Consider the following 46764-nt stretch of genomic DNA (forward strand, 5'->3'; position numbering starts at 1 on the left):
GCCGGCGCCGTCTGCGGCAGCGAGGAGTTCATCAACGAGAAACTGCTGCCGTTCCAGCGCAACACCGGGCCGAACCTGTCTCCTTTCAATGCCTGGGTCGTGCTCAAAGGGCTGGAGACGCTGGACCTGCGCGCCCGGCGGCAGAGCGAGAACGCGCTCAAGCTGGGCCAGTTCGTGGAAGGGCGCGTGCCGAAGATCCTGCACCCCTGGCTCGACAGCCACCCGCAGCAGGCGCTCGCGCAGAAGCAGATGGACGCCTGCGGCCCCATCTTCAGCTTTGTGCTGGACGGCGGACGCGAGCAGGCGCACGCCGTGCTCGATGCTCTCCAGCTTATTGATATCTCCAACAACATCGGAGACTCGCGGTCGCTGATGTGTCATCCTGCTTCGACAACACACCACAACATGGGGCCGGAGGGGCGTGAGCTGATGGGAATTTCCGAAGGCATGCTGCGTATCAACGTCGGCCTGGAAGATGCGGACGACCTGATCGAGGATATGGATCAGGCGCTGACGAAGGCCGGCCTCTGAACACCGTCGATCTTGCAGCCAACCCGGGGGCTCTGCTGGCGGCAATCGTCGAATCGACGGATGACGCCATCGTCGGAAAGACACTCGATGGCCGTATCCTGACGTGGAACGCCGGCGCGGAACGTGTGTTCGGCTGGACGGCGGAAGAGATGGTCGGCCAGAACATCCGGGCGCTGATCCCCGATGACAGGCAGGGAGAGGAAGACGCGATCATCGCCAGCATCAGCTGCGGCGAGCGCGTGCCGACCTTCGAAACCATCCGCAAGCGCAAGGGGGGCGGCACGGTAGCCGTCGCCGTGACGGTCTCCCCCATTCTCGATCCTGATGGCCGCGTCATCGCTGCCAGCAAGATTGCCCGCGACATTTCGGACAGCGTCAATATTCGCAAGCAACTCGCCCTCAGCGAGCAGCGCTTCCGTCTTCTGGCCGACAACATGAGCCAGCTTGCCTGGATCGCGGACAGCGACGGATGGATATTCTGGTATAACAAGCGCTGGTTCGTTTACACCGGCACGACCCTCGACGACATGAAGGGATGGGGCTGGAAGGCCGTCCATCATCCCGATCACGTGGATGCTGTCGTCGAGAAAATCAGTGCATGCTTCGCTTCGGGCGCGGACTGGGAGGACACTTTCCCGCTGCGCAGCGCCGAAGGGGAATGGCGCTGGTTCCTCTCTCGCGCGAAGCCGATCCGCGATGAAGATGGCGCGATCATGTACTGGTTCGGCACCAATACCGATGTCACCGAAATGCGCGAGGCCGAGCAGCGCATCGAGCTGCTGCTTGAGGAAGTGAACCACCGCAGCAAGAACATGCTTGCCGTGGTGCAGTCGCTGGCGCGCCGCACCGATGTTGACCGGCCCGACTTTGTCGAACGTCTCGAACAGCGCATTCGCGGGCTGGCAGCCAATCAGGATGTGCTGGTGCGCCGGGCATGGTCGCGCATTCCGGTTTCGGAGATGATCGAGGCGCAGTTGCGCTCGCTGGGCGACTCGCGCGCGCAGATCACCTGCGAAGGGCCGCAGGTTCTGCTGTCACCCGGCGCTGCGGAGGCTCTGGCCATGGCCTTTCACGAGATGGGCACGAATGCCATCAAGTATGGCGCCTTGTCGGTCGCGGAGGGGCAGGTTCATGTTCGCTGGGCGATCGAGGGTGAGGAGCCGTCCGCGCAGTTCAGCATCGAGTGGGTGGAAACTCTCGGCCCGCCGGCCTGCGAGCCCACAAGGCAGGGTTTCGGCACCCGCATCATCGTCGATGTTCCGCGCGTGAAACTCGATGCGCAGATCACCACGGAGTACCGCATGGAAGGATTCCGCTGGTCTTTGACTTGCGCTGCATCCTCTATCGGCTGAGGTGCCGAAGCGGCGCTTCCTTTATGTTTCGGCCGGCTATCCGCAAAGCGGTTGTGGCCTCGCGGATTCGTCGTTAGGCTGGCTCCTGACATGAAAGAACTGTTTCAACATACTGCCTATACTGACGGTCTGACCGTGCGTGTCGCCGCCAATTTTCTGCCCGAGCAATCGCGTATCGAGGCGGGCAAGTGGTTTTGGGTCTACCATGTCCGTATCGAGAACGAGACGCCGCATACCCTGCAGTTGATGACGCGCCACTGGCGCATCACCGATGGCAATGGCGAAGTGAGCGTGGTCGAAGGAGAGGGCGTTGTCGGCGAACAGCCGGTGCTCGCGCCGGGCGCCAGCCACGACTATGTTTCCGGTTGTCCGCTCTCGACGCCGCAAGGCAGCATGGAAGGGCACTATACCTTCCGCCGCAGCAACGGGACGGAGTTCAAGGCCCTGATTCCGTTCTTCCCGCTGGCTGCACCTGCCACCGCAGGTTGACCGACGCCTTGCACGCCGATCCTTTCGGATTCGATTTACGGGCTGCAACAGGAACTTCATTGCCCCCGGTCGCGGCCGGGCATAGGGAAGCGCCATGAAGCGCACGCACTTGCCCCTCAACGCCTTGCGCGTCTTCGATGCCGCCGCACGCCACCTCTCGTTCACGCGGGCTGCGGATGAGTTGGCGGTTACACCGGCTGCGGTCGGGCAGCAGATCCGCGCGCTGGAGGATCTCCTCGGCGTCGTCCTGTTCCGCCGGACCAGCAAGGGCCTGGAACTGACCGAAGAGGCCAGCACGGGCCTGGGAGCGCTGCGCACGGGCTTTCTGCATTTCGAGGATGCCGTGCAGGCCATGCAGGCGGGGCAGTCCAGCCACGTCTATACGATTGCTGCCCCGCGCGAATTCTTTGCCGCCTGGTTGGCCCCGCGGCTTGCCGCTTTCCGGGCAGAAAATCCGCAAGTGCGCTTCGTGTTGGTGGATGGTGAGGAAACCGACTTCACCGAGGCCAATCTCGATCTTGCAGTGCGCTGGACCGATGGCCCCGGCAATCTTGAAGGCGTTCCGCTGGGCGGCCCGGAATGGGTTCTGGTAGGAGACGGTGACTGGATCGGCTGGCCGGGAGATCCGAAGCCCGGTTCGGATGAGCAGGATGCGGGCGAAGACAGCGAAGAAGGCAAGCCGCCGATATTCGTGACCGACGCTGGACAGGCGATCGCGGCTGCCATGGCCGGGATGGGGCGCGCCCGTGTGCCCGCGCTGCTTACGGCGGGCTTGCAGCAGCAGGACAGGGCCTTAGTAGCCACGCCTGCGCCGTGCCGCCGGGGATACTGGCTCGTCGCTCCGCTGCCGCAGTGGCGGCAGAAAAAGGTGAAGGCGTTGGTCGCGACCCTTACCGCCGAGGCGTAGCGCTTCCGGATTGACCATGTCCATGCATCGGCTCACCCTTCCCGCATAAGAACGGGAGAGGAGAGAGAACATGGCCAGTCGTCGTATCGGGGCACTGGGTGCCGCCATCACAGGACTTGCTGTTGCTGCGCTGGCGACGCTGCCCATGGCGGCGCGCGCGCAGGAGGCTGCGCCGGAAGGCGGTGAAGCTGCCCCGGTTGTCGGATGGGACGAGTTCGTCGACAGCCTGCGCGGATTGCCGGCAAGGATGCTGGCCAAGCTGCCGAAATCGATGCAGCAGGATCCGCAAATCCGCGCGGAGATCGGCCGTATCGCGCTTGAGGCGTTGGCCAGTTGCTCCATCGAAGTGCTCGGTGCCGATCCTCAGGCTCCCGTGTTTCTGCCGGCCATCGGGCAAGTGCTCAATGTCGGGCAGCCCAATGCCGATACCGTGTACAAGTCGACCTCCGTCGATCCCACGCAGGTCTATCGCATTGCCGGCAAGGCCGGCACGATACCCATAGCCGTGATCGCGCAGGTTCTGCCGGGCAGCAATTCGCGCCCGCATCTGGATCTTTCGGCGCTCCACACCGATGCCGACGGCCGATTTTCCGTCCTGGTGGGCGCTGAGCCTCCCGAGGGATACGACGGCGACTTCTGGAAGCTGGAGCCCGATACGCGCCGTCTGATGATGCGCTTCGTCAGCTCCGACTGGAGCGGCGAAGTACAGCCGGTCGTCACCATCGAGCGCGTCAGCGGCCCGATGGGACGCCCGCGGCCTTCGGCGGAAGAGCTGACCGCGCGATTGCGTTCATTGCCGCGTGCCGTCGGCTACATCGCGCCGATGTTCGTGGCCCGCGTGGAGGCGCTCGCCGAGGAAGGCTACGTGAACCGCTTCAAGGCCATGGTCCCGCCAGAAGGCGCGCTCGCCTCGCAGTTCTACTACGACGGCGTGTTCGACCTGAAGGATGACGAAGCGCTGATCATCGAAAGCGATGTGCCCGAGACCTGCGAGTACCGCTCGCTGATCCTCACCAACGGGCTCTACGAAACGATCGACTGGACCAACAATCACTCCAGCCTAAACGGCGCGCAGGCCGATCCCGATTCCGACGGGAAGCTGCGCATCGTTGTCTCGGAAGAAGACCCGGGCGTGCGCAACTGGCTCGATACGGCCGGCTATTCGCGCGGCATCATTCAGGGGCGCTGGACCGGATGCAGCAGCCAGCCGATCCCGAGCGTTACCAAGGTCAAGCTCGCTGATGTGCGCAAGCACCTGCCGGCAGATGTCGCCACGGTATCGCCCGAAGAACGCGACGCTCTGATCCGCGAGCGTAACCGGGCCTATCAGGAACGCGCGCTCTGGTAGGTGTCATTGCGGGTCGGGGGGATTGTGCTTCCTGAGGAACTTTTCGAGCTTCTCGTACCAGCGCTGTTCGTCCTTCGCTTCGGCAAAGCCGTGGCCGGCTTCCTCGAAGATCATGAGTTCCAGGGGAATGCCGGCTGCCTCGGCCGCTTCGCGCATAACCCTGAACTGGGAGAAGGGGACGTTGCTGTCTTCCTTGCCATGCGCAAGCAGGACAGGGCGGGTCAGGTGTGACACCTGTTTGGCCGGGGAGACAGAGTCGAAATCGAAATCCTTGTCCTTGTCCTCCCACCAGTCGCGGAATGCCCGCCGGTCCTTTCTGTCGAGAAATCGCCGGTCGTAGCGGAGCTGACGATCCCAGTCGGTGACACCCGCAAAGCTCGCTGCGCAGCGATAGCGTTCGGGATTGCGGATGGCTGCCCACAGCGCGGCGTATCCGCCATAGCTGGCGCCTACAACACAGACACGCGCCGGATCGGCGATGCCCTGTTTGACCAGCCAGTCCATGCCGTCGTCGAGATCGTCCTGCATGGCGCGGCCGATCTGGCCTTGTCCGAGATCTTCAAAGGCTTCGCCATAGCCGCCCGATCCACGATAGTTAGGCTGTAGGACCGCATATCCGCGGTTGGCGAGGAACTGGGTTTCATCGTTGTAACTCAGTGTATCGCGGATGCCATATGGTCCGCCGTGCGGCAGGATGATCAGCGGCAGTGCTTTCGCCGGACGATTGACCGGCAGCGTCAGATACCCGTGAATTTCAGTCCCGTCGCGCGCAGTATACGCAACAGCCTTGGTCTGTGCGAGCTTCTGCTGGACCAGTTCGGGGCGATAGTTGGCGAAGAACGCCAGCGTGCGATCTGCTTTTGTGTAAACGTACAAGGCTCCGGGATCGTCTTCGTGACCGACCCAGACGAGCATGCGCGTTTCGTTGTCCGCTCTCGAGGAAATCCATACGTCCTTGCCGGGCATGGCCTTTTCCAGCTTTTCCTGGATGGCTCTCAGTTCCGGATCGAGCCAGACGATCTGGCGCTTGTCGTCGGTATAGAAGGCAGCAATCGGCGTGCCGTCGTCGGCAATGAGCGCGCGGGTTACATCCCAGTCGGGGTTGGCATAGATGATCTCACCGGGTGTGTGCGTGGCGTAGTTGACCCGCCGAAGCACCAGATGACCGTCAACCTCGTCGAATATGAAGCCTTCGTCGGAACCGGAAACTATCTTGGCAACGTCCCAGTACTTTTCCTCTTCGTCCTCATCGGTGAGCTTGGCCACCCTGCGCAGCTTGTCATCGGGACCGCTACGGTACCAGACGAAGACGCGGTGACCGCTTCTGGGCTCCAGACCCATGCGAACAGTCCCCACGTCATCGGTAAACCAGGCCCATACGCCGGCCTTTTGTGATTGCACTTTTTCGCCCTTGTCGGGCTCCGGAGTGGCCTCGAGGCTGAAGCGCCAGACAGTCGGCCATTCATAAACCGTCTTCTGCATGGATAGCAGAACGTATTGTCCCTTCGGATCGGTATAGATGACGTTGTCCCCGTCGGGAACTTTCATGCGCCAGCCGACCTTGGTCAGCGACTTGTCCCGGATGTCGTAGGACAACAGCCGCGTGACGCGCTGTTCAACACCGAAGACATCGGCCAATTGTCCGGCCGAAAACAGGATACGGTTGCCGCCCGCCCACGAGAACCAGACCAGTTGCTGCTCCTTGCCGAGCCGGACATTGTCCACGGCTTTGAGCGTGCCGGCATCCACGATCACGATCATTGGCGCTTCATTGTGCATGGTGCGCAGAGCGATCCATTTCCCGTCGGGTGATATCGTTGCGGACTGGAACGCCGTGAGGGAGGCAAATGCCGACGCCGGGATCAATGGCGTCTTTTTCGGTGATGCGGCTGCCGCTTTGGTGCTTTCGACCGCCTGCGCCTTGGCTGGCTTTTGCGCCTGTTCTGCACTGGCAGACGTGGCGAAGAGAAACGCCGCTACGAGTAACCCCAAACGCGCAGTATTCCACATTACGAAAAAGCCCCCTTTCCTTCGCTATGCCAAGCGCTTGGCATGCAGGAAAGAGGGCTCTTACCGGTTCGCCGCAGCTACGCGGTTACAATGTTTTCATCGCTCTGTGGCGGTGACGCAGCAGAGCTAGAATTCCAGGTCTTCGATCCTGCCGTCAAAGTTGCCGCCGAGCTTGTTCGTTGCCTTGGCCAGCTTTTCGTTGGGCACGCCGGCAAGGTAGCCGTCGAGGATTCGCTGATAGTTGCTGATCAGGCCTTCGACCCGGTTTGACAGACGCATGTATTCGAAACCAGTCGCGTGCAGGCCCTTCTGCTGGATCGGAATGTTCGAGTAGTCCTGCCGAGGGATCGGCGGGAACTCCGCGCTGTCGTAAGGCAGCACGATCGGTTCCATGACCGGCTCGGGCTCCTCGCCTTCGGGGAAGAAGGTCAGCGACCAGATTTCGAAGAAGCAGCTTTCCGGACCCGTCGGACGGATGCGATAGGCCGACATCGAGCTGAAGTAGGGCAGCAGGAAGTAGTGCGGCATGAGGAATTCGACCGCATTGATCGGATCCGACTGCGCCACCGAAATCAGGTCGGGAATCGGCTCGCCCCTTTCCTTCAGCTGCGCGCTGACCTGATGCATGACCATGCCCAGCCAGGTCATAATGGCTGCGCCCTTGTCCTCGGGCAGGTTGTCCGTGGCGTGCTGCAAGGTGCGGGCGATTTCCACTTCCTTCTCGTGGATCATGCCCGACATGCCTTCGCTGAGCAGTTCCATGTTGCGGATCTGCGCGGCGATGTTCTCTTCGATGGTCTTGTCAGGATCGGCCAGCATCGGCGTACGTTCGGTATTCTCCGCTACCGCGTACATGCTGTCGTACATGGTCGGCACCGCATGCTGCAGCTGCGGGTGCGTCTGCATCACGTGGTAGCCTTCCATGAAGGCTTCCATTGCGATCTTCCAGTTGGCCGGGATCTCGGTACCATAGCACCATTCGGCGCGCAGGCCCTGGACGTTGTGGGCTTCCAGACGGTCGGCCACCGGGCCGAAGGTTTCCTTTACGGAAGCCGCATCGTCGTCATGGTTGATCCACACGCAGCCGCCCCAGACTTCGGCGCGGCAGGGTACGAGGTTGATGTCCTCGTCGTTGAGCTGCCGGTCGCTGAACAGGTGCTTGCCGTAAACCAGCGTGCTTTCGCCATCCATGTTCCAGCGCCAGCCGTGGAACGGGCAGACGAACCCGGTCTTGGCGCAGTTGCCGTGCGCCTTGGAATGCGATGCTCCCACGGTGGTGCCGCCGGCGATCGGCACGCCGCGGTGGCGGCAGGCATTATGGAAGGCCTTCACGCCGTTTGCCGTGCGCACGACGATGACCGACTTGCCGACGTTGGTATATTCGATCCAGTCGCCGACTTCGGGGATCTGTTCCTCGCGGCAGGCCATCTGCCAGACGTGGGGCCAGAAGTGCTCGACTTCGGCCTGGTAGAATTCCTCGTCGTAATAGCGCTTGGCCGGGATCCGTTCGGGATCGTCGATCGGAAATGGGACGGGCCTCAGGCCTCCGTCAGCAGATTTAAGCACTCCCGCACCTCTTTTGATTGTGAGTCTTGTGTTGACGCGCGAGTGTACCTTCCGGGCCCGGCGAGGCAATGCCGCAGCGCCGGGAGATCATCGCGGGCACGCTAAATGGCTCGTGAGATCAAGTCTCCTGCCGGAAGCGGTCTCTAGCGCAAGCGGTTGGGATCGAGAGCGGAACGCGCCCGAGGTGCCGGGGATTGTGGGGGCGGTGCTATCGAGTCTCCTTCCATCGCCATCAGCGCGGTAATGCGCTTTTCCGTGGCGGGATGGGTCGAGAACAGGTCGGATACGCTCGAAGGGACGATGTAGAGCTGCGCGGTCGCCGGGTTGCGCTCGACCGCAGGATTGCGGAGCCGTGCTGCCGGACCTGCGATCTTGCCGAGGGCGGAGGCGAGGGCGCGCGGGTTGCCGCTGATCTCGGCGCCGGCCTTGTCCGCGCCGAATTCACGGGTGCGACTGATCGCCATCTGCACGATCATGGCTGCGAATGGCGCCATGAAAACCGCAGCGATCGCCACGATCGGGTTGGGCCGGTTTTCGCCGTGCCCGCCGAAGAACAGACCGAAGTTGGCGATCATGGAAATGGCACCGGCGATTGTCGCGACCATGGTCATGATCAGCGTATCGCGGTTGCGTATATGGCCGAGTTCATGGGCCATGACGCCGGCCACTTCTTCGCGGCTGAGCATCGCGAGCAGGCCGGTGGTCGCGGCCACGGCGGCGTTCTGCGGATTGCGGCCGGTGGCGAAGGCGTTGGGAGCGTCCGTATCGATCAGGTAGACGCGCGGCATCGGCAGGCCGGCGCGCTGTGCAAGCTGGGCGATGAGGCCATAGAACTCCGGCGCGCTGCGTTCATCAACTTCACGCGCATTGTGCATCCGCAGGACGATACTGTCGGCATTCCAGTACGTGAACAGGTTCATGCCTGCCGCCACAAGAAGTGCAATGATCGCACCGCCCTTGCCGCCAAACATGAAGCCGAGTGCCATGAACAGCGCCGTCAGTGCCGCCAGCAGCATGGCCGTCTTGATACCGTCCACTTTTACGCAATCTCCTCTGCAAGACCTTGCTACAAATTTAGGGTGAGGCACCTCCGTTTCAACGGCGGGGCAGGCTCCTCGCGCGCTGCCCTTGGCAGCATCGGGCGCAGCCGATAGACGCGGATGACACATTGCAGACACGAGGGATCAGAAACTTGGCGAAGCAGGAATCGGACGCAAAGACGCCCCGCCGGCGGCGGCGTTCGTCCGAGGAAGTGGCGGACCGTATCCTTGAGGCTGCGGCCGAGGAATTCGAGCAGTCGGGCTATTCGGGCGCGACGACGGCCGCCATCGCCCGCCGCGCCGATGTGACCGAGGCGCAGATATTCCGCTTCCATGCCTCCAAGCAGGACCTGTTCCGTGCGGCGATCTTCACACCGCTCAACCGTCACTTCGCCGATTTTCAGGCGCGCAGCGTTGCCGATCTGGAATCGGGCAAGGCCGGCAAGGACTTGGCACGCGCCTATATCGGCGAACTGCAGGACTTCATGGCAAGCCATTCGCGCATGTTCATGTCGCTGATCGTCGCCAACACCTATTCGCCCGAAGCGGCGGACGCGATTACCGACCTCGACGGGCTGCAGGCCTATTTCGAGAAGGGCAAGGCGATGATGAGTGCGCGTATCGAAGGCGATGCGCCGGTGTCCTCCGAACTCATGGTTCGTGTGTCCTTTGCCGCCGTGCTGGCCAACCTGATGTTCCGCGACTGGCTGTTCCCGCCTGGTCTCGCCAGCGACAAGGATATTCGCGAGGCCATCGCGACGTTCGTGATCGAGGGTATCGAGGCGAACGGCCCTGTGGGCGAGGGGCGCGGGTAAGTGCTTTCCCACTAGACGGGCCGCTCCCGCCGGATGGCCGTTCTACTCCGCAACGACCTCAATTGCTCGGATGCCGCTGTTCCCTGTGCGTGTGTTGCGAGCAAAGACCATCAGTTCGTAGCGGCCCTCGGTCGGCAATTGGACATAACCCGAAAAGACACCGGGCGAAGTGTCGAAGGCAAGTTTGTTTCTGGCGAGCGGCGAGCCATCCATCCATGCCGAAACATTCACTTCATACTCGTCGGCAGGCCACAGTCCGTCAGGCGCGATCGGGCAGCCGCACATCGGCATCACCTTGGCCGAAATTCTCACCGAGAGGCCAGCAACGCTTGTTCTCGGATCGATGACAAGGCCGGGAAGCTCGACAGTCCAACCGTCGCCAATGGTGACACTCTCTCCGGGCATGACCCAGCGCTGCTGGCTGACGTGAACGGCGGATTCCGGATAGTCGACAGGGCCATAGGCATCGAGTTCGACAAGGGTTGGCTTGGTGATGCCCAGCGTGGCCGAAAATGCCGCCTCGGATCCATCCGCACGGAGCGGACTGCGGCCATCGGATTTCATGATCCGGTCCGTGTGGCCCGTTCCCCCCTCGGTAAGTCCCTCGGCAAGGACAGTGCCGCTTTTGGGATCGCGCAGAACAATGCGCACTCCGCCCATCGAGGAGCCGACAAATTTTGCGTCTTGTGCGATGACCCGCACAACGACGTCTGTCGGTTCAGCCAGAGCCGGTGCAGCTCCCAGAGCCAATACAGCCGCTACCATAACGCGATACATCCGAGCCTCCTTCATGGACCGCATATCGCCTTAGGTCAGGCGGAAGCCTGTCTCAAACGACTTTCAGCAATGATATGGGAGGCGTCGGCAATCGCGTCGTTTTCGACCAATGTGGAAAGGCCGGGGTTCGGGGCCTCCCGCAAGCGGACGGGGCAGAATGCAGCGTCACGGTTGCACACCTGTCCTGTCTGCGAGGGGAGGTCTTCAAACGCTACGAAATGTCGAACCCGAACACGCGCGCTGCATTCTCGCTGAGCGCCTTGCGAGTATCGGTTTCCTTCAACCCGTCGGTCATTTTCAGGGCCACGTCGCGCGAGTTCGGCCAGATCGTTGCCGAGTGCGGATAGTCGGACGAGAACATCGTCATGCTCGACATCCACGGCCACAGGCCGGTGGCGATCATCTGGTAGCCGGCATAGTCGTCGACATTGGTGGTGAAAACGTTCCTGCCGATGAACTCGGTCGGGCTGTGCTTCAGCTTTACCGGGAACCAGCTCTTCTGGATGTCCCAGTGGTGCTCCATGGTCTGCACCCAGAACGGGGCCCAGCCGCAGTCGACTTCGGCGCCGACCATCTTGAGATTGGGATACTGGTCGAAGATCCCGGCGAAGATCAGGTACGAGAAGGGCTTCAGGCACGAGAAGTAGCGGGTGACGATGCCGCCGATCGAGACCTTGTCTTCCTGCAGCCGGTCCCAGTCGGTGGCATCGGGCGGGCCGCCGTGGTTGCGGTGCATGCACAGCGTCAGGCCGAGATCGTCCGCCGTCTGCCAGATCGGGTGGTAGTGCGTGGGATGGTTATACGGGATCGTAGGATTGCCCGGTATATACATGGCCCGGCAGCCTTTTTTTGCGACGCGCTTCATCTCCGCAACGGCGTGCTCGATGCCGAGTTCCGAGGGGCAGATCGCCAGGCCGCACAGGCGGGAAGGATCGGCGGCCTGGAAGTCATCAAGGATCCAGTCGTTGTAGGCGACGAACCCGGCGGCGGCGACTTCCTTGTCCGGGTGGGTGTAGAACGAGGGCGAGAAGCCAGGGTAGGTCACCGAGGCCCAGGTGCCGTCGATGTCCATGTCCTTCAGGTGTTCTTCGCCGATGTAGTTGCCGGGGCGTAGCTGGTCGAAGCGCAGGCCGCTCATCCGGTATTCTGACTTGTCGAACCCGGCCATGGCCTCCAGCCCGTAGGTGCGCTTGGGCGGGGTGCCGTCGATCGACCAGCCTTCACCCCCGTCCTTGCCCTCGATCACACGCGGCGCCTTGTCCTTCAGGTGCTCGGGAAAGCGGTCGATAAACAGGTTGCGCGGTTCGTTGATGTGATTGTCGGCGCTGATGAGCTTGATGCCCATCTCGTCGAACCGGTCTCTCGGTGCATCGATTGCGGCAGTGGCCATGGCGATTCTCCCTTGTTTCGTTGCCGGCATGATAGCTTGCTTGAAAAATGTAGCAAGCGCTTGGTTTTTGCATTGGCGCTGCCGTGAAAGTCTATCCTTGTGGCGCCTTGGACAGGTTGAAGGCGGCGCTGCTTGTGACATAACGCTGCAAACGAGAGCGTAGCGGGGGAGACAGGTGTCCATGCTCTATGACGAGGGGCAGCATGCCATGGCGGAGGAAACCCGCCGCGTACTGGCGGCGCGGACCGACCGCACGCGCCTGCTCGAACTGCTCGATCGCACGGGCGCATGGGACGAGGCTTTCTGGGCGACGGCCGTGGAGCAAGGCTGGACGGCGCTTGCCGTGCCGGAAGAGTTCGGGGGCCTCGGACTGGGCCTGATCGAACTGGGGCTGGTCGCTCAGGAAGCGGGCCGTGTCGTATCAGGGGCGCCTTTCCTGACGTATGGCCATGGCGCCGTCTGTGCGCTGCTGGCCAGCGATGACGAAGACCTGCTGGCCACGTGGCTGCCCCGTCTGGCGAAAGGCGAGGTCAAGGCTGCTGTCGCGTTCGCCGAGGACGATGGCGCGATGCCGGCAGCCCCATCGGTCGAATACCGCGATGGCCGCCTCCATGGTACCAAGGGTGGCGTTGCTTGCGGGTTGGCAGCGGACATAGCCATCGTTTCAGCGTCCTCCCCGGACGGTATGGTGCTGGCACTTGTGGACCTCGGGCAGGCAAGCGGCGACGAACTGCAGCGCAGGGCCATCGGCAGCTTCGACAACGGCCGGCTTTTTGCTGACATGACTTTCAGCGGAGCCCCGGCAACCGTGCTGGAGGCAGGCGATGCGGCGGAGGAGGCCGCGCTCGACCTTCAGGCGCAGATGGCCGTGCTTACCGCCCATGAGCAGACCGGTGGCGCCGAGGCGATGATGCTGGCCGCGCGCGACTATGCGCTGGAGCGCAAGGCATTCGGCCAGCCGATCGGCGCGTTTCAGTCGGTGAAGCACCGGCTCGCCGAGATGTATGGCCTCGTCGAGATCGCGCGGGCCAACTGCATTCACGCGGCGGCGCGGCAGGGGGAGGGCGACTTTCTCGAGGCCGCTGCCTGCGCACGGCTGAGTGCCATAGAGGCCTATGACACCGCGACCCGCGATGCGGTGCAGATCCACGGCGGCTCGGGCGTGACATGGGATGGTGGCTTGCATCTGCACATGCGCCGGGCCCGCAGCCTCGCTATCGAGCTAGGCAACGCCCTGTTCTGGGAAGACCTGCTCGCTACCGAACTGACGGGAGAACCGGCATGACCGATCTCGATGCATGGCAGGAACGCAGTCGGGCATGGCTGGCCTCGGTCGCTCCGGAATTCGGGCGCGAAGCCCGCGCCGGTCTGTCGCAGGACGAGGATCTTGCGGTGGGTCGCCGGTACATGGCCGCCAAGTACGACGCTGGTTTCTCGGGTATCACCATCCCGGTCGAGTTCGGTGGGCAGGGGCTCTCACCACTGCACAAGGTTCTGTTCGAAACGCTGGAAGCGCAGGCGGCCATGCCGATCGGCTACTTCGGGGTTTCCACTGCGATGCCGCTGCCGATCCTCATCCGCTATTGCGACGACAAGGACTGGGTGCGCGAACGCATTGTCGCAGCGCTCAAGGGCGAGGAAATCTGGTGCCAGCTTTTTTCCGAGCCCGCAGCCGGGTCGGACCTGGCCGGCCTGCGCACCAAGGCCGAGCAAGGCGGAGAGGGCTGGACGATCAACGGCCAGAAGCTCTGGACGACTTTCGCGCAGTATTCGGACTACGGCATCCTCATTGCCCGGTCCGATCCCGCTTTGCCCAAGCACAAGGGGCTCACGTTCTTCTGGATCGACATGAAGGCACCGGGTGTCACGGTACGCCCGTTCCGGCTCGCGAACGGCGATATCCAGTGCAACGAGGTGTTCTTCGACGACGTGGCCGTGGCCGACAGCCAGCGGCTCGGGCCGGTTGGTGGCGGGTTCTCGGTGGCGATGGCGACACTGATGATTGAGCGTTATGCGGCCTCCGATGCCGATGGCTTCGGGCCGCCCATCGGCGCGTTCGTCGAGCTGCTCCGTTCGCACACGATCAACGGCAGGCCGGCCTTGCGGGACGGACGCGTGCGTTCGGTGATCGCGCGCAATCACGCCCTGCGGCAGGGCCTCGATTCCATCCGTCGCCGTGCGATGCTGATCATGGAGGCAGGGCAGGAGCCGGGGCCGGAAGGCGCGCTCAACAAGCTGTTCTCGGTGCGCAGCCGGCAGAAGCTGTCGGAGCTGGCGCTCGATCTGCAGGGAAGCGCAGGGCTGGCTTATACTGAGGGCGCCTATACCAAGGCGGACTGGGCTGCGAGCTGGATCGGCGCGCCGACCATGCGTCAGGCCGGGGGAGCGGACGAAATGCTGCTTAATACCATCGCCGAGAAGATATTGGGCCTGCCGCAGGACCATCGCCCGGACAAAGGTGTCCCATTCAATCAGATTCCGGCCTAGGGCCTCCATTACGCGAATTCAGGGGAGTACACAGGAATGGCATTCAAGACCCGCGTTACCGAGATGCTCGGCATAGAACACCCGATCGTTCAGGGTGGCATGCAGGGCGTGGGCCTTGCGGAACTGGCCAGCGCGGTTTCGAATGCGGGCGGCCTCGGCACGCTGACGGCGCTGACCCAGCCCAGCCCGGAAGCGCTGCGCGAAGAGATCGAGCGCTGCCGTTCGATGACGGACAAGCCGTTTGCCGTGAACATCACCGTGCTGCCGACGATCCTGCCGCCCGACTATGCCGGCTATGCCAAGGCCGCGATCGAGGGCGGTGTGAAGATCATCGAGACGGCCGGCACCCAGCAGGTGCGCGAGATCTGGGAGATGGCAAAGCCGCATGGCATCACAATCCTCCACAAGTGCACCGCCGTCCGCCACGCGCTCTCGGCCGAGCGCCATGGCTGCGACATGATCTCGATCGACGGCTTCGAATGCGCGGGTCACCCCGGTGAGGACGACATTCCCGGCCTGATCCTGATCCCTTCGGCCGCGGATAAGGTGAAGATCCCGATGCTCGCTTCGGGCGGGATCGGTGACGGACGCGGTCTGGTTGCGGCACTGGCGCTGGGCGCGGAAGGTATCAACATGGGCACGCGCTTCTGCGCTACCAAGGAAGCGCCGATCCACGACAATATCAAGCAGCTCTACGTCGATAACGACGAGCGCGGCACCAACCTCATTTTCCGCAAGTTCAAGAACACCGCACGCGTTGGCAAGAACTCCGTATCGGACAAGGTGGTCGAGATATCGGCCCAGCCTGACGCGACATTCGAGGATATCAAGCCCTATGTCGCCGGCGCGGTCGGTCGCGAGATGCTCAAGTCCGGCGATGTCGATCAGGGCATCTTCTGGGCCGGCATGGTCCAGGGCCTCATTCACGACATCCCGAGTTGCAAGGACCTGATCGAAAAGATCGTTGGCGATGCCGAGGAAATCGTGAAGGGCCGTTTCGGCGCGATGCTGGGCTGATAGCGTCTGCGTGACCTTTGCCGTTGCCAAGCCACGCTTCCTGCGGCGGCTCGCAACGGCGGTGAACGAAAAGGCTGCTTTGCCGAAGGGCAGTCTGAACGGAGAGAATTGAATGGCTTACGAGCATATCCTCTACAGCGTCGAGGACGGCGTCGCCCGCATTTCGCTGAACGATCCCAAGACCATGAATGGCGTTACGGAAGCCATGGGCCACGAAATGGTCGCTGCTTTCGATCGCGCGGCGAAAGAAGCGCGCGCCGTCCTGGTGACGGGTGAGGGCAAGGGGTTCTGCTCTGGCGCCAATCTCGCGGCGGCGAAGGACATGCTCGACGATCCGATGCGCGATGTCGGCGGTCAGCTCGATCGTGCGTTCAATCCGGTGATCATGGCGATCAAGCGGATGGAGCAGCCGGTCATCACCGCGATCCGCGGCCCGGCTGCGGGCTTCGGTGCCGGTCTGGCGGCAGCGGGCGATATCGTGCTCATGGCCGACGATGCCTTCTTCTTCTGTGCTTTCTGCCATGTCGGCCTCGTCCCCGATGGTGGCGCGACATATCTGCTGGCGCAGGCGGTTGGCCGCGTGCGCGCCATGCGGATGATGCTGCTGGGCGAAAAGATCGACGCCCAAACTGCGTTAGACTGGGGCCTTGCCACCAAGGTCGTGCCTGAAGCCGATCTCGATGCCGAAGCGATGAAGATCGCCAAGTCGCTGGCCTCCGGGCCGCGTTCGCTGGGCATGATCAAGCGGATGGCGTGGGATGCGCTCGATTCCAGCCTTGAAACCGCGCTTCAGGCGGAGCGTCGCGGGCAGCGCGATGCCGGCCGTACCGAGGACTTCCTCGAAGGCGTTTCCGCATTCGTCGAGAAGCGCAAGCCGGTATTCAAGGGTCGCTGATCGCGGCGCCCTGCGCTTCTTGCAGCACGTTGAAAGAAAAGAACCTCTGCTTCTACAAAAATTGCAGAATCCCGCATCTGCAGCCTTGCACGTCGCGGACTGCGTCTGCACAGTCCCTTCATTCGGCCAGAGCATGTGCGATACATCGCGCTGGCTCCTGCATGGGTTACGCACAGGGGATATCTGCGGATGAATGATCTCAACATGGCGGCGGCTGTCGCCGGCCAGATTGAAGCCGGGCCGAGTCTGATAGACCGGATTACCAACATTTCCGACTTCATCTGGGGTGGTACCTGGGATGGCGCGGAAGTGCTGCCGTTTCCTCCCATGGTGATCATTCTGCTCGGTGTCGGTCTCTACATGATGATCGGCCTGAGGTTCTATCCGCTACGCCAGCTCGGCAGCGCTTTCGCCGGCCTGTTTACGGGGCGCAAGGGTAGCGGCTCGGGTGAAATCAGCCCGTTCGCCGCCTTGTCGACGGCTCTTTCAGGGCAGGTCGGCACCGGCAACATGGCGGGTGTGGCAACGGCGCTGGCTCTGGGCGGACCGGGCGCGATCTTCTGGATGTGGGTGACGGCGCTGATCGGAATGGCGCTGGCCTTCGCGGAAGGCTCGCTGGCAATCCGCTTCCGTGAGAAGGGCCCCGAAGGCCACTGGCGCGGCGGCCCGATGACTTACATCGTCAAGGGGCTGGGGCCGAAGTGGACGTGGCTCGCGATCCTCTTCTGCATCGGCACGCTCTGTTCGACGATCATCACCGGCAACGTGATTCAGGCGAACGCCGTGGCCGATTCCATGAACGAGCTGTTCGGCATCCAGGAATGGCTGGGCGGGGTGATCGCGGCGGTCGCGGTGTTCATCGTCATCATCGGTGGCATCAAGTCCATCGGTGCCGTGGCCGAGAAGGTCGTGCCGCTCATGGCCGCCGCCTATATCGCCATGGCTTTGCTCGCGATCCTGCTCGACATTCGCGACATACCTGAGACGTTCGGCCGCATCTTTGGCGGTGCATTTTCAGCGCAGTCGGCAGCAGGCGGTTTCGTAGGCGCCGGGATCATGCTGGCGCTGCGGGCCGGTGTCGCGCGCGGCCTGTTTTCCAATGAGGCAGGGCAGGGCACGACGCCGATGGCCCACGCGGTCGCGCAGACCGACGATCCGCGTGTGCAGGGCCGAATGGCGATGCTCGGCACCTTCATCGACACGGTCGTGATCTGCACCATGACTGCGCTGGTCATCCTGACAGTCGAAGGTGATTTCGTCGGCAATGGTCAGGCCGTCAAGCACGCCTGGCAGTCCGACCTCACCGGCTTCGCGATGACCTCGGGCGCATTTGCCGCGGCATTCCCGACGCAGATCGGCGGCGTCGCCATCGGTTCGGTGGTCGCCTCGATCGCGCTGATCCTCTTCGTTTTTTCGACGCTTCTCACGTTCAGCTATTACGGCGAGCGTGCGATCACCTTCCTCTACGACCGCGTTCCCGGTGCCAATGCCCGGGGCGAGAAGATCCTGCACATGGCTTGGCGCGTGATCTGGTGTTTCGGCGTGGTCATCGGCGCGAGCCAGCCGCTGCAACTCGTCTGGCGTCTCGGCGACATCTCCAACGCCTTCATGGCGCTGCCCAACCTGCTGGCGCTGGCGCTGCTCTCTGGGGTGGTCTTCAAGATCGCCAGAGGCGAGAAGCCGGCCGCCTTGGTTTGACCGGTCACAGGAACTGAAAACCAAAACGCCGGGCGGCTACCGGCTTCTGGTCCGTAGCGCCCGGCGTTTCTGTTTGCGCTTGTCGCAGATCAGATGATCTTCATCTCTTTCAGCTCGGCAATGCGCTCGGCGCTGTAGCCGAGCTCGCCCAGCACTTCGTCGTTGTGTTCGCCCAGCATTGGCGGCGCCATGCGGATGGTTGCCGGGCTGGCGGACATCTTGGCCAGCGGGCTCTCGATAAGGTCGACATAACCCGCGGCAGCATGGGCGTGCGGGGTGCGGGCGCGCAATTCGCGGTGCTTGACCTGCACGTCCTCCCAGACGTCGGACAATTCGTTGTACTTGGCCGCTGGAATGCCGACGCCGTCGAGCATTTCCTGAACCTTTGCCGTGGTGAACTGGCCGCTCCAGGCGTTGATGATGTCCATCAGCTCGGCGCGGTTGGTCTTGCCGCGCTTGAAGTTGCTGTCGAAGCGTTCGTCGGTGAACAGCTCGGGCTGTTCCATCAGTACCGTCAGGCGGCGGTAGTGTTCGTCGGTGCCGGCGGTCAGGTAGATGATGCCGTCCGAGCAGTAGATCAGGTCGGCCGGTCCGCCGCCGTTGCCGCCGTTGCCGAGGCGCGGCGGGGCGTTTCCGCTGATCAGGTAGTCCTGCATGATGTGGCTGACCATCGCGACCGAGCTGTCGAGCAGGGCGATGTCGATGTACTGCCCTTCGCCGCTCTGGTTGCGGTACATGAGCGCGCCCATGATCGCGAGCGCGGTGTTGTGGCCGGTGACGAAGTCGACAAGGCTGGGGCCGGTCTTGAGCGGGCCGGCGCCGGGCTGGCCGTCAGGGATGCCGGTCACGGCCATCATGCCGCCGGTCGCCTGGAAGAGCCCATCGTAACCGGGCCGCGCGGCCATCGGGCCGTCCTGTCCAAAGCCGGTGACCGAGCAGTAGATGAGGCGAGGGTTGATCGCCTTCAGGCTCTCGTAGTCGAGGCCGAAGCGCTTGAGATCGCCGACCTTGTAGTTTTCGATCAGGACGTCGGCGGTTTCGACCAGTTTCCTGATCACTTCCTGCCCTTCCGGCTTTGAGTGATTGAGCGTGATCGATCGCTTGTTGCGGTTGGAAACGGTGAAGAAGCTGGAATGGCGCGTTTCGATGCCGTCCTTGCCCTCAACCCACGAGAAACCGTACCCGCGCCCGTCGTCGCCCACGCCGGGGCGCTCGATCTTGATGACGTCGGCGCCGAGGTCGCCGAGGATCTGGGCACCGACGGGCGCCGCGAAGACGCGGCTCATGTCGATGACACGGATGCCCTCAAGGGCGCTCTTCTTGGTGCTCATGGTATCCTCGCCGAATGATTGTGATCGGGGCTGTTCTCAGAATCGAATTGCCCTTGTCCCTAAACGCCCCTTCCGCCGGGGTGAAGAGGGTAGCTGCCCAACGGTGTTGTTGATTATACGCTGGAACGTCGGAATTCGCCGGGGCGGCTCGACCCATACCGGGCGGGCGGCTATCGCAACGCCGATTTGGATTTATCGAGGCGCAGGAGCAGGAAGATGAAGGTAGCGATCATTACGGGTGCAGGCAGCGGCATCGGGCTCGCCACGGCGAAGATCCTGCATGGCGAAGGTTTCGCGATCGTCGGTGTCGGCCGCAGCAAGGACAAGCTGGCGACGCTCGAGGCCGAGATCGGCAATCCCGATCACGTGCTGGCGATCAGCGCGGACCTGACCGATCCAGCCGCGCCGGCCAAGGTCGTCGCTCAGACCCTCGAGCGCTTCGGCCGCATCGACGCGCTGGTGAACAACGCGGGCGTCGGCAGCCCCAAGCCGCTCGACGAAACCGACGACGAGACGCTGGATTCGTTTCTCGACATCATGCTCGTGGCCCCATTCCGCCTCTGCCGCGATGTAATTCCGCACCTCAACGAAGGTGCGAGCGTGGTCAATGTGACCTCGACTTATGCCCATATCGGCGGTCGTCGCGGCGGGGCCTATTCGGCAGCCAAGGGCGGCCTCAAGTCGCTGACCGAGCATATGGCCTGCGAATACGGCCCGCGCGGTATCCGCTCGAACTGCGTCGCACCCGGTGTGACCATGACCGACATGGTGGCCCATCGTTTCGAGGACGAGGCCTTCAAGCGCACCAACGTGGAAACCACGCCCTACACGCGCATCTCGGAGCCGGAAGACGTTGCCAACGTCATTGCGTTCCTGTGTCTGCCGGGAAGTGAAATGATCAATGGTCAGTCGATCGTCGTCGATGGCGGTTGGACCGCGACCAAGTATCTCAGCCCACGCGTGACCCGCACCAAGTGGGTCGAACCCGACGAAGCCTGAACCAGGTCAGGCCCTCCGAAGCTCCGGAATGCTGGGGTGACGGCTGACGCACAGGGCCGGGCGACCCGCTCGCTTGGCCCTGTACAGAGCTGTATCGGCAGCTGCGAAAAGTTCGTCCGGGGCGGTTCCGGGAGGCGACAGGTTGAACGCCATCCCCGCGCTGAAGCCCAGTGGCAGGGATCGCCCAAGATGCCGGATGGGAGCGGCAAGCTTCGCAGTGTGCTTGCGCACGAGCGCTTCAGAAGCGCAAGGCGACATCGTTGCCGGTAGCACGATGGCAAATTCGTCCCCGCCTATGCGCGCCACCAGTCGTGCCTGGGGGAACGCATCGGCCAGTCGCTCGGCGAAGCGGGCAAGGCACAGGTCCCCGGTGGCATGGCCCCATCGATCGTTGACCGCCTTGAATGCGTTGAGGTCGAACAATACCAGGGCTCCAACATGCCGGAGGGCATCGTCGCCACGGGTGAGATCGAGAAATTCGGCGTGGAAACGCGCCCGGTTCGCGAGACCGGTAAGCGTGTCGTTTTCGGCGAGGCGGCGGAGCCTGTCCCATTCGGCCTTTTCGGCTGTTATGTCCTGCTTCATGCCAAAAAGGCGAACGGACCGACCATTTTCGACAGCAGTTCTGGCGGTGATCCGTATCCAGCGTAGTTCGTTATCTGGGCGCCGGATCTGTGCGTCCATCGCAAAGCCGGAGCGGGACTGGATGGCCTGCGAACGCAGTCTTTCAAGCGCTTCGCGGTGCGGCTCGCGGTAGAGTTCGATCACGGCGCGGCGATCGGGGTGTCGCTCATTGGACAGGCCAAACAGATCGAACACGGCATCGGTCCACTCCAGCCGTTCGCTTGCCAGATCGCAGGACCATGCCCCCATGCCCACGAGCGCAGCCGCATCCGCCAACAGGCTGTCGCGGCAACCTTGCCTATCTGCGCTAACCGTGCGCTCGATGTGTGCGTTCAAGACGCGCCCTTCACTCTCGAAGCGGGCCTCGACCCGGAAAGTTCAAAGCTACACGTAGCCCGGTAAACGTCCTCCTAACGATGCTGCTCGAGACGGGCTTCGTGTCATCTCCGCTGCGGTCAAGACAGCGGCGTTGCGCGGGGAGGGGGCTTCATGGATAGTCCCGGCAAAATACGCGGGAGAAACAACTGATGATCAGAGGCATCCACCACATCGGCATGAATTGTCGCGACATCGAACGGATGAAGCGCTTCTACTGCGAGGCATTCGGGTTCGAGCCGGTGGACGAGGAAGGCTTCGGCTGGGCCGATCAGGAGGTGATGGACTACATCGTCGACGTGCCCAGGTCGGTCGCGAAGGGCTACATGCTGCGCGCCGGAAGCTGCTATCTTGAGATGTTCGAATACAGCGCGCCCGAATCCGAGCTCGACCGGCCGCTTCGCCCCTACGATCGCGGCTATACGCACTTCTGCATCGATGTGACCGACATCGAGAAGGACATCGCCCACCTCAAGGCCTGCGGCATGACCTTCAACGACCGCGAGTTCGTCGATGTCGGCCACGTCAAGACGCTCTACGGCTATGATCCCGAAGGCAACGTGATCGAGGTGCAGCAGTGCGCGCCTGCCAATGGTTTCACACTCGAGGAACTGCGCGAAAAGGCGCCCGCAAGCTGATCGTTTCCCTGCCGTCAGACGATCGGCAGGGCTTTCCGGTGTCCGGGGTGAGCGCTGTTACCGCGCGGGGAATAGGCGCGGCGCCCGGTACGCGCTAGGCAGGATGCTTGGCGCGCTGGAAAAAGATGCGCCGCCGGGAGGGAGACACAAGGCTTGGTAGAAGCGAAGATGACCGCGGCGCAGGAGTTCCGCCGCCACTGGCCGATGGTCGTCGCAGCTGCGATCGGCTTTTCCTTCACATCCGTCATTACCGCAGCGACGGGGCTGTTCATCGGCCCGATCAGCAAGGAATTCGGCTGGAGCCGTGCGCTGACTTCCTCCGGGGTTTCGATCACCGCGGTTCTCGTTTTCATTTTCTCTCCGCTGTTTGGGGTCTTCATCGACAAGTGGGGCGTGCGCCGCATGGCGATTCCGGGCCTCGTGCTGATGGCCATGGTCATGGCGTCGCTGGCCCTGCTCGACGGATCGCCCTGGCAGTGGTTTGCGATCTGGACGGTCTATTCGGTAGCGGCGCTGATGACGAAGTCGACCGTCTGGACGGCTTCCGCCAACAGCACGTTTACGGCCGGGCGCGGCCTTGCACTGGGGCTGGTGCTTTCAGGCAGCGCTCTGGCGCAGGCGTTCACCCCGATCATCGCGGAATACCTGATCCGCATGGAAGGATGGCGCATGGCCTTCGTCTGGCTGGCTGTGGGCTGGGGATCTCTTGCGGTCCTCATGTGCCTGTTCTGGTTGCGCGATGGCTACGAGATCAGCCGCAAGGCCCAAAAGGCAGAGGCGGCGCAGGGAATCAGCAGCACCCTTCTCGATGTTCCGGGGCTCACCGTACCGGAGGCGCTACGCGATCCGGCGTTATGGCGTATCGCCATTTCCACTTTCGTGATCATGACTGTCACCATCGGTCTGGTCGTGCACCAGATACCCATCCTGACCGAGGCGGGATTCAGCCGCGAGACGGCCGCTTTCTATGCGCTTCCGGCGGGCCTTTCGGGCATTGCTGGCAAGCTGATCACCGGTTGGCTGCTGGACCGGTTTCCGGCCCGCTGGGTCGGCGGACTGACCATCGGGGCCACATCGATCACCTTCCTGTTGCTCCTCACGCCGGGCGCACCGGGCTGGGCGATGGTCACTGCACTGATGATCAACGGCTATGCCGGCGGCACCAAGCTGCAACTGGTCGGCTATCTCACCGCAGCCTATTCCGGCATGCGCAAGTTCGGCGCGATCTTCGGATTGATGGCCAGCCTGATCGCGGCAGGGTCGGGTCTCGGGCCGGTCGCGGGTGGACTGATCTACGATATCTGGAACAGCTACGCTCCGGGCCTGTGGGCCGGCTTCGCACTGACGCTGATCAGCGCATTGCTGCTGCTGGGGCTTGGGCCCTATCCGGACTGGGATCGCAAAGGCACGGTTCGCGTCAGCTAGCGGCCGGCGCGGTCAGCCTTCGATCGGTTCGACCGAATCGCGGATGATCAATTCGGCTTCGAAGATGGCCGGCAGCGCTGGCGCGTCGGTGTTCGCCGTGATGCGGGCGATTGCCTCGCGTGCCATCGCCTTCCATGGCACGGCCATCGAGGTGAGGGCTGGCACTGTGCGTGCCGCCAGCGGGGCATCGTCGAAGCCGATCACCGACAATCGGGAAGGCACCGGCGCGCCCACTTGCGCCGCGGCATGGAGGACGCCTGCAGCCATCTCGTCGTTGCAGGCGATAATCGCCGTAGGCCGGGGGCTTACTTCCAGCAGCAGGCGTCCGGCGGATATTCCGGACTCGAAGGTATTGTCGCCCGACACGATCAGCGAGGCTCCGCGATCGAGTTCGTGATCGGCCATGGCGTCGAGATAGCCCAGTTCCCGGTGCTGCGCATTGAGCGAGGTTTCCGGGCCGCCGACGAAACCGATGCGGCGGTGCCCGAGGCGAACGAGCCAGGTGACCAGCGTGGCCATGGCCGGGCGATCGTTGCAGGCCAGTCCCTGATCGCCGCGCACCCGCCCGAGCCGCACGCAGCGGACCTGTGCATCTGCGCAGACCGCCGCGATATCTTCGCGTTCGGACAGCGGGGGCATGAGCACGACCCCGCTGGGGCGCAGCCGGTCGAGAAAGGCGCGCAGTTTGGACACTGTATCTTCCGGTGCCAATGACTGCAGCACCAGCGCCAGATCGCTGCCTTCAAGCGCTTCGGTCATTCCGGTCTCGACCAGTTCGAGCACGCCGCGATCCGAATTGTCATGGATCAGCGCGACGAGGAAATTGCGCTGCAGGGCCAGCCCGCGCGCCTGAGCATTCGGCACGAAGCCGGTTTCGGCAATCACCGCCTCGACCTTGGCGCGGGTTTCCGCGCTCAGCAGCTCGGCGTGATTGAAATAGCGGCTGACCGTCTTCTTAGAAACGCCGGCAAGTTCGGCGATCTCGGTAATGGTCATGCGCGTGGAGGGAACCTTCATCGACAATCCTTCGCAGGTCCTCGATGGCGGGACCGCCTTGGTTAATTCGAAACGACCCTAACGAGACGGGACAGGCCAATAAGTCAAGATTTCAGGCCTCTGATGGCGCAAACCAGAGCTTGTGCCAATCACCGTTGGCAAGTCTGTGCCGGAGAAGCGGGAGACGCGGCGCAGGGGCGTCGTAACCGCGCAATTGCAGAGCGCGCGGAACGCGCCTAAGGCACCGTGTTTAACGCCAAGGCCCCTTGGGCCCATGTATCTGGAACCCGATGAAGCCTGCACCGTCGCAACGCCACTATGGTATGGACTGGCTGCGCATTGGCGCATTCGTCCTGCTGATCTTCTACCATGTGGGCTACAACTTCACGCCGTGGGGCTATCAGACGCCGACGCGTGGTCCGGTCAGCTGGGCCGAAATTCCGCTGCTGGGCCTCAGCCCCTGGCGCCTGTCGCTGCTCTTCGCGATCTCGGGATATGCCAGCTCGGCGCTGCTCGCCAAGGATCGCGGCAATACCGGCGCCTTCTTCCGCAGCCGTCTGGCGCGCCTCGGGATTCCGCTGATCTTCGGCCTGATCGTGGTCGTGCCGCCGCAGCCCTACATGGGGCTGGTCAATTCGGGCTATCAGCACGACTACATCTATTACATGCTGCACGACGCCTTCAGCTTCCAGAAGGTGCGGTATGAATATGTCCCGCGCACCATGCACTTGTGGTTCGTGGTCTACCTGCTGGCCTACACCGCGATCCTGTGCGCGGTGCGCGCCGCGCTGCCGCAGTCCTGGCGCGACGGTATCAGGAACGGTGTCGAGAAAGTCCTGGCAAGCTGGGCGCTTCTCCCGCTCGGTGTTCTCTTCGTGTTTTCGGTCCGGGAATACCTGCCGCATGGCTGGACGGACATGCACAGTTTCCTGAACGACAGGGCTGCGCACCTTCACTATGGCGCGATGTTCCTGTTTGGCTTCCTGCTGCGACAGTCCGAGCCGCTGCGGCAGGCAATCGCGCGCCAGTGGAAGGTGGCTGCGCTTCTGGCGGTTCTCGGCTTCGCCTGGACAGCCAGCGATGCCTATTTCTATCCCGGCAACATCCGCACGCCTCCGGAATGGCGTCTGGCGTTCTGCTTCTCGAAGTCGGTGCAGAGCTGGAGCACGGTGATTGCGCTGTTCGGCATCGCCGACCGGTTCTGGAACTACGATTCCAAGTGGCGCCCGACGCTCGCGGAGGCGGTCTTCCCCGTCTACATCGCGCACCAGACCATCATGGTCTTCGTGAGCTACTGGATCCGCGACAAGGGCCTGACTGCGCTGCCGGAATTTCTGATCCTGTGCGGGTCGGTCGCGGGCGGTTCCTGGCTGTTCTACCTCGTCGGGCGCGAAATCGGACCGCTGCGGCCGCTGATCGGGCTCAAGCGGGAACGGCCTGCCAAGCGCGACGTCACCGACGGGCCGACGCTCGCATCTTCTGCGACCTGAACAGCGATTCCCAAAGGTAACAGGGTCTGAGCAAGGGACCGGTCCCGCGGGAGGAGAGCCCACGGGACCGGAACTGGTGCAAAGCTCAGTCCTTGGCCAGCAGCAGCGCTGCCGCCATGGGGCCACCACCCGAGGTGGCGACGGCGACCTTCGGGTCGCCCGGGATCTGGCGTTCGCCGCCGAGCCCGCGAAGCTGGGTCACAGCCTCATGGGCAAAGCCGAAGCCGTGCAGGCGTCCTGCGCCGAGCTGGCCGCCGTTGGTGTTTAGCGGCAATTCGCCGTCGAGCGCGATGCGGGTGCCGCCTTCGATGAACTTTCCGCCTTCACCCTTTTCGCAGAAGCCGAGCCCTTCGAGCCACGTCAGCGGCAGGAAAGCGAAGCCGTCGTAGAACTGGGCGGTGTCGACGTCGTCCTTGGTGTAATCGGTGTGTTTCCACAGGTCCTCGCCGGTTTCGTAGGCGGCGAACCAGTCGACCTGATCCCACGAGTAGCGATCGACCGAACCGGCCATGGAGGCAATGCGCACCGGCTCGCACTTCACTTCGTCCAGCGCGTCGCCGGCCGAGACGATGATGACGGTCGATGCGTCGGAAAAGCGGTCGCAGTCATAGAGGCACAGCGGCGTCGAGATGAGACGCGCCGACATGTACTTCTCGAAGGTCAGCTCTTCCTTGGTGATCGCCCGGGCACGCGGGTTCTTCATGGCGTTGCGCGAACCGTTGAGCGCGATCTGCGCCAGCTGCTCGCGGGTCAGGCCATACTTGTGCATGTGGCGCGAGGCATACTGTGCCACCCAGCACGCGGCCGAGGTCGCCCAGAACGGGCTGGTCCACTGCGAGGCACCGGAAACCGTCGCCTGCTTCATGCCCGACATGTAGACTTCGGGATTAGCCATGCCGCCGGCTTCGTAGACCGTACGGAAGCAGATGACGTGGCGGCACAGGCCCTGCTTCACCGCCATGGCGGCCATGCCGATGGCGGAAAGCTGGGCGGGCTGCTCGATGGCGCCCATGTGCCACTTGGCGTCGATGCCCAGCGTATCGATCAGGTCGTCGGCACCGATCGGCGAGAACGCCAGATAGCCGGGCGACTTGCCGGGAAACGTGAAGACACCGTCGATCTGGTCCAGCGTCAGGCCGGCATCGTTAAGCGCCTCGTTCACCGCGTCCACGGTGAGCAGCATCGGGTGGCGCGGCAGGCGCACGCCAACTTCGGACTGGCCGATGCCGGTGATGTAGGCTTCCTTGCTCGCCATCTCAGTTCGCTCCCTCGGCCTGGCTCGGCACATGCTTCTCGAAGAGGGGATAGTAGATGTCGTCCTGTTGTTCGAACGTGACGCGCACCGGATCGCCAAAGTTTACCTCGTCGACCGGGCAATTGACGATGTTCGTCGTCAGGTAGACACCAGGCACACCGTCGAGTGCGACGCGGGCGATGACGAAGGGTACTTCGAGACCCTTGGCCCAGGGCTGGTGGTTGATGGTGAAGGTGTCGACGACACCGGTTCCGGCCACTGCCTCGGGGGCGATGTTCTCGGACTGGCAGTGGCGGCACAGTACTTTGGGTGGGTGCGTGTACTGGCCGCAGTCGCCGCACTTGATGATGTTGAGCTTACCTTCCGCGCCGCCGGTCCAGAAGGGGGTGTTCTCCTGGTCCAGCCGTGGCTTGGGGCGTGGTGGATTGGACATCGCATGCTCCGGGTAAATTCTTGCGCCGCGGGCGGTAAAGGATGCCCGGTAAGCCTTGGACTTATCCGTCCCTCAAGCCTGCCGCTCCTGCCCTCCCGTTGGCGGCGACAGTCCGGCCACCGGTGAAAAAGGTCAAGTGGGATCCGATGATTGATCGTGCCTGCGGTCCGGGCAATGCGGGGGCGTTGTCTAGGCTGTCTGGCTCTTGCCGACGACCTCGATCAGCATCTCGGCAACACATTGCGGCTCGGTGAGCATGAGGTCGTGACCGGTGTCGACTTCGAACACGTAGTCCGCCTCAAAACAGCGATGTTTCAGGCCGTCGGGCCGCACGGAAAGCGTCGGCGTGCAGTTGATGCTCGTGCGTGGAATGCGGCGCATCTCGTCTTCGCGTTCCAGCCGCAGCTTCTGTGTGAAGCACTTCCACGGCTGCGGGGCCAGGCGCGGTTTCGCCCAGGCGTAGTCTTCCGGATCGGGCAGGCCGAAGGCCTCGATGGCGACCGGGTCAGGCAGTTCCACCACGTCGACGCCGTTTTCGGTTCGCATGAACCCGGCGGCCATCTCTATCATGCCGGGCGCGACATCGACCAGGGACTCGCCGTTCCTGGGATGAGAGGCATCGAGGAAAACGAGGTGTCCCACGCGGTCGAGCGCCTTGTCCGCCACACCGGTGATCACCATCCCGCCATAGGAATGCCCGGCCAGATAGACGTCATGCAGGTCCTCGTGAAACAGGTAGCTGACGATGTCCGCGATATGGGTGTTGAGGTCGATGCCTTCGTGGAGCAGGTGGCGCCGCTCGCCCAGGCCGCTGAGGGTCGGGCAGTGCACTTCGTGCCCAGCCTCGCGCAGGACGGCCGCGAGGCGCGTGTAGCACCAGCCGCCATGCATTCCGCCATGAACCAGAACGAAGGTCACCATGTCGCTCTCCCGATGTGTCGTTCTGCCGGTCTATCGTATTGCCGGCATGATCTCTTCGGCCACCCATTGGGTGTAGTCGTAATAGCCCTGGATCGAATCGACCGCAGGGATCGGCACCGAACTCCACGTGACGCCCAGATCCTTGATCTCGCCGAGACGGTCGAGGATTTCCTGCTTGGACTGATCGGCACGGGCGTTGGGATCGTCGATCACCTTGTGACCCTTGCCCACGCGGCTCGTGGACATGCCGTAGTACACGTCGGCCAACTGGCCATTATAGTCGGGCTGCGACTTGATGAAGTCGATCTTGGCCGGGATATCCTCCGGCTTGGTCAGGAACGGCCACCAACCCTGCGCGTAGCGGGCGATCCGCTTGAGCACGGGCTCGGCATCGCCGCCGAACCAGACCGGCAGGTGCGGCTTCTGCACCGGCTTGGGTTCGAAGGCGACATCCTTGAAAGAGACATACTTGCCCTCGAACTCGGGCTCGTCCTTGGTCCACAGCTCGATGATGGCCTGGATGTATTCCTCCGCCATCGCGCCGCGTTCGTGGAAGGGCACGCCGAGCAGCGCGAATTCCTCTTCCAGCCAGCCGACGGCAAAGGTGATCGTCACGCGGCCGGACGAGAGCCAGTCCATCGTCGACAGCGCCTTGGCCGTGACGATGGGGTTCTGCGCTGGCAGGATCGCGATGCACGAATTGACGCGAATGCTCTCGGTCGCACCGGCCGTATAGGCCATGGCAGTGTAGGCGTTGAAATAGAACGGGCCCGACAGTTTCACGTGCTTACGGGGAATGATGTGATGCTCGGGAATGGCGATCATCTCGTAACCGAGCTTTTCCGCCCACTTGGCCAGCTTGGTCTGGTCGGCACCGGTTACCTGTGCTTCCCAGGGCTGCATCGTGGCCTTGAGCCGCAGCATGTGCGGCATCGCGAAACCGAGCTTCATCAATCTCTCCCATCGTTGTGGTCGACGGGAGCGTTCTTCCTCAGTCGATCACCTTGCGCGCAATCAGATCGTCCATTTCATCTTCCTGCAAGCCCAGAAGCTCGCGGTAGACGTAGGCGTTGTGCTCGCCGAGGAGTGGTGCGCCGCGTTCGACGACCGGGGGGTCGGGCTCCATGCGCCAAGAGGGACCGATGATCGGACGCGTGCCGGCCCGGTTGTCGCTGACCATGCGATAGGCCTCGCGGGCCCACAGGAAGCCATCGGTGCACAGGTCAATCGAACTCATCGACTTGAACGCGGGGACGCCCGCATTCCTGAGCTTTTCGGAGAGGTCTGCAGCGTCATGCGCATGGGTCAGCGCGCCGATTTCCGCATCGAGTGCATGACGGTTTACCAGCCGGTCGGAGAGCGAGACGAAGCGCCAATCGGCGGCGAGGGCAGGGGCCTCCAGCACCTTGCACAGCGCCTGCCATTCCTCCTCGTTCGCTACCGCGATACTTGTCCAGTCAGTGCCCTGGCAGGGGTATGCACCGTGCGGACACATCTCCGGATGGAAGTTGCCGTCCGACTCGGGGACGTCGCCGGTAACCGACCATGCGAAAAGGCTGTCGCCGACGAGGCTGGTCATGGTCTCGACCGCGGAGAGGTCGATGAACTGACCTTCGCCGGTGCTTTCGCGATGGTGGAGGGCGGCAATGCAGGCCAGCGCGGCGCAGGCGCCGGCGGTCGAATCGCCGTAGCGGATGTTCATGCCCTTGGGCGTCTCGTCTTCATGGCCGACGAGCGCGGTCAGGCCCGAAAGCGCGGCAAAGCAGGGGGCATAGCCGGTCTGATAGCCAAGCGGTCCGTCGGTGCCCCACATCTTGATCGAGCACTGGATCAGGTCAGGCTTGATCTTCTTTAGGTTCTCATAGTCGAGGCCCGAGCGTTCCATCGCGCCGGGGCGGATGTTGTCGATCAGGATATCGGCCTCACCGATCATACGTTTGACCAGTGCGAGTCCCTCGTCGGTCTTCATGTTGACCTGCACCGAGAGGATCTCCTGATTTATCGACAGGAAATAGGGCGCGGAATTGATGTCCACCCCGCCATAGGCGCGCATCTCGTCGAGATTGCTCATCGACTCGATCTTGATGACTTCGGCGCCGAGATGGGCCAGCATCTTGCCCGCATAGGGGCCCGCCCAGACCTTGGTCAGCTCGACGACGCGCACGCCCTTGAGCGGGCCGCCGCGATCGCGGTTCCAGTGCTCAGGAAGCGGCATTTCGGGTCTCCTCCTGATCCGCACCAAGCGCGGGGGCAGGCGTGCGGACCTGAACCGGCGTGGCGCTCATGCGATAGCAGGCGCCCGGATAGGCGACTTCGCCGAAGGCAGGGTGTTCGGCCTTCTGGAAGAATTCTCGGTGGATGAACTGCTCGTGCCTGGGCAAGTCGGCAGCGGTGTTGACCGGGACCATGGCGACGCCCGATTTCTGCGCCGCCTCGGTGATCGGCAACTTCTGCTGCAGTGCAATCCAGCCTTCGAAGTTCTTGCGGAACTGCGAGACATTGGGCGCGGTGCAGTCGAACTCCAGCCAGTCTTCGCGGAAATCCTGTGCCCATGCAGGATTGCCCATCAGTTCGCACAGCGACTTCCAATGCTGGCGTGTGGTCATGAACAGGAAAACGTGGCCGTCCGCGCAGGCGAACGAGGTCCCCGGGCCGCCCATGTCGTAGGCCGTGCGCTCATTGCTGGGATCGACATCGCCGGCGAGCATGCGGTCGAGCACGCAATCGATGCGGTTGAGCTGCACCTCGACCTCGGAAACGTCGATGAACTGGCCTTCACCGGTGCGGCGCAGGCGCAGGAGCGAGGCCATCGTGCACATCGCCGCATCGATCCCGGCTTCGTAGTCCGAGAGGAAGCGGCCAGCGCCCTTGAGTGGTGGCTTGTCCGGCGGGGTTTCACTGGGGCTGTGATAGGCCCAGCCGCCGGCGTTGATGACGTTGACCGGGCGGCTCTTCTGCCATTCGGCCGGTGCGCCCTGACCGAACGGGGTGACCACGGTGTGGACGAGGGCAGGGTGGGCTGCAGCTACCGCGTTCTGGGAGAGGGCGTGGCTTTCGCCCCACGCTTCGTCATGGTCGTCGATCAGTGCGTGCGCACGCGACAGCAGCCGGTCGAGCGTGGCGCGGTCTTCGGGCTGGTCGAGATCGAGCACGACCGACTTCTTGTTGGTGTTGAGATAGGCGAACAGCGCGCTCTCGCCGCCCTTGAAAGGCCCCATGGCGCGCGTGGGGGCACCGCCGGGCCGTTCGACCTTGATGACTTCGGCGCCAAGGTCGGCCAGCAGCTTCGCGGAATATTCGCCGCTCACGCGCTCTGCGATTTCGATGATGGTCAGGCCGGCAAGGGCACCCGGTGTCTGCGTCACAGCGATTGTCCGTCGTCGATGGTAAAGGTTGCGCCGGTCACCTGTTTGGAGGCGTCGGAAAGCAGGTAGAGCAGCATGGCGTCCAGCGAATCTTCGTCAAGCAGGCGGCGGCGATGGAGACGCTGGATGTCCTGCTGGCCGTGCTCACTGGAAAACCATTCGGCGTTGATCTCGGTGGGAATCCAGCCGGGCTGGAGCGTGTTGACGTTGATGCCCTGGCGTATCCACTCGCGCGCAAGTTGACGGCCGAGGTGGGCCAGCCCTGCCTTGGTCGCCGCGTACATCGCGTCTCCGGTGCCGTTCTGCTGCGCCGTAATCGAACCGATCAGGACGACGCGTCCGTCGCCGCGCTCGCGGCTGCCGGAGGCGATCAGGCGCTTGGCGCACTCGCGCGAGACCAGATAGCTGCCGAGCAGATTGGTATCGAGTACGCCCGACACGCCGTCGGCAGCAACATCAGTCGCGTGACCGCCCGTGCCGATACCGGCATTGGCAACGACACCGTGCACCGTTCCGAAGCGCGCCTCTGCCGCATCGAAAGCGGCGATCACCGAAACCTCGTCGGTCACGTCGAGCGATACGCCGAGGGCTTCGCTTCCTTCGCTCTCGATTTCGGACGCGAGCGCCTGCGTGCGTTCAAGCCGCCGCGCCCCGAGGACGACGCGCCCGCCGGCTTTTGCGATGGCCCGAGAAAAGCCGGCGCCGATGCCCGAAGAGGCACCGGCGACCAGCACTGTTTTACCCTTGAGCGAGAACGTCACGTGCGCTGCAGAGCTTTCATGTTCGGCCGCTTGGGTTCCATCGCCATGTACTTGTCGATGGTGTTCTCGAAGTGGCGGATACGGATTTCCTGATAGTCGGCCAGGGTCAGGCCATCCTTGGCGCTGGCTTCGAGGCCTTCCTGCTGCGCGTAGAGGTTGTCCGTGTCCTGATCGAGAATTACGCCGAAGCCCGGGTCCATGCCCTCCGCTTCTGCGAAGGACTGGTGGTCTTCCAAGATCTGCACCTCGGCCGTTTCCACGTAGCTGCCGTCCTTGGGCTTGGGCCGCATGAACATCACTTCATAGATCGTGCGGCGGTGATCCTTGGGGTCGGGGCGGAAGCGGTAGATCATCGGCAGCGAAATGCCCGGGAACAGGAACAGGTTCGGGAAGAACGTATAGCTGTAGGTGTCGAGCAGTTCGGTGTCGGATACGTGGCTGAGATCGGTGTTGGTCGCCGTCTCGAACATCTGGCGGAACATGTCGGCCATGATCTGCCGGGCGCGGTCGCCTTCCTTGAACTCCGGCTTGGTGCCGCCCAGCGAGGAGCTGTCACCCAGCGTGAAGTTCTCGATGATGTCGGCTTCGGAATACTTGTCACGCAGCTTTGGGCTGACAACGCCGAGCGTCGAGATGAAGCGGTTCACGTGGTCGCCATAGACGTCGTACTGCGAATTGACGTCGCCGTTGGCGGGCTGGACCTGCGGATGGGTGTCACCGACGTGATAGGCCTCCATGAAGGCTTCCATGGTCAGCTTCCAGTTCGCCGGATAGCTCTTCTGGACATGCAGGTAGATGTAGCGGTTTTCCAGCTTCCAGGCGTTGAAGTGGGCCATGGCTTCCGGGCCGAAGTACTCTTCCAGGCTCGGCGCTTCGGGATCCATGTTGACCCACACGAAGCCGCCCAGACGCTCCACGCGCGCTTCGGGCAGGCACATGTTGCGCTTTTCGGTATGCGAGAAGTCCCACTTTTCGGGCAGTTCCTTCATCGAACCGTCGAGGTTCCAGGTCCAGCCGTGGAAGGGGCACTTGAGGTCGTTGGCAAAACCCGCCGTGCCCGAGGGCTTGAGCTTGGTGCCGCGATGGAGGCACGCGTTGAAGTGGGCGCGGATGTCGCCGTTTTCGCAGCGCGTGACGATGAACGAGTACTGCCCGATGTCGTAGACGTAGTAGTCGCCGGCTTCGGGAATGTGGTCCTCGCGGCAGGCCATCTGCCAGGTGCGCGTCCACATCTTCTCGAACTCGCCCTTGGCGAATTCGGGATCGATGTAGCGGTCCTTCGAGATATCCTCGCTGCCGAGGTATTCGTAATGCTCGCTGGCAGCCCATTCGGGGGCCTTCACGTTGTCCTGCGCAATGATCTCCTGCGTGGACTCGGCCGGATGCCGCGCTTCGCCGGGCTTCAACATGCCGGTTTCGACATTCATCTTATGCAACTCCTGCTGGGTGCTTATTCCGCCGCTTCCAGAGCGGGGGCGTGCTGTTTGGTTGCGAGGGCGGGGATGATCTTCTGGATGGCGCCGTCCTTCATGACGAGCGCGATCTTCTCCGGCCCCGAAAGGACGGAGATGTCGCCCAGCGGATCGCCGTCGACGAGGATGAGGTCTGCAAGCTTGCCGGCTTCGAGCGTGCCGAGTTCGCCATTGTACCCCATCGCGAGGCCGCCATTGGCCGTGGCGCAGATCAGCGCGTCGGCGGGCGAATAGCCGTAGAAATCAACAAAGAACTTCAGGTCGCGGCCCTGCGTGCCCTGCGGGCTCCAGCCGAAGCCGTAGTCGCCCCCGATCAGGTGACGGATGCCGCGCTTGCGCAGTTCGATATGCGTTTTGATCGAGTTCTCGAGCAGGTCGGGGATGTTCATGTAGCCGCCGACTTCGGGCGAAAGCCCATGCCCGCTCGCTTCGCCGCCCATGATCTGCGCGAAGAGGCCGACGGTGGGTACGACGAAGATGCGGTCCTTCGCCTCTTCCATTATGTCGAGCAGTTCCTCGTCCGAATATTCGGTGTGGAACAGCCCGTCGACCCCGGCACGCACACAGTACTTGGTGCCGTCGATCGAGCGCGTGTGAGCGTTGATCTTGCGGCCATAGGCATGGGCGGTTTCGGCCGCGACGCGGATTTCATCGAAGGTCATCGGCGTCGTGTGACCGGGCGTGTTCGGATAGAACGGGTCGCCCGAGACATCGAGCTTCACGTTGTCGATCCCCTCGCGGCAATGCAGTCGCACTGCCTTGCGCATTTCCTCCACGCCATCGACGATGGTGGAGGGGCCGATGCGCGGATTGTGCGCGGTGCTCTCATCACCCATCGCGCCGGTGACGCTGATCTCGAGACCACCGGCCCGGATGCGCGGGCCGGGGAGGCGCCCGGCGTTGACTTCCTCACGCACGGCTACGGCCAGCTTGAGCTTGGCTTCCGAGGCGCCGTAGGCACTGGTGAAACCCGCCTCGATCAGCGCCTTGGCGCCGCGCGCGGCCGTGAACACCTGCGTTTCGGGGCTGGGGGTGATCAGGTCTTCGGTAGCACAGACATTTTCGAACGAAAGGTGCGTGTGCCCCTCGGTCATGCCGGGCATGCAGAACATGCCGCTGGCGTCGATCACTTCATCGGCCGTTTGGGCATTCTCGCCGGAACCGACCGATACGATGCGGTTGCCTTCGATCACGAGATCGCCCTTGAAGGGCTCTGCGCCGGTTGCCGTGAATATCGTGGCGTTCTGGATCAGCGTCCGTCCCACGTTTTCTTCTCCCATTAGCCCGGTGGACCGTGCGGGCGGTCCATTGCCGAAATTCAGCGTTGGCAACCTAGTTTGAGGGGGCGTTTCGGCAAATGACTGGCCATGCAGAACCGGTTTCCCCTGACGGCGCGTGCCCGGGCCTCCTTCATCACCAGTCAAGTGGCGGAGCGCGGGAGGTTCTTTGCAAAAGGTTGTGGCCTAAGGCATGGGAAACGGCAATTGTACGCATGTCGCGGCGCTTTTTTGCGGCCGCAGGATCGAGAGGAAATTGCAAGCGATGGGCAACCTGAAAGTCACCATGACCGACGTCAACGCTGAGACGCAGACCTTCGACGATGTCGAGGAAGGCATCAGCCTGATGGAACTCGCCAAGCAGCACGGTGTCGCCGGAATCATGGGTGATTGCGGCGGTGGCTGTGCCTGCGCGACCTGCCATGTCTATGTGAGCAAGGACTGGTTCGAGAAAGTCGGTGAGCCGGACGAAATCGAATTCGCCATGCTCGATATGGTCGCAGACGTCATGCAGGACAATTCGCGCCTCGGTTGCCAGATCAAGATGTCGCCTGAACTCGACGGGATCGATGTCACGGTCGCCCCGGCTTCCTCCTACTGAGCGGGCTCCCATTCGATCCGCTTTCTGCCGCTTGGGCCAGTGGTCGGGCGGCAGCCTTTGCAGGTGAGGGCAAGCGTGGCTTCGAAGGCGGGCATGGCGGCACGGCAGTGTCGCGTCCATATGGAGCGGCAAGACACCGGAATTCGTGCCCGCCAGAAATCGCGGCGCGATTCAAGAGCAGGATGACAGGACGGCACCATGGCTACGCAAACCACCGAGGAGCGCATTTCCGAACGGCTTGAGCTTTCGCCCGAAGAGGCCAAGCTGCTTAAGGAAGGCACGCTCGCCGACACCGAGATCCAGGCGCATCCGCGCGATTTCTACCGCGCGATGCGTCACGGCGATCCGATCCACTTCGACGAGAAGCTGGGGTCCTGGCTGGTCACGCGCCACGAGGATATCTCGGCCGTGCAGTCCGATCCGGTCACCTTCTCGGTGAAGCACGGCTATTCCGAACAGCAGGCGCGCGGCATGCGCGAGGAGTTCGAAGGCTATCTGCGCGAGCATGGCGGCGGCTATTTTCCCGACGCGATCATGTCGGACCCGCCGTACCACACGCGCATCCGCAAGCTCATGGAGAACGCCTTCACCGCACACCGCGTGAAGGAGCTTGAGCCGCGCATCACCGCCGTCGTGCACGATCTCATCGAGGAAGTCGTCGCGAAGGGTGAAGGCAAGTGCGATGCCGTCAAGGACATCGCCATTCCGCTCACGATCCGCGTCATCGTCGAGCAGCTCGGCCTCGATCAAGGTATGGAAGAAAAGATTTCGCGCTGGTCGGTCGCCGTGACGGCACAGATCGGCGCCATGCAGACCCGCGAGACGATGCTGGAGAACGCGCAGCAGATTGCCGATCTGCAAAACTACCTCATCGCCAAGATGAAGGAAAAGGAAGCTAATCCGACCGAGGACATGATTTCCGACCTCGTTCACGCCGAAGTGACGAACGAGGATGGCAGCAAGGAAAAACTGACGTTCGAGGAGGCCGTTTCGCTGGTCCGTGCGACCCTGATCGCCGGTAACGACACCACGGCAACTGCCATCGGCAACCTCTTCTACGTGCTGACAACCCGGCCGGGTATTGCCGAGCTGCTGGAAAGCGTGATCGACGATGACCGCCAGCTCAACCGCTTCATCGAAGAGCACCTCCGCAACGAGCCGCCGGTACGCGCACTTTCGCGCATGACCACGCGCGAAGTGACCGTGAATGGCACGACGATCCCGGCGCATGCGCACATGCTGCTGGTCTATGGCTCGGGCAACGATGACGAAACGGTCTTCCCGGAACCGCGCAAGTTCGACATCGAGCGCAAGAACATCGGGCGTCATGTCGCCTTCGGTGGCGGTCCGCACCGCTGCATCGGCCTCGCGCTGGCCCGCATGGAAGTGAAGGTCGCCGCGCGCGAAATCGTCAAGCAGATGAAGAACCTGAAGCTGGCGATCCCCGAAAGCGAAATCACCTATACGCCGACAGTGGCAACGCACACGATCGAATCGCTGCCGATCACGTTCGAGGCCCGCTGAGGCCAGTTATATGGGTCGGGAGAGATAAACGTGGCAAAGGAACTGGCGGGCAAGGTCGCCATCATCACCGGTGGCGCCAGCGGCATCGGCAAGGCGACGGTAGAGCTGTTCGTCGCCGAAGGCGCGAAGGTCGTCATTGCCGACGTGCAGGACGAACCGGGCGAGGCGCTGGCCGCCAAGCTGGGCGATGTGGCGGTGTTCAAGCACACCGACGTGAGCAGCGAGACGGATATGCAAGCCGTGGTCGACCTTGCTGTCGAGCGGTTCGGCGGGTTGGACGTGATGTTCAACAACGCCGGCATTTCCTGCGGCGCCTATCCCAGCTTCCTCGACGACAAGCTCGACGATTTCGACCGGGTGATGCGGGTGAACGTGCTGGGCCCCATGCTCGGTACCCGCAATGCCGCGCGCGTCATGGCGAAGAGCGGGAAGGGTGGTGTGATCCTCAATACCTCGTCCATCGCCGGCACGCTCGCCGGGATGGCGATGATGACCTACCGCGCATCCAAGGCTGCGCTCATCCAGTTCAGCAAGTCGTCCGCGATCGATCTGGCGCAGCACGGCATCCGCGTGAACTGCATCGTTCCCGGCCATGTCCGCACCGAGTTGTCCTCGTTCGGCGAGAAGGGCGCGGACAGCGATCTGGCTGCGCGGATTGAGGAGGGCGTCAATGCCGTCTACCTGTCCAACCAGCTCATCAAGCGGCGCGGCGAGCCCGAGGATGTGGCCCATGTCGCGCTGTTCATGGCCAGCGACAAGTCGCGTCACATGACGGGCGCAGTGCTGCCGGTGGAAGGCGGCGTCACGGTCGGCGATCCGGTCAACCACCTGCAGGACATCATGGACGCCCGCGCGGCCGCGATGGCTGCAAGCTGAGAATTTCCAGACTCCGGTAACGGGGCAAATTTGTGCATCAAAAAGGGGGACGCGCCGCAAGAGCGCGCCAATAGAGGAGGTGAATCCATGAGGAAGATGATCGTGGTCGCGCTTGCCGCCGGAACCTGCCTGTCGGCACCGGGTGTCGTTCATGCCCAGGACGCGGGAAGCGAAGGCGTTTCAGGGGGCGAGATTATCGTCACCGCACGACGCCGCGACGAAACGCTCTCAACCGTGCCGGCAGCGATTACCGCGCTGAGCAGCGATGATCTGGTGCAGCGCGGGGTCCGTACCGATTCCGACCTGCAGACGGTCGCGCCGGGCCTGACAATTCGCCAGACCCAGGGCAACAACTCGCTGACTTACTCGATCCGCGGGCAGACAGCCGATACTTTCTCGGGCTCGCCCTCCGCTGTGATCGCCTACCTCAACGAAGTGCCGCTGACGATCAACGGCGCGTCTTCGTTTTACGACCTCGAAAACGTGCAGGTCCTGAAGGGGCCGCAGGGTACGCTGTTCGGTCGCAACGCCACAGGCGGCGCGGTGCTCTACAACTCGGCCAAGCCGGTCAACGAGTTCAAGGCAAATTTGCGCGGTCGTATCGGTAACTACGACATGCATGAAGTCGAAGGCATGCTGAATGTACCGCTGGTCGACGATACCGTCATGCTGCGCGCGGCTTTCGATACGATCCGAAAGGACGGCTACATCCGCAATCTGCTCAACGATGAGCGCTTGGGTAACGTGAAGCGCGACAGCGGCCGTGTGACGCTGACGATCAAGCCCAGCGACGGCATTCAGAACACAACGATGGTGCAGTACACCAAGACCGGCGGCACCAATACCGGCGCATCCTATACCTACAGCGTCTATTCGTGCGGCGACACCAACAACGGTTTTGCGCTCACCTGCAGCGCAGGGCTGCTGTTCGGCCCCGGTCTCGATGCCGCCTTCGGGACGCCGGGCCTCTGGGATGCCTATCTTGCCGCTCATCCCGACGCCTATGCGCCCGGCCTGATCGACTACGTCAACGAACAGCGCCGCATCGGGCCTTACAAGACTCGCCATCCCGGCGGGGCAAGCCACCATGGCAAGGACTGGTTCGTCAGCAACACCACCGAGATCGAACTGGGCGGCGGCGCGACCCTGCGCAACATCTTCGGCTATTCGAATTCGAAGACCCGATCCGAACAGCCGCAGCTAGGTGCGCCCTTTGTGACCATCCTCACGGCCAATGCCGCTTCGGGTGAATACGGCAACCAGCTCAAGGTTCGCTCGGTGTCCGAGGAACTGCAGGTCCTGGGCGATGCCATGGACGGCAAGCTGGAATACATTTTCGGCTATTACATGCAGCGTCAGCGCAGTGATACGCTGTGGCCGCAGACCTATTTCGACGTCTCCCCGGTTTCTCCGCCGAGCTACGTCACCAACAACTTCCGCATCCGCAACAAGACCGACGCGGTCTATGGTCAGTTGTCCTATGAAGTCGTTCCCGACCTGAAGCTGACGGGCGGCTTGCGCTGGACGCGTGAGCGCGTTTCCATCGCGCAGCTTCCGGCGGCGACCTATACCTTCGGTGCCCCCGACCAGAAGAAGACGTTCTCCGATCCCTCATGGGAAGTCGGGCTGGAATACAAGGTTACACCGGAATGGTTCGCCTACCTCAAGACGCGCGGCAGCTTCCGTTCGGGCGGCTTCAACGGGGCGGCCCCGCCGGTCAATGCGACGGCCACCTTCGGCGGTAACCTGTTCGATTCCGAACACACGCAGGATATCGAAGGCGGTGTGAAGTATGCCGGGTATGTCTTTGGACGCCCTGCCAATTTCGCGAGTGCAGTGTTCGTCCAGTGGATTCAGGACGTGCAGCGCGTCGAGTTTCCCGATCCGGACGGGCCGGGCGGTCTCGCCTCGATCGCGGTGACGGCGAACGTGCCCTCCAGCCGCATCTGGGGCTTCGAGGCGCAGGGCAACGTTCGCCCGGCGCAGTGGCTCGAGATCGGCGGATCGATGGCGTACACCAATGCCAAGTTTACCGACGGCAACATCCAGCTCTTCGGCACGCCTTATGCCTATGGGCCGGTGGGCGACACGCCGAAGTTCTCGGGTACCGCCTATGCGCAGATCACCATGCCGGTGGGTGACAACATGGGTGACGTCTCGCTGCGCGGTGAAGTCTATGGGCAGTCGGCGCAGTATTTCTCGAATGCTGCAGCCTCGATTGCGCCGGGCACGCGCCTGCCGGGCTACGCGCTGGTTCATGCCCGTCTCGACTGGAACAACATCGGCGGTTCGGACTTCTCCGCGGCCCTGTTTGCCAAGAACCTGACCGACAAGGCCTACTTCGTCGGCGGTATGACGCTTGCCGCTGCGCTGGGCCACAACGCTGCCGCCGTGGGCGAGCCGCGTACTTACGGACTGGAGCTGAGCTTCAAGTACTGACGAACTGGGCGATTTCCCCGGCGATGGTGCGGGGGATCTCGAGAATGAGCATATGACCCGCATCGGCATGGTCGATGCGGGTCACATTCTGTCCGGCGCCTTCGATCAGTTCCGCGATCAGGCGGAAGTCGGCCACGTCCTGCGCGCCGCTGAGGAGCAGGGTAGGCGTAGCGAGTTCCGTCAGCCGGTCGACATCGGGCAACTCGCGCCGCTGGTCGTCCTTGATCCATTGCTGGCCGTGAAAGGCATCGATCGAGGCGCGCAGGAGAGCGGCCGCGCTGCTATTGCGGGTCGTCTCGAAAAAGGGGTGCTGCCACCACAGGTTTCGCGCGGCGTCCATGTCGCCGCTGCGGGCGAGCCGTCCGACCTGTTTCCACTTGTCGACCCAGTCTTCCGACCAGGACCATCCGACCATGCCCGGGCTCACGAGTACGAGCCGGCGCGCGCGCTCCGGATGGCTGAGAGCGAAGTTGAGAGCCATCGCACCGCCTTGCGACATGCCGCAAAGGTCGATCTGCGCGAGGCCCAGCCGGTCGATCAGCGCGAGCAGGTCCTCGGTATGTGAAAACGGCACGCCGGGCTCGCCGGTCGAATCGCCGAAGCCGCGCTGGTCGTAAGTGATCAGCGGCAAGTCGTCGGGCAGGGCGGCGATGAGCGGTTGCCAGTCATGCCGCGATCCACCGAAACCGTGGGCAAGAACAAGCGGGATGCCCGTGCCGTCGCGGCGCTCGCCGACGAGGACGGCGCTTTCGAGGTCGATACGAAAAGGGGCGGTCATGACCGCCCCTTGGTAGCGCTGCTCCTGAATGCTTCAAGGGGGCGCCTCGTCTGGTGTGCAGGGTTCAGGCGGAACCCATGTAGCGGCCGCCGTTCACGCTAATGGTCTGGCCGGTCATGTAGCCCGCTTCTTCAGAGGCGAGGAAGGCCGCGGCGGCAGCGATGTCTTCGCCGGTGCCGATGCGGCCGACCGGAAGCGCCTTGCCATAAGCTTCGATCGCGCCAGGTTTCTGCATGATTTCGGCGCTGCGCAGCATCGGGGTGTCGATCGAGCCCGGCGGGATCATGTTGGCCGTGATGCCGTGCTCGCCCAGGGCCATGGCGAGGCACTTGGTGAAGGCCAGCAGGCCGCCCTTCGAGCTCGTGTAGTGGGTCTGGAAGGCCGAGCCGGACTGGACCGACGAGGACGTGATGTTGATGATGCGGCCCCACTTGGCCTCGATCATGTCGGGCACGCATTCCTGGGTGACGAAGAACGGACCCATCAGATTGACGCGCAGGACGCGCTCCAGCAGTTCCTCGGTGATATCCAGGAACGGCGTGAACGGTGCGATGCCGGCATTGTTCACAAGAATGGCGATCTTGCCGAGTTCCGCGCGGGTCTTGTCCGCGGCGGCCTTGATCGCGGCCTTGTCGGAGCAGTCGGCTTCGATGGCGAGGGCGGTGCCGCCGGCATCGCGCACCATTTGTGCAGTTTCCTCCGCACCCGCGCCGTTGATGTCCCAGATGGCAATCTTGGCGTCGTCTTCTGCGAGACGCAGGGCCATCGATCGGCCCATGCCCGAGCCGGCGCCGGTGATCACCGCTACGCGGCCGTTAAGGGAACGTGTCATATGGAAGCTCTCTCCCGAAGTGAATGCATCAGATGTTGAACACCTGAACAGTATCGCTCGCCTTGAAGTCAAGCCGCCTAGGCGATGTTGATCGGGTGGCGCGTTACATGCGTTCGGCGAACCCGCCGTACCGGCCGAGGTGGAACAGCATGGGATCGTCCTCGCGCACGGTTTCCATGCGCAGGACCCGGCCGAGCACGAACCAGTGATCGCCCGCTTCGGTGACGGAATAGAGTTCGCATTCGATCGAGGCGATCGAGTTGGCGATGATCGGCAGGTTGTGATCCGACAACGCGTATTCGACGCCCACGAACTTGGCTTCCCCCTTGGCGGAAACGGAGCGGCATACGTCCTGCTGGTCGCTGCCCATCACGTTGACGCAGAAGTGTCCCGCCTTTTCGATCAGCGGCCACGACGACGAGGACTTGTCGGGAAAGAAGCCGACAAGCGGCGGATCGAGCGACACGGACGTGAATGTGCCGACCACCATACCCGCCGGCTTGCCTTCGTCGAGCGCAGTGATCACGCAGACGCCGGTGGGATAACTGCCGAGGACCTTGCGGAAATCGGCGGGATCTATGGTTGTCTCACTCACGTATCTGGGTCTCCGTTCTCTGTGGCTCAAGCCATGGCTACGTCGATTGCTCGCAGCGCATAGCGAAAAATTCACAATAGCGAAATATCTGCTGCATATCTGAATTGCCACGCTGTCGCGATATCACGGCAATTCCTGCCTTCTTCATGGCTCCGGGGCAAGGGGAGTCATGAAATCGTGATCTTCAAATGCTTGCGAATTCGTGGCTATCACCTGCTCATAATTGCAGGTGGAGGCAATTTAATCGCGCGCTTAAATCGCTTGCCATCGAGCCGCCAAAAGTGCAGTGGACGGGATGTATCGGATTGCCCGTTGCGTCAGAGACGGTCGACCGAAAAATCATGTGACCGCCGCAGCCCGGCACGCCGGGGCGCGCTGAAAGCCAAGGGAAGAATGACATGGCCACCGCTGAACTCGTAGCAGAAACCCCCGTTGCCGCTGAAGTCGCGGAACTGGTTGCCCGCTCGCGCGCGGCGCAGCAGCAGATCGAGAACGCGACCCAGGAGCAGGTCGATACCTGGATCAAGGGCATGGTCTATGCCGTCTGCAAGCCGGGCATGGACGAGGAAATCGCGCGTGAGACGGTCGAGGAAACGCAGCTTGGCAACTATGAGGGCAAGTTCAAGAAGATCTCGGTAAAGACCCGTGCCACGCTGATGGACATCATCAACGACAAGTCGGTGGGCGTGATCGAAGAAGACCGCGAGCGCAACCTCGTGAAGATTGCCAAGCCGGTGGGCGTGATCGGTGCCCTGTCGCCTTCGACCAACCCCGAGGCGACCCCGGTCATCAAGGCGATCAGCGCCGTTAAGGGCCGCAACTCGATCATTATCTGCCCGCACCCGCGCGCCAAGTTCGTCAACGCCAAGATCTGCAACCTGATGCGCGATGCGCTGGTCAAGATGGGCGCCCCGGCCGACCTCGTGATCCCGATCGAGCAACCCTCGGTTGAGAAGACCAACGAAGTGATGAAGCAGTGCGATCGCATCCTCGCCACCGGCGGCACGCCGATGGTCAAGGCTGCCTATTCGTCGGGCACTCCGGCGCTTGGCGTGGGCGTGGGTAACGCCGTAATCACCGTGGACGACACCGCCGATCTCGATGACGCGGCAGCCAAGATCCTGTTGTCCAAGACGCTCGACTATGCGGCTTCGTGCTCGTCGGACAACGCCGTGATCCTGCTCGACGCGATCTACGACAAGATGCTGGCCAAGCTGCAGGAAAAGGGCGGCTTTATCATCGAGGGCGAGGACAAGACCAAGCTGCAGAACGCCATCTGGGAAGACGGTGAGCACATCAATGCCAAGGTCGTTGCCCAGTCGCCGCAGTTCATTGCCGATTATGCCGGCTTCACCATCCCGGAAGGTACCAATTTCTTCATCGTTCCCGAAACCGGCACCGGCAAGGAGCACCCATTCTCAGGCGAGAAGATGACCGTCACCATGGCGCTCTACCGTGCCAAGGATCTCGACGAGGCGATCGAGCTGACCAATGCGATCCAGGCCTACCAGGGCCAGGGCCACTCCTGCGGTATCTATTCGCAGTCCGACGAGAACATCATGAAGCTGGCCATGCACACCAAAACCAGCCGCGTGATGGTCAACCAGCCGCAGTCGGCCTCGAACTCGGGCAACCTGTGGAACGGCATGCGCCAGACCTTCTCGCTGGGCTGTGGTTCGTGGGGCGGCAACGCCACCAATAACAACGTCACCTGGCGCGATCTCATCAACGAGACCTGGGTCTCCAAGCCGCTGCCCGAACACAAGGTTCTGCCTTCCGATGAAGATCTGTTCGGCAAGGACATCATCGAACTGGTCGGCTGACGCTTTTGCGGAAACCGGAAGGGGCCCCGACGCGTTCGGGGTCCATTCCGGATCCGCAAAGGAGAGCACCCGATGAAGAACTTCCCACTCATTGCCACCGCCGCGCTTGCCCTTACGCTTTCCGCCTGTTCCGGCGGTAACGAGGCGCCCGAGCCGGCGGCGACCAGTGAAGCGGCCGACGCCAGTGCCGTCGCCGAAAACACCATTCCCGAAGCCTTGCGCGGACGCTGGGGCCTTGTCGAGGCCGACTGCACCAGTGACCGGGGCGATGCCAAGGGATTGCTCGTGGTCGATGCAGAGAAGCTCGAATTCTACGAATCCGTGGCCAAGCTCGGCATGATCAAGGCGCGCGACGACAATATGATCTCGGCTTCGTTCGAATTCTCCGGCGAAGGTGACGACTGGATCATGGCCGTCGCGCTCTCCACGCCCGACGGCGGCGAAACACTCGTGCGTCAGGATACCGGCCCCAATGCCGCTCCGGACGCGCTTACTTACACCAAGTGCCCATGAGAGGCAGACATCAACAGGAACAGGGGCTGAGATGACCGAACAGTTCGGGCTGACCGAGGACCAGATCGCGATCCAGGAGACCGCGCGCAAGTTCACCGCCGACATGATCACGCCTTTCGCGGCCGAGTGGGACGAGAAGTCCCATTACCCGGTCGACGTGTGGAAGGCCGCCGGCGAGCTGGGCTTCGGCGCAATCTACGTTTCCGAGGAGAGTGGAGGCATCGGCCTCGGTCGCCTGGACGCGGCGTTGATCATGGAAGCCATGAGCTATGGCTGCCCGGCCACCAGCGCCTACATCTCGATCCACAACATGGTCGCGTGGATGATCGATTCCTTCGGCGACCAGCAGCTCAAGGACCGGTATCTCCCCGATCTGTGCACGATGGAGAAGATCGGTTCGTACTGCCTGACCGAGCCCGGCTCCGGTTCGGACGCGGCAGCGCTCAAGACCAGTGCCAGGCTGGATGGCGATCACTACGTTCTGAACGGCACCAAGCAGTTCATCTCGGGCGGCGGCTACAACGACGTCTATGTCGTCATGGCGCGTACCGGCGACCACAAGTCGCGCGGGATTTCCTGCTTCGTGGTGGAAAAGGACACGCCCGGCCTGAGCTTCGGTGCGCCGGAGAAAAAGCTTGGCTGGAACAGCTCGCCTACCGCGCAGGTGATCTTCGAGGATTGCCGCGTTCCGGTCGAGAACCGCGTCGGTGCCGAAGGCGACGGCTTCAAGTTCGCGATGGCCGGTCTCGACGGCGGCCGTCTCAACATCGGTGCCTGCTCGCTGGGCGGTGCGCAGCGCTGCCTCGACGAGGCGATCCAGTACGTGAAGGACCGCAAGCAGTTCGATCAGCCGATCGCTGAGTTCCAGAATACCCAGTTCCGCCTTGCGGAAATGGCGGCCGAGCTCGAAGCCGCGCGCGCACTGCTCTATATCGCGGCGGACAAGGTGACCAACAAGGCGCCCGACAAGACGCGTTTTGCCGCCATGGCCAAGATGATGGCGAGCGACACCGGTTCTTCGGTGGTCGATCGTGCGCTGCAGATGTTCGGCGGCTACGGCTACTTGCGCGACTATCCGATCGAGCGTTTCTGGCGCGAC

42 protein-coding genes (1 of these 42 only partly in view) are annotated in these 46764 nt (G+C 62.9%); 22 read left to right on the forward strand and 20 right to left on the reverse strand.

Translation table 11 applies throughout. From position 1 onward, the window contains the following. The 5 genes from IEX64_RS03080 to IEX64_RS03100 all read left to right on the forward strand — a co-directional run. Positions 1-531: the final stretch of a trans-sulfuration enzyme family protein gene (locus IEX64_RS03080; protein WP_188818125.1), read on the forward strand. The gene continues 678 nt to the left of window position 1, outside the view; 531 of the gene's 1209 nt are visible here — the last part of the coding sequence; the start codon falls outside the window, past its left edge; its stop codon occupies positions 529-531. Between the two features lie 44 nt (positions 532-575). Continuing rightward, positions 576-1883, forward strand: coding sequence for a PAS domain-containing HWE histidine kinase family protein (locus tag IEX64_RS03085; RefSeq protein ID WP_188818246.1), 1308 nt, complete (start codon positions 576-578; stop codon positions 1881-1883). A 90-nt stretch (positions 1884-1973) separates the two neighbouring features. Continuing rightward, positions 1974-2372, forward strand: a complete 399-nt coding sequence (gene apaG, locus IEX64_RS03090; RefSeq protein ID WP_188818127.1) for a Co2+/Mg2+ efflux facilitator ApaG/CorD — start codon at positions 1974-1976, stop codon at positions 2370-2372. Positions 2373-2466: 94 nt separating this feature from the next. Next, positions 2467-3279, forward strand: coding sequence for a LysR family transcriptional regulator (locus IEX64_RS03095; protein WP_188818129.1), 813 nt, complete (start codon positions 2467-2469; stop codon positions 3277-3279). Positions 3280-3349: 70 nt separating this feature from the next. Continuing rightward, complete coding sequence (locus IEX64_RS03100) at positions 3350-4627, forward strand: DUF1214 domain-containing protein (protein WP_188818131.1); 1278 nt, start codon at positions 3350-3352, stop codon at positions 4625-4627. Between the two features lie 3 nt (positions 4628-4630). Here IEX64_RS03100 and IEX64_RS03105 read toward each other — a convergent pair whose 3' ends face one another. From IEX64_RS03105 to htpX, 3 genes are all read right to left on the reverse strand, one after another. Next, positions 4631-6388 carry an alpha/beta hydrolase family protein gene (locus IEX64_RS03105; RefSeq protein WP_188818133.1) on the reverse strand — a complete coding sequence of 586 codons (1758 nt, stop codon included), beginning with the start codon at positions 6386-6388 and terminating at the stop codon, positions 4631-4633. Positions 6389-6763: 375 nt separating this feature from the next. Beyond that, complete coding sequence (locus tag IEX64_RS03110; RefSeq protein WP_188818135.1) at positions 6764-8203, reverse strand: aromatic ring-hydroxylating oxygenase subunit alpha; 1440 nt, start codon at positions 8201-8203, stop codon at positions 6764-6766. A 143-nt stretch (positions 8204-8346) separates the two neighbouring features. Next, entirely contained in the window at positions 8347-9240 is an 894-nt protein-coding gene (gene htpX, locus IEX64_RS03115) for a zinc metalloprotease HtpX (RefSeq protein ID WP_188818137.1), read from the reverse strand. A gap of 155 nt (positions 9241-9395) precedes the next feature. Between htpX and IEX64_RS03120 the strand changes: the two genes are divergently transcribed. Continuing rightward, positions 9396-10058 (forward strand): TetR/AcrR family transcriptional regulator, encoded by a 663-nt coding sequence (locus IEX64_RS03120; RefSeq protein WP_188818139.1) that lies wholly within the window; start codon positions 9396-9398, stop codon positions 10056-10058. Positions 10059-10100: 42 nt separating this feature from the next. Here IEX64_RS03120 and IEX64_RS03125 read toward each other — a convergent pair whose 3' ends face one another. Together IEX64_RS03125 and IEX64_RS03130 are read right to left on the reverse strand one after the other, a co-directional pair. Next, entirely contained in the window at positions 10101-10850 is a 750-nt protein-coding gene (locus tag IEX64_RS03125) for a hypothetical protein (protein ID WP_188818142.1), read from the reverse strand. A gap of 196 nt (positions 10851-11046) precedes the next feature. Next, positions 11047-12225 (reverse strand): amidohydrolase family protein, encoded by a 1179-nt coding sequence (locus IEX64_RS03130; protein WP_188818144.1) that lies wholly within the window; start codon positions 12223-12225, stop codon positions 11047-11049. A gap of 181 nt (positions 12226-12406) precedes the next feature. On the opposite strand from IEX64_RS03130, the gene IEX64_RS03135 reads away from it, so the two are divergent. The 5 genes from IEX64_RS03135 (at position 12407) to IEX64_RS03155 (ending at position 18322) form a co-directional block, all read left to right on the forward strand. Further along, positions 12407-13510 (forward strand): acyl-CoA dehydrogenase family protein, encoded by a 1104-nt coding sequence (locus IEX64_RS03135; RefSeq protein ID WP_229710047.1) that lies wholly within the window; start codon positions 12407-12409, stop codon positions 13508-13510. Further along, positions 13507-14712 carry an acyl-CoA dehydrogenase family protein gene (locus IEX64_RS03140; protein ID WP_188818148.1) on the forward strand — a complete coding sequence of 402 codons (1206 nt, stop codon included), beginning with the start codon at positions 13507-13509 and terminating at the stop codon, positions 14710-14712. Before IEX64_RS03135 ends, IEX64_RS03140 begins: the two co-directional genes overlap by 4 nt. 36 nt (positions 14713-14748) lie before the next feature. Beyond that, the gene (locus tag IEX64_RS03145) at positions 14749-15729 is read left to right on the forward strand and encodes an NAD(P)H-dependent flavin oxidoreductase (RefSeq protein ID WP_188818150.1); all 981 of its coding nucleotides are present in this window, start codon (positions 14749-14751) and stop codon (positions 15727-15729) included. Positions 15730-15841: 112 nt separating this feature from the next. After that, positions 15842-16624 carry an enoyl-CoA hydratase-related protein gene (locus IEX64_RS03150; protein WP_188818152.1) on the forward strand — a complete coding sequence of 261 codons (783 nt, stop codon included), beginning with the start codon at positions 15842-15844 and terminating at the stop codon, positions 16622-16624. Positions 16625-16828: 204 nt separating this feature from the next. Beyond that, positions 16829-18322 (forward strand): alanine/glycine:cation symporter family protein, encoded by a 1494-nt coding sequence (locus IEX64_RS03155; RefSeq protein ID WP_188818248.1) that lies wholly within the window; start codon positions 16829-16831, stop codon positions 18320-18322. An 89-nt stretch (positions 18323-18411) separates the two neighbouring features. On the opposite strand, the gene IEX64_RS03160 is transcribed toward IEX64_RS03155, so the two are convergent. Then, on the reverse strand, positions 18412-19653 hold the full coding sequence (locus IEX64_RS03160) for a CaiB/BaiF CoA transferase family protein (RefSeq protein ID WP_188818154.1): 1242 nt from the start codon (positions 19651-19653) through the stop codon (positions 18412-18414). A gap of 216 nt (positions 19654-19869) precedes the next feature. Between IEX64_RS03160 and IEX64_RS03165 the strand changes: the two genes are divergently transcribed. Next, positions 19870-20652 (forward strand): SDR family NAD(P)-dependent oxidoreductase, encoded by a 783-nt coding sequence (locus tag IEX64_RS03165; protein WP_188818156.1) that lies wholly within the window; start codon positions 19870-19872, stop codon positions 20650-20652. Positions 20653-20658: 6 nt separating this feature from the next. Here the strand turns inward: IEX64_RS03165 and IEX64_RS03170 are convergent, their stop codons facing one another. Continuing rightward, positions 20659-21612 (reverse strand): diguanylate cyclase domain-containing protein, encoded by a 954-nt coding sequence (locus tag IEX64_RS03170; RefSeq protein ID WP_229710039.1) that lies wholly within the window; start codon positions 21610-21612, stop codon positions 20659-20661. A 191-nt stretch (positions 21613-21803) separates the two neighbouring features. On the opposite strand from IEX64_RS03170, the gene IEX64_RS03175 reads away from it, so the two are divergent. Beyond that, on the forward strand, positions 21804-22289 hold the full coding sequence (locus IEX64_RS03175) for a VOC family protein (protein ID WP_188818158.1): 486 nt from the start codon (positions 21804-21806) through the stop codon (positions 22287-22289). A gap of 153 nt (positions 22290-22442) precedes the next feature. Then, entirely contained in the window at positions 22443-23714 is a 1272-nt protein-coding gene (locus tag IEX64_RS03180) for an MFS transporter (RefSeq protein ID WP_188818160.1), read from the forward strand. Positions 23715-23726: 12 nt separating this feature from the next. Here IEX64_RS03180 and IEX64_RS03185 read toward each other — a convergent pair whose 3' ends face one another. Further along, positions 23727-24731, reverse strand: a complete 1005-nt coding sequence (locus IEX64_RS03185) for a LacI family DNA-binding transcriptional regulator (protein WP_188818162.1) — start codon at positions 24729-24731, stop codon at positions 23727-23729. Between the two features lie 269 nt (positions 24732-25000). On the opposite strand from IEX64_RS03185, the gene IEX64_RS03190 reads away from it, so the two are divergent. Beyond that, positions 25001-26200, forward strand: coding sequence for an acyltransferase (locus tag IEX64_RS03190; RefSeq protein WP_188818164.1), 1200 nt, complete (start codon positions 25001-25003; stop codon positions 26198-26200). 85 nt (positions 26201-26285) lie between these two features. On the opposite strand, the gene IEX64_RS03195 is transcribed toward IEX64_RS03190, so the two are convergent. From IEX64_RS03195 to IEX64_RS03235, 9 genes are all read right to left on the reverse strand, one after another. Continuing rightward, positions 26286-27455 (reverse strand): thiolase family protein, encoded by a 1170-nt coding sequence (locus IEX64_RS03195; RefSeq protein WP_188818166.1) that lies wholly within the window; start codon positions 27453-27455, stop codon positions 26286-26288. 1 nt (position 27456) lies between these two features. Next, positions 27457-27888, reverse strand: a complete 432-nt coding sequence (locus tag IEX64_RS03200) for a Zn-ribbon domain-containing OB-fold protein (RefSeq protein WP_188818168.1) — start codon at positions 27886-27888, stop codon at positions 27457-27459. Positions 27889-28077: 189 nt separating this feature from the next. Then, entirely contained in the window at positions 28078-28809 is a 732-nt protein-coding gene (locus IEX64_RS03205; protein WP_188818171.1) for an alpha/beta fold hydrolase, read from the reverse strand. 30 nt (positions 28810-28839) lie between these two features. Then, positions 28840-29760, reverse strand: a complete 921-nt coding sequence (locus IEX64_RS03210; protein ID WP_188818173.1) for a TIGR03619 family F420-dependent LLM class oxidoreductase — start codon at positions 29758-29760, stop codon at positions 28840-28842. A 40-nt stretch (positions 29761-29800) separates the two neighbouring features. Continuing rightward, entirely contained in the window at positions 29801-31024 is a 1224-nt protein-coding gene (locus IEX64_RS03215) for a CaiB/BaiF CoA transferase family protein (protein ID WP_188818175.1), read from the reverse strand. Further along, positions 31011-32174: a CaiB/BaiF CoA transferase family protein gene (locus IEX64_RS03220; RefSeq protein ID WP_188818177.1), complete on the reverse strand. Its 1164-nt coding sequence runs from the start codon at positions 32172-32174 to the stop codon at positions 31011-31013. Before IEX64_RS03220 ends, IEX64_RS03215 begins: the two co-directional genes overlap by 14 nt. Further along, positions 32171-32935, reverse strand: coding sequence for an SDR family NAD(P)-dependent oxidoreductase (locus IEX64_RS03225; protein ID WP_188818179.1), 765 nt, complete (start codon positions 32933-32935; stop codon positions 32171-32173). Before IEX64_RS03225 ends, IEX64_RS03220 begins: the two co-directional genes overlap by 4 nt. Further along, entirely contained in the window at positions 32932-34362 is a 1431-nt protein-coding gene (locus IEX64_RS03230) for an aromatic ring-hydroxylating oxygenase subunit alpha (protein ID WP_188818181.1), read from the reverse strand. Before IEX64_RS03230 ends, IEX64_RS03225 begins: the two co-directional genes overlap by 4 nt. 23 nt (positions 34363-34385) lie before the next feature. Next, a complete protein-coding gene (locus IEX64_RS03235) occupies positions 34386-35672 on the reverse strand; it encodes a metal-dependent hydrolase family protein (RefSeq protein ID WP_188818183.1) in 1287 nt (428 codons plus the stop codon). 277 nt (positions 35673-35949) lie between these two features. Here IEX64_RS03235 and IEX64_RS03240 point away from each other — a divergent pair, with 277 nt between their 5' ends. The 4 genes from IEX64_RS03240 to IEX64_RS03255 all read left to right on the forward strand — a co-directional run bounded on the left by IEX64_RS03240 (position 35950) and on the right by IEX64_RS03255 (position 41124). Next, the gene (locus IEX64_RS03240; RefSeq protein WP_188818185.1) at positions 35950-36285 is read left to right on the forward strand and encodes a 2Fe-2S iron-sulfur cluster-binding protein; all 336 of its coding nucleotides are present in this window, start codon (positions 35950-35952) and stop codon (positions 36283-36285) included. Positions 36286-36483: 198 nt separating this feature from the next. Further along, positions 36484-37809 (forward strand): cytochrome P450, encoded by a 1326-nt coding sequence (locus IEX64_RS03245; RefSeq protein WP_188818187.1) that lies wholly within the window; start codon positions 36484-36486, stop codon positions 37807-37809. 30 nt (positions 37810-37839) lie between these two features. Further along, positions 37840-38685 (forward strand): glucose 1-dehydrogenase, encoded by an 846-nt coding sequence (locus IEX64_RS03250; protein WP_188818189.1) that lies wholly within the window; start codon positions 37840-37842, stop codon positions 38683-38685. 87 nt (positions 38686-38772) lie between these two features. Further along, positions 38773-41124, forward strand: a complete 2352-nt coding sequence (locus IEX64_RS03255) for a TonB-dependent receptor (RefSeq protein WP_188818192.1) — start codon at positions 38773-38775, stop codon at positions 41122-41124. On the opposite strand, the gene IEX64_RS03260 is transcribed toward IEX64_RS03255, so the two are convergent. The 3 genes from IEX64_RS03260 to IEX64_RS03270 all read right to left on the reverse strand — a co-directional run bounded on the left by IEX64_RS03260 (position 41114) and on the right by IEX64_RS03270 (position 43329). Continuing rightward, positions 41114-41902: an alpha/beta fold hydrolase gene (locus IEX64_RS03260; RefSeq protein WP_188818194.1), complete on the reverse strand. Its 789-nt coding sequence runs from the start codon at positions 41900-41902 to the stop codon at positions 41114-41116. The two genes, IEX64_RS03255 and IEX64_RS03260, sit on opposite strands and share 11 nt — an antisense overlap. 64 nt (positions 41903-41966) lie before the next feature. After that, positions 41967-42734 (reverse strand): SDR family NAD(P)-dependent oxidoreductase, encoded by a 768-nt coding sequence (locus tag IEX64_RS03265; RefSeq protein WP_188818196.1) that lies wholly within the window; start codon positions 42732-42734, stop codon positions 41967-41969. Between the two features lie 103 nt (positions 42735-42837). Then, complete coding sequence (locus IEX64_RS03270) at positions 42838-43329, reverse strand: flavin reductase family protein (protein ID WP_188818198.1); 492 nt, start codon at positions 43327-43329, stop codon at positions 42838-42840. 398 nt (positions 43330-43727) lie between these two features. Here IEX64_RS03270 and IEX64_RS03275 point away from each other — a divergent pair, with 398 nt between their 5' ends. From IEX64_RS03275 to IEX64_RS03285, 3 genes are all read left to right on the forward strand, one after another. After that, positions 43728-45152, forward strand: coding sequence for an aldehyde dehydrogenase family protein (locus IEX64_RS03275; RefSeq protein WP_188818200.1), 1425 nt, complete (start codon positions 43728-43730; stop codon positions 45150-45152). A gap of 72 nt (positions 45153-45224) precedes the next feature. Next, positions 45225-45665 carry a hypothetical protein gene (locus IEX64_RS03280; RefSeq protein WP_188818202.1) on the forward strand — a complete coding sequence of 147 codons (441 nt, stop codon included), beginning with the start codon at positions 45225-45227 and terminating at the stop codon, positions 45663-45665. A 31-nt stretch (positions 45666-45696) separates the two neighbouring features. Continuing rightward, a partial coding sequence (locus tag IEX64_RS03285) for an acyl-CoA dehydrogenase family protein (protein WP_188818204.1) occupies positions 45697-46764 on the forward strand: 1068 nt, incomplete at its 3' end.

Origin of the sequence: Novosphingobium indicum (genome assembly GCF_014645195.1) — a bacterium.
Lineage (GTDB): Bacteria > Pseudomonadota > Alphaproteobacteria > Sphingomonadales > Sphingomonadaceae > Novosphingobium > Novosphingobium indicum.

What these genes read in the sequence shown, in the direction of transcription:
- IEX64_RS03200 (WP_188818168.1), bottom strand. Translation starts at nt 27,888, where the DNA reads ATGTCCAATCCACCACGCCCCAAGCCACGGCTGGACCAGGAGAACACC.
- IEX64_RS03160 (WP_188818154.1), bottom strand. Translation starts at nt 19,653, where the DNA reads ATGAGCACCAAGAAGAGCGCCCTTGAGGGCATCCGTGTCATCGACATG.
- IEX64_RS03165 (WP_188818156.1), top strand. Translation starts at nt 19,870, where the DNA reads ATGAAGGTAGCGATCATTACGGGTGCAGGCAGCGGCATCGGGCTCGCC.
- IEX64_RS03190 (WP_188818164.1), top strand. Translation starts at nt 25,001, where the DNA reads ATGAAGCCTGCACCGTCGCAACGCCACTATGGTATGGACTGGCTGCGC.
- IEX64_RS03145 (WP_188818150.1), top strand. Translation starts at nt 14,749, where the DNA reads ATGGCATTCAAGACCCGCGTTACCGAGATGCTCGGCATAGAACACCCG.
- IEX64_RS03125 (WP_188818142.1), bottom strand. Translation starts at nt 10,850, where the DNA reads ATGAAGGAGGCTCGGATGTATCGCGTTATGGTAGCGGCTGTATTGGCT.
- IEX64_RS03230 (WP_188818181.1), bottom strand. Translation starts at nt 34,362, where the DNA reads ATGAATGTCGAAACCGGCATGTTGAAGCCCGGCGAAGCGCGGCATCCG.
- IEX64_RS03140 (WP_188818148.1), top strand. Translation starts at nt 13,507, where the DNA reads ATGACCGATCTCGATGCATGGCAGGAACGCAGTCGGGCATGGCTGGCC.
- IEX64_RS03255 (WP_188818192.1), top strand. Translation starts at nt 38,773, where the DNA reads ATGAGGAAGATGATCGTGGTCGCGCTTGCCGCCGGAACCTGCCTGTCG.
- IEX64_RS03185 (WP_188818162.1), bottom strand. Translation starts at nt 24,731, where the DNA reads ATGAAGGTTCCCTCCACGCGCATGACCATTACCGAGATCGCCGAACTT.
- IEX64_RS03260 (WP_188818194.1), bottom strand. Translation starts at nt 41,902, where the DNA reads ATGACCGCCCCTTTTCGTATCGACCTCGAAAGCGCCGTCCTCGTCGGC.
- IEX64_RS03135 (WP_229710047.1), top strand. Translation starts at nt 12,407, where the DNA reads ATGCTCTATGACGAGGGGCAGCATGCCATGGCGGAGGAAACCCGCCGC.
- IEX64_RS03195 (WP_188818166.1), bottom strand. Translation starts at nt 27,455, where the DNA reads ATGGCGAGCAAGGAAGCCTACATCACCGGCATCGGCCAGTCCGAAGTT.
- IEX64_RS03215 (WP_188818175.1), bottom strand. Translation starts at nt 31,024, where the DNA reads ATGCCGCTTCCTGAGCACTGGAACCGCGATCGCGGCGGCCCGCTCAAG.
- IEX64_RS03205 (WP_188818171.1), bottom strand. Translation starts at nt 28,809, where the DNA reads ATGGTGACCTTCGTTCTGGTTCATGGCGGAATGCATGGCGGCTGGTGC.
- IEX64_RS03155 (WP_188818248.1), top strand. Translation starts at nt 16,829, where the DNA reads ATGGCGGCGGCTGTCGCCGGCCAGATTGAAGCCGGGCCGAGTCTGATA.
- IEX64_RS03245 (WP_188818187.1), top strand. Translation starts at nt 36,484, where the DNA reads ATGGCTACGCAAACCACCGAGGAGCGCATTTCCGAACGGCTTGAGCTT.
- IEX64_RS03240 (WP_188818185.1), top strand. Translation starts at nt 35,950, where the DNA reads ATGGGCAACCTGAAAGTCACCATGACCGACGTCAACGCTGAGACGCAG.
- IEX64_RS03130 (WP_188818144.1), bottom strand. Translation starts at nt 12,225, where the DNA reads ATGGCCACTGCCGCAATCGATGCACCGAGAGACCGGTTCGACGAGATG.
- IEX64_RS03280 (WP_188818202.1), top strand. Translation starts at nt 45,225, where the DNA reads ATGAAGAACTTCCCACTCATTGCCACCGCCGCGCTTGCCCTTACGCTT.
- IEX64_RS03265 (WP_188818196.1), bottom strand. Translation starts at nt 42,734, where the DNA reads ATGACACGTTCCCTTAACGGCCGCGTAGCGGTGATCACCGGCGCCGGC.
- IEX64_RS03150 (WP_188818152.1), top strand. Translation starts at nt 15,842, where the DNA reads ATGGCTTACGAGCATATCCTCTACAGCGTCGAGGACGGCGTCGCCCGC.
- IEX64_RS03095 (WP_188818129.1), top strand. Translation starts at nt 2,467, where the DNA reads ATGAAGCGCACGCACTTGCCCCTCAACGCCTTGCGCGTCTTCGATGCC.
- IEX64_RS03100 (WP_188818131.1), top strand. Translation starts at nt 3,350, where the DNA reads ATGGCCAGTCGTCGTATCGGGGCACTGGGTGCCGCCATCACAGGACTT.
- IEX64_RS03105 (WP_188818133.1), bottom strand. Translation starts at nt 6,388, where the DNA reads ATGATCGTGATCGTGGATGCCGGCACGCTCAAAGCCGTGGACAATGTC.
- apaG (WP_188818127.1), top strand. Translation starts at nt 1,974, where the DNA reads ATGAAAGAACTGTTTCAACATACTGCCTATACTGACGGTCTGACCGTG.
- IEX64_RS03175 (WP_188818158.1), top strand. Translation starts at nt 21,804, where the DNA reads ATGATCAGAGGCATCCACCACATCGGCATGAATTGTCGCGACATCGAA.
- IEX64_RS03275 (WP_188818200.1), top strand. Translation starts at nt 43,728, where the DNA reads ATGGCCACCGCTGAACTCGTAGCAGAAACCCCCGTTGCCGCTGAAGTC.
- IEX64_RS03210 (WP_188818173.1), bottom strand. Translation starts at nt 29,760, where the DNA reads ATGAAGCTCGGTTTCGCGATGCCGCACATGCTGCGGCTCAAGGCCACG.